This is a genomic window from Komarekiella delphini-convector SJRDD-AB1 (assembly GCF_014831675.1).
Taxonomy (GTDB): domain Bacteria; phylum Cyanobacteriota; class Cyanobacteriia; order Cyanobacteriales; family Nostocaceae; genus Komarekiella.
In genome coordinates this window covers 1-55,472 of sequence record NZ_VJXY01000016.1, presented here as the reverse complement: position 1 = coordinate 55,472, position 55,472 = coordinate 1, and the positions used below count along the sequence as shown (strand labels likewise).

The window sequence follows — 55,472 nt, the reverse complement described above, 5'->3', positions numbered from 1 at the left end:
AAGAGTTGATTGCAGAATTAGCCATTTTTACTAGAGAAGTGTGTTCGTCGCAGACGTTGGCGCAGCTATCACCTGCTTTTAGTCCAAAAACATAACACCCTCCATACAGATTTATTTAATACCTAGGCAGCAATTTTTGTACCGCTAAATTCCTGAGAGACGAACAAGTTTCAGGTTTTCAATGAATAATTCCTAATGACAAATGACTAAAAAGCAAAAATTCCCTTACCTAGTTGGTTCTAAGTGGACAGCACAGAAAAAAGTTGATGGCTGGCGACACTTCCAAGTCGTGAATCGTAAAAATCAGAGTAAATGGGTGTATGCCGAAATGGTTGCTGCTTGTGACCCTAAAGTCCGCTTCTGGATCAACGCCAAGTTATTACAAGATAACTCTCAGTGGCAAGCTGGCTGGCAAACATTACAGGAAATAGAGCAAATAGAAGGCGGCGTTTCTTAATTGCTGAAGTGACGCAGCCCAAAGATTGTAATAAATATAGACAATATTTTGTAATTTAATCATTGTTTACAAATTTGCGATCGCTAGCTCACAATCAGCAATTAAATGATCTTAGCAGCTAACTTAAACCTGCCAATTTACCTGCTATGGGAAATGGCAGCAGTATTTTCAGCATAGATATACGTATAACTCTCTTCGTCTTGACTTCCATGCCCTAATTTGCTGAAATCACCATGTATAACAATCAGTTAATTCTATGAAAACCATTCAAAAAAGCTAACTACAGAGTTTTTGTATTTTGTAACTTTTTTTATAAAAACAAATAATAAAAACTTTTAATTGTCTGTTTTTAAAGCTATGTATCTTTTTAAGGATGTTCTAAATCTAATAACACCTGATTAAGCTACAATTCACCAGATAAGACAGCTTTACATCTTAAGAGCTACTTTATTTTCCCTGTAATTTGGACAATAATGACACTCACCAGACCTGACGCATCGCCATCTAAGGCTAGGCGAAGGCAAATGTTTGAACCACGAGTTTGACAAGAAACTATAAGAGGCAAACTACAGTGAAACTAGCAGTTTACGGAAAAGGTGGTATTGGTAAATCCACAACTAGCTGTAATATATCCGTCGCCCTAGCCAAACGCGGCAAGAAAGTGTTGCAAATTGGCTGCGACCCCAAACATGACAGCACCTTCACCCTTACTGGGTTTTTGATTCCGACAATTATCGACACCCTCCAAGAAAAAGACTACCACTACGAAGATGTCTGGCCGGAAGATGTAATTTACAAAGGCTACGGTGGTGTTGATTGCGTTGAAGCAGGGGGGCCACCCGCGGGTGCTGGATGCGGTGGCTACGTGGTCGGCGAAACCGTGAAATTACTTAAAGAACTCAACGCCTTTGATGAGTACGACGTAATCCTGTTTGACGTTCTGGGTGATGTAGTTTGTGGCGGATTTGCTGCACCACTCAACTATGCAGATTACTGCTTGATTGTTACCGACAACGGCTTTGATGCTTTGTTTGCTGCTAATCGCATTGCGGCTTCAGTACGCGAGAAAGCCCGGACTCACCCACTGCGTCTAGCTGGCTTAATTGGCAACCGCACCTCCAAGCGCGACTTGATCGAAAAGTATATAGAAGCCGTGCCAATGCCAGTTCTGGAAGTTTTACCTTTGATTGAAGATATTCGCGTTTCTCGTGTGAAAGGTAAGACTTTGTTTGAGATGGCTGAGTCTGATCCTTCTCTGAACTACGTTTGCGACTACTATCTCAATATCGCCGACCAAATTTTGGCGCGTCCCGAAGGTGTTGTGCCTAACGATGCCCCAGACCGCGAATTGTTCTCTTTGTTGTCCGATTTTTATCTAAATCCGGGTAAACCCCAGGTTCCTAATTCAGAAGAGGAACTAGACTTGATGATTGTATAAATCACCAAGCTCTCAGGATGGGGGACAATAATATGGCTTTCTTTCACAGTTTTACAGATTCAATAAAGCAAAAGTGGTTACAATTTTTCCAGGCAAATCGTGACTGGATTACCCTGCACATGGAAGTTGAATCAGTGTACACCCCTGATGGAGGGAAGCGACCACCTTCTTACCTCATCCTGGGAGTTGTTAACGCGCTAGAACCCAAGTTAGCCCAGTTAATGCTGCCTTTTGCCAAACTCAATCCTGACGCTGATACCCTAATTGAGGTGCTGGATTTGCATTTTGACCCAGATATCGCTCTTGGCCATCGTATCCTTCCCAAAGCAGAACCAGAGAAATACCAAGATTATTCAGCGATTATTATGGGTGACAGCCCTGAAGACGAAACCTTGGCACATCCTCATACAAATGGCTTTGAGTCGTTAGCGGTAGCTCAAGGGTTCATGGCGGTGGATTCTGCTCATCAAAGCTTAGGGATAAGCGAGTCGAAGGAAACCCAAAATGGGCTTAGCGATATTTCTTTATCCAACGGACACAATTCAGAAGACAAGTCTGGCCAGATAGCAAGCTTAGAAGCAGATGAGTTTGGGGGTATTACCTTCGATACTGCAACTGCAACAGAAGTAAAGCTGGATGACGACCAGACACTTGAGGATCTCAATCCAATAGACGAGAATGCGTTTAGAGACGTGTTGTCAGATGTCTGGGGTGATGAGACAGCACTACTGCAAAAGAGTGAAGAGAATAACGATTTATTAGGGGAAGAACTGCCAGCTGGCGTTTTTGATGAATCAGAAATTGCCCGTCTCTTCCCCAACGCTTAATTATTGCCGTTCCTGTTGAATTTAGGGGAAAAATTTAGTTAGGAGTTAGTAAAAACTCATAACATCCCCTACTTTCACCTGCCTTGTACGCTTTAAATATCACGGGGAGAAAAACCAAAATGACTGTCACTCAACAACCAGAAGCTTTAAACTTTGAGTGTGAAACTGGGAATTACCATACCTTTTGCCCAATTAGCTGCGTGGCGTGGTTATACCAAAAGATTGAAGATAGCTTCTTTTTGGTGATTGGGACAAAAACTTGTGGCTACTTCCTGCAAAACGCGATGGGGGTGATGATTTTCGCTGAACCCCGCTATGCAATGGCAGAGTTGGAAGAGGGGGATATTTCGGCACAGTTGAATGATTATGAAGAGTTAAAGCGGTTGTGTTTGCAGATTAAACGCGATCGCAATCCTAGTGTAATTGTCTGGATTGGCACTTGCACTACCGAAATCATTAAAACTGACTTAGAAGGCTTAGCACCCAAGCTAGAAGGCGAAATTGGCATTCCCATCGTCGTGGCTCGTGCTAACGGTCTAGATTACGCCTTCACGCAAGGAGAAGACACCGTATTAGCCGCAATGGCTAACCGTTGTCCTGATAAGGCTCCTGTGGCGGAAACAGACAAGAACGAACGCAACGCCATTCAAAAGCTGCTCAACTTCGGTAAGAAGAAAGAAGATGTCGCTCAAGAAGAATCTGAGTACGTAGACCATCCGCCTCTAGTTCTCTTTGGCTCCCTTCCCGACCCCGTTGTTACTCAGTTAACCTTGGAACTCAAAAAGCAAGGCGTCAAAGTTTCCGGCTGGCTACCTGCAAAGCGCTTCACTGAACTGCCAGTATTGGAAGAAGGGTATTACGTCTCTGGTGTCAACCCCTTTCTCAGCCGCACTGCTACCACCTTAATGCGTCGCCGCAAGTGCAAACTCATCGGCTCACCTTTCCCCATTGGCCCTGATGGAACCCGCGCTTGGATTGAGAAAATCTGCTCCGTATTCGGCATTACTCCCACAGGTTTGGATGAACGGGAAGCACAAATCTGGGAAGGCTTGGAAGAGTACGTCAAACTGATTCGCGGCAAGTCTGTATTCTTCATGGGTGATAACTTGCTAGAAGTCTCCTTAGCGCGGTTCTTGGTGCGCTGTGGCATGACGGTTCAAGAAATCGGCATCCCCTACATGGATAAGCGCTATCAAGCTGCTGAGTTGGCGTTTCTGGAGAAAACCTGCCAGGAAATGGGTTCACCCATGCCAAAGATTGTTGAGAAGCCGGATAATTATAATCAACTTCAACGGATTTATGAGTTGAAGCCAGATTTGGTAATTACTGGTATGGCTCACGCTAACCCGCTGGAAGCACGCGGTATTAATACTAAGTGGTCTGTGGAGTTCACTTTTGCTCAAATTCACGGTTTTACCAATGCGCGTGATGTTCTGGAATTGGTAACACGTCCGCTACGTCGGAATAATAATTTGAAAGACTTGGGTTGGGATAAGTTGGTGAGAGAAGAAGCGAAGATTTAGATTTGGGTTTAATCGAGCAACATCATAACATCATATTAGGGGCGAACTTTGGTTCGCCTTTTTTTTACGAACCGCAGAGGCGCAGAGAACGCAGAGGAGAATTTGGAATAATTCAAAATGCTAAAATTTGTATATTAGTCTTAGTTTTTTACTTCTTACCTTAATGGACATTACAAAATTGTCTCCTCAAGGACAAGTAATTATTCCCCAATCTTTGCGAGAAGCTCATCAATGGGAAGTAGGTCAAGAATTTATTATTATTGATCTGGGTGATGGAATTTTATTAAAGCCTAAGAAACCTTTTGCAGAAACTAAATTAGATGATGTAGCAGGCTGTTTAAAATATCAAGGAAAAGCCAAAACTATTGAGGATATGGATAACGCAATTCACCAAGAGAACGCTGAGGAAGAGAGAAAATTGGGATAGAGGCGAACAAACAAGTTCGCCTTTTTTTACAAACCGCCAAGCCGCAGAGGATGCGGAGAAAATTAAGTTTCAACTGGATATTTGCAAGTTTAAAGGCTGAGAGGGAATGATGTACATCAATTCTGCATCGTCTGGTTTAATTTCTGTAGATGGGGTTAATTTAAGCCAGTCATGAAAGCTGATTCCTAGTTGGGATATTGCTTGTACTTCTGTTTGGTAAGATTCAAAGCGGCGATTGGTTTCAATCATTGATTCTACTACTTCCAAAGTTTTAGGAAGACGCGCGTAAATTTGCGGTTTAGGGTCATCCCAAAATGCTTTGCCTACCCAATCTACCTTGGAATCCCAAATTGCTGCTGGTATCGATTCTACCCATTTATTAGGATCTTGAGCCAACATAAATAGATTCATACGTTGCATATCAAAGACTGCATTTTCATCTAACATTGGGTCGAGCCATTGGTAAATTCGGGTTAATCTACGCAAATCAATGTGACTTCCGAACTGAGGCTGTAAGTATACTGCTGGGTTAGAAGTTAGCAGAAGCTCAACATATTTCTGAATCCGAGAACGGATGACTTTTGAACCTTCTTGGAAGCGGCGAAATGCTGTATCGTGTTCCTCTAATTCTAAATAACAACGTGCTTCAGCTAGGTATGCTAAAGATAAAGTGAGCAGATATTTATCAGCAATTTGGCTTTTTTGCTCAATTTCGATATCAGTATATTCAGTGTAAATATGTTCTGCTTCTAAGAAGCGGTTAATAGCTTGTAGGGCGCTGCTTCTACGATTTTCAGTTTTGTTCATCGTAAAGGCGTTAACAGCTAATTCGATTGCAGCACGAAAATTAGCATATAAACTAAGGTCAATTTTGCGGTTAATCTGATTTAATATTTCTTGTGCTTTTTGTAGCTGTTGTTCTAACTCTTTAAGGCGCTGTGCAATTACAGCAAACCCCATTACCGATACACCAAGATTAAGTACGCTAGTAGCAGTAGTTACCTGTAAAATTCCCTGAGTTAGTTGCAGACTTTGCTCAAGTTGCACTAATTGATTTTCAATTCCATTCAGTCGCCCGTTAACATTAGCTAATCCTTTTCCTGTAACCGCTGCATTAGCTCCTGAAGCAGTGAGATTTGCCCAAGAGAAAATAAGGTTGAGTAAATTGTTAGGAGAAGGAGTTGAGTTTGGCATTTCATTATTATTTGATTCCTTCTCCCGTAACCAACTGACGACTTGTTTTGTGGCTACATCTCGAATTACACCCCCAACTCGTTCAAAAGTTCCATCTGCCAAACCTTTTGCAATCCAATCGGTAAGCATAAAGGTTACTGTCACTGGTAAACTCATAATCTTCTCCTAGTTGCTAAATTGTCAGCAGCGCTATGTATGGCAATAAGCCACTTTATCTGTATGTAGCAAATATCAGCGCTTTACTTAGTATTCCCAATTGGGATTCTAGTTTTTCTAATAAACTAGCGATCGCTCTTTTTAAACGAACCGCAGAGGCGCAGAGAACGCAGAGAATAAAGAGAGCGATCGCTCAAATCTCATCTAAATCAGATAAAGTTACAATATGGGGATAGAGATGGGAGCAAAAAGTATGCTTAGTGGAATGAAACAAAAGGCTATTGTCGGAAAAAATGGCAAGATTGAACTATCTGCAACAGAACTACCAGAAGGAACTGTTGTAGAAGTTATCGTACTAGTTGAACCACTAAATGAAGAAGATGAAACTACCTATCTTCTGAAATCATAAACTAACAAAAACATCTGCTTAAAGCTTTAGAGAATGTAGAAAAAGAAAATCCAGAGGAGAAAGAGAGCGATCGCACATATTAGCTAAAATAAGAAATAAAAAGATTCTTTAGCTAATTAATTTATCAGCATAAAAATTTATGAATACAACACCTTCTGCACAGGAAAGTCAGCAAATGCTGAAGTGGCTGAACCAGAATCGCCAAATGTTATTAGATTTATATAAAAATCAATATATTGCTTACAATGCCAGTGGCTTAATCGCTCACAGTGAAAACTTGCGTGAAGTTTTAGAATTAGCAAATGCTTCAGGGCAGGTATTTGCAATTTACTTAGTTCCTCGCCGTACTGCTTCTATCGAGATTTTACCAATTCGGTTTCGTACAGTTGCCCGTCATGACTGGCAGCCAAATTATTATGTAAAACTGAAGCATAGAGATATAGAAATTTCTACAACAATGTTAGTAGACTCTGGTGCTGAACTAAGTTTAATTTCATTAAAAGTTGGGCAAGATTTAGGTTATGCTTTGGCTGATGCAGAATCAACGTTGTTAGCAGAAACTATTGGCGGAAGAGTTGAGTATGTTTTACGCAATGTTGAAATGACAATTGACGGGTATGGTTTGATTGCTCCTGTAGCATGGTTACAAACTAATACAGGTGGACAACAATTACTACTAGGAAGAGAAGTTGTATTTGATAAATTTAATATTGAGTTGAGACAGGCAGATGAGCAAATTATTTTTACATGGCGTGAAAATCTAATATGCGATCGCTTTTTTTTAATAAATTCAATTAACTAACAGCAAAATCTGTATATTTACGTATAGATGGTAATTGAAAACCTAAAACAATATCGTCTTTTGGCACACCTAAATCAACTAACTCATTAGCAATTCCTACCTCTGTCCCATCTTGCTGAATCCAGATTTTCTCGTCAATAATATCTAGATGCAGAACAGGCCCATAGATGCGGTTTTGATTACGCCAACCTACATAAACTAATTGATAATGATCATGTTCTGTATCAAAAATAGTCTGAGCTTGAATGCGATTATCCCAAACAGTATTGGCGTGTTGTTGAAGCAAGTTCTTAATATGTTGTCGATATTCGTCTAGTTTTGCCATTGTGCAATTGCCTCCTGTTCAACATTATAAATTAGTAAATATAGTTGATTACTTTTAATTACAGATTGAATAAAGGGAAGTATAAAAAACTCATTGTAAATAGTACTAGGAACTGCTAAATATAAAGTGCGATTGGATTCTTGCTCTTGTAAAACAATTCGATAAATAATAAATTGTCCTAATGCAGCATAAAGTTCTGTTATTTTGGAAGGACTCAGAAAACTTTTAATTTCAACAGCTATTTTTTGCCCTTGTTTTTCGGCGGCAATAACTTTTTCTGCTCCTAAATCAATATATAGCTCAAGGGTTCCCGCTTGCAGAGCATAAGGATCATGAGTGATTAACCACCCTTCTTTCTCAAGCGCTGTTTTGACAACTGTATGAAAAGCATCTTTAGCAGACACAGGTTAAATTCCAATTTATAGCGGTGCTTGAATAAAGTTTTTCCATTTGAGTAATATATTGACAACCTAGCGAAACTTTTTTTAACTGAGTAACGCTCTCATAAGAAACAGAAATATTTCTTTACATTCATCACGGGCGATCGCTCTTTTTAATAAACTGCAAAGTTACGAGCGATCGCCTGAACGTGATATCAGCCAGATAGAGTTACATAGGGTGTAGTACTCACTCTATGGAAATAAAATAATCCCTAAACCTTACCAAGGGCCAGATATAGCAAAGGTAATTCCAGGTGTCTGCATATTCACAAACATGATTCGTCCATCTGCTGAGAAACAAACCCCAGTCAACTCGTTTGAGTTCAACGCATTGCGGGCAAATTTGTAGAGTGCGCCAGTCGGCGTAACGCCCACAATAAAGTCAGTTCCACCACCATCTTCACAGAGGAACAAATCACCGTTGGGTGCAACGACAATGTTATCTGGGAAATCTAGAGTACCTGAATTGTTAGGTTCTATATACAGCCGAAGTCTTTCGGTCGCAGGGGTGTAGCGCCAGATTTGACCTAATCCAGCACTGCCGCCATTAGTACAGGAGAAATAGATATCTCCATTGCTATAAAATATACCTTCGCCACGAGAAAACTTGGCAGCTCCTAGATTGAAGCCCGTAATCCTTACTGTATCAGTGGAAGGATCGGGGTTAGTAATCCGAACCCAATCCACTGCAAAGGCTTGACCTACTGTAAAACCAGTTGTGGTGTTTGCTTGAGGTCTTGAGGTAATTCTCAAAGCATATAGCGTACCTCCTGCACTCAAGTTATTCCGTATGTTGGGCACGAAACGATATAACAAGCCATCGCCCCGGTCTTCGGTCATATATACGTAGCCTGTGTTGGGGTCTACTGCCGCTGCTTCGTGATTGAATCTACCCATTGCCACAAGGGGTACAGGCGTGACAAATCCGGTTGCACTACTAGGTACTTCAAATACATAGCCATGCTTCTTATTACCCGTTTCAAAACTTTCTTCGCAACTGAGCCAAGATCCCCAAGGAGTTCGTCCACCAGCGCAGTTGCGGTAAGTGCCTGCTAAAGAACCATAGTGCCTGATTAAAGTGCGAGTGGAACTGACTACTAAAGTTGTTGTACCACCTTTACCTTGAGTGTCGTATTTCTTAGAGCTAGGTGCGCCAACGCTGGTACTTGATGCTGGGTTTAGTTCGTGGTTACGGATCAGAATTGTACTGCCATTAGTTCCTGAAAACGCCGCCATCCCATCGTGTCCACCTGGGACTCTGTAGCCGTCTGTCATTGTTTGCCCCGTCTCAGACAATCTCACATAAGAAAATCCAGCGGGCAAATCTAGAACACCGCGAGGATCAGATTGAAGAGAACCATAAGGGCCGGCTGCTAAAGTTCGCTTAGCGTAGAAAGCCTGCAATGGGGATAAGATTAAAGCACCAGCAGTTCCCGTGCCTGCTAGGGTGAAAAATTGACGCCTTGATAATGTCACTTAGTTCTCCTCAATTTTGGAATAAAGTCTACCGACAGCGGATTAATCGATAGCCATTATGGAAAGGATTTTAGTGATTTGAGTTAAGAGAAAACTAAGATAGTCTTATGAAACAAGATTAAAATTTTTATTATTTAATAAACTATTTTTTGTCGTTAATAAAAAATCGAGATTTTTGTTAAAGGTTAGTTTATCGGATGATTAAAAGCCCAGTATTTTTTATATTATTTGTAAGCAAAAAAACCAAATTGCCAGGACATAGAATATTTAGCTGAGTGCAAACTATCAGCTAAAAAGCTGATTAATTTATCATGTGGAAATTAACCACAAACAATTTTCACAACTTGTAGAAACTCACGTAGGACAGGTGTCATATCCTCTTGTCGCCAAACTATAGCTGTTTCTACTAATGGTGTTTTTTCTTCTAAAGCGCGATACACCACGTCAGATCTCTGCATATTTTGTAATGAAGACGGCACGATCGCAATCCCCATTCCTGCTGACACTAATCCAATGATTGTCTGCATTTGGATCGCTTCTTGAGCTACTTTAGGGCTGAAATTTCCTTGCTGGCAAAGGCTCACTATTTGATCGTAAAGTCCAGACCCTAAATGGCGAGGGAACATAATGAAATTTTCGTTTGAGAGCGATCGCACTGATATACGTTTTTGTTTAACCAAAGGATGAGTTTCAAACATAGCCACAATTAGGGCTTCTTGTTGAATGCACTCTTGATTAAGTGTGTTGTCTTCTAAAGGTGGATGAGCAAAGCCTACATGAATGTGGCGATCGCTTAATGCTTGCTCTTGGTGAGCCGTTGTTAATTCCTGCAACACTAACTCTACTTCTGGGAACTGTTCTCGAAACCGCCGCAAAATCACAGGAAGTAAATCGTAAGTTACCAAGCTGGTAAACCCGATTCGTAATTGTCCCTTCTCACCCCTACCAGTTCGTTGAGTTAGCTCAATTGCCTTTTCCAATTGAGCCAAAAGCTGATAAGCCTCTTGTAAAAATACTTGTCCGGCTTGCGTTAACTGCACTTGTCGTTTGGTTTTGCGCTGAAACAGCTCTATACCAAGTTCAGCCTCTAGTTGCTGAATTTGCTGGCTTAAGGGAGGTTGAGCAATGTGCAGTCGCTCTGCGGCTCTACTAAAGTGCAGTTCCTCAGCAACAGCGATAAAGTAGCGCAAGTGTCGCAATTCCATTTTTTTTGATATTTTATAAGTCTCAATTTCTAATAAATATATATTGGACATCTGAAAATTGCCTATTTATGATACTTATACACAGATTTAAGAGGTAGTTAGAGCTATGCCGGAGAAGTATACTCCAGGTTACTCAAGTAATGCGACAAATTTCATGTCAAATCGAAGCGTAGATACTCACGCTGCGTTTTTCACGTCTTATCTACGTCCAGAGATGAAATTGCTGGACTGCGGCTGTGGCCCTGGTACAATCACACTAGGTTTAGCAAAAGTGATCGCCCCTGGTACGGTTACAGGTATTGATCGGGAAGTTTCTCAAATCCGTATAGCTGCTGAAAATGCTTTAACCCAAGCTGTCAGCAATGCTAATTTCCTGGAGGGAAACATTTATGCTCTACCTTTCCCAGATGACTCGTTTGATGCTGTGTTTTCTCATGCGCTGTTTGAGCATCTTCAGGAACCTGTAAAAGCATTGCGGGAACTATGGCGGGTTTTGAAACCGGAGGGGATTGTTGGTCTTCGTAGCCCTGATTTGGGTGGGTTACTGATTGCGCCTACTACACCAGAACTGGATAAGGCAATTTCCTATTGCAAGTGGCTTCAGCAGCAAAATTCTGGAAACCCTTATGTAGGTAGAGAGTTACGCGCTTTACTACGGCAAGTTGAGTTTACTACTATCAAAGCTTCAGCTTCTTGTGAGTGCTATGAACCGCTGAGTTTGGCTACAGAATATCTGGCGCTAATAATCGAGGCTTCGGAAAAGGTCGATCAAGTTGTGGAGAAGGGGTGGACTGATGAGCGATGCCTGCGGCGGGCTATGCCTACGCTTAAAGCGATGAGTGGTGCTTTACGAGAATTGAGTCAGCACCCAGATGGATTTTTTGCTCAAACTTGGTGTGAAGTTGTGGGACAAAAAACTGGGAAGTGAAACGCAGAGTGGCGCAGATTTTTAGAGAATTTGCGACAAGAACTTGCGTGTTCTTTCTTCTTTGGGGTTGTTGAAAAAGGCGTTAGGAGTAGCTGACTCGACGAGAGTACCGCTATCCATGAGAATAACTCGGTCGGCAACTTCACGAGCAAATCCAACTTCGTGGGTGACGACTACCATTGTCATCCCATCACGGGCTAAATTTCGCATCACATCTAAGACTTCTCGTACCATTTCTGGGTCTAAAGCTGAGGTGGGTTCGTCGAATAGCATAATTTTAGGTTGCATAGCTAAAGCACGAGCGATCGCAACTCGTTGTTGCTGTCCACCAGATAACTGTCCTGGATATTTTTGCGCCTGTTCTAAAATTCCCACTCTTTCTAATAATTGCATTGCCAATTCTTCTGCTTTTACCTTCGGCGATCGTCTAACCCAAATTGGTGCTAACGAGATATTTTGCAGCACTGTAAGATGAGGAAATAAATTGAATTGCTGAAATACCATTCCCACTTCTCGCCGAATTGCTTCAATATTTCGCAAGTCATGACTGAGGGTAATGCCGTCAATAATAATTTTTCCCTTTTGGTATTCTTCTAAAGCATTAAATGTGCGAATAAATGTCGATTTACCTGAACCAGAAGGCCCCATCAATACTACTACTTCGCCACGAGTTACTGTCAAACTCACACCCTGGAGAACGTGGAATTTACCATACCATTTGTGAACATCCTCAGCCACAATTATTGGTTTTTGTTCTGACATGGGATTTCACCTCGAAATAATATAATATAGTGCAAAAAACTTTAATTTTTAATTATTTAATCGTCTCTCTAATCGTCGAGAAGCCAACGACATCGAGTAACAAAATACCCAATAAATTAATCCAACAAACAAATAAACTTCTGCGTAGCGACCAAGAAACTGTGGCTGAGCCAAGATTGAACGAGAAATACCCGTGAGTTCCACCAATCCCACTAGAGATAATAGTGAAGTGTCTTTAAATAAGCCGATAAACTGACCAACGATCGCGGGAATAACCGCACGTAAAGCTTGAGGTAACACAATCAATATAACCACCAAAGGTGTACTTAATCCCAGTGCTTTGGCAGCTTCAATCTGTCCGCGCGAGATTGCTTGGAGTCCACCGCGTACGTTTTCTGCCATGTAAGCAGCACTAAACAAAACTAGTCCAGCGATCGCTCGCAATACCCGATCTAAACGCACATCTGCTGATAAAACTAATGGCAACATTACTTGAGCAAGGAATAAAATTCCAATCAGTGGTACTCCCCTGACGATTTCTATATACAGGATACTAAACCAACGTACTACTGGCAGATTGCTCGTGCGCCCTAAAGCTAGTAAAACTCCAATGGGAAACGAAAGTACAATACTAACTGCTGCCATTAACAGGGTAAGTAGCAAGCCGTTCCACAAATTTGTAGATACAGGTTGCAAGCCAAATCCACCGCCAATTAACCACAAAATTATTGGGAAAGATAACAACCAGACTAAGGAAAGCCAAGGGGTTATTACCTTAACAAACTTTCTCCCAACCCAAAATCCTACAAATACCAAAACTGCAATTAATAGCAACCAGAGGCGGGATATGGAATCCAATGGCAAAACAACCAATATCACGCCTAAAATTAAAGCGAATAGAGTAACCCTACGCCTTGTTAATTGTTGCTTTCCAGAAAACACACCCCAAGTTAATGCACCTAAAGTTGAAGCGATCGCTAGTACAATCCAAACTCGCCAATATAGTGCTTGGGGAAATCTCCCAACTAAAAATAAGCGTAAATTAACTTGAATTACCGCCCATTGTGCTTGAGTAATTACCCAAATTAGCATTCCCCAGACTACCCAAAACAGCAACACTAAGCAGACAACAGTTAATAAGCTGTTGTACCAAGTGCTGAACAGATTTTTACGCAACCACAATAATTTAGAATTTGTCATTGATCTAGAGTCAATAGTCAAGAGTCAACCTCAAAGGCTCATCGTTGAAGCTCAAAGGCTCATTGGTGAAGCTTAAAGGTTCATCGTTGAAGCTCAAAGGCTCATCATTGATGCTTAAAGGTTCAACTGTCAACCTTAAAAGCTCATCGTTGAAGCTCAAAGGCTCATTGGTGAAGCTCAAAGGCTCATCATTGATGCTTAAAGGTTCAACTGTCAACCTTAAAAGCTCATCGTTGAAGCTCAAAGGCTCATCATTGATGCTTAAAGGTTCAACTGTCAACCTTAAAAGCTCATCGTTGAAGCTCAAAGGCTCAACTTTATGATTAAAGAGCCTGCTTTCCATCTCCCTAGTTATCTCTCTTGAATTTGTACGGTGCGGTTTAACAAATTCATCGCTACGGATATAGTCAAACTGAGGGTAAGATAGGTGAGAATAATCATTAACATGACTTCTACTGCTCTCCCCGTTTGGTTAAAGGTGGTAGAGGCGACAAAATAAACATCAGGGTAGCCGATCGCAATCGCTAAACTAGAATTTTTTGTCAAGTTGAGATACTGACTCGTTAGTGGTGGAATGATCACCCGCAAGGCTTGGGGAAAAATCACTAACCGCATCACTAACCCTGGTTTTAACCCTAGCGATCGCGCTGCTTCCCATTGTCCTTTAGGTACTGATTGAATCCCACCTCGGACAATTTCAGCAATAAATGCACCTGTGTAAAAAGTTAACCCTAATAACAGAGCTGAAAACTCTGGGGACAAGGTAAACCAAGGAAGTTCTAAACCATTTTGACTCAGGCCAATAAACCCCCATAGGGAAATTTTATTTTCTGTCTTAGGAAAACCTAAGAAAACAGCAAAGTACCAAAATAGCAATTGCAGTAGTAACGGCGTATTGCGGAAGATTTCCACGTAAACCATCGCGATATTCCGCACTAGCCAGTTATCAGAAAGCCGAGCGATACCAGCACTTATCCCCACAATTGTCGTAAGTATAATTCCCGCCACCGCTATCCGCAAAGAATTAATTAGTCCCACCCACAAAGCGCGACTGTAGCTGTCAGTTGGTTTGTAGCTAATCAGCGTTTCACCAATATCAAAAGACGCTTGCTGCTTGAGAAAATCAAATCCGAACTGAATCCCCAATTGCCGCAAATTACGGTTAAGGTTGCTCCACAATATTGTTACTACAACTGTTGCTAGAAATACAGCAATGAATTGTAAAGCAATGTTCCAGAAGCGTTGATCACGCCATATAGGTGGTTTGTCATTTGTCATTTGTCATTTATTATTAATTATTCTCTCCCCTGCCCCCCCTGCCCCTCCGCTCCTCTGCCCCTCCGCTCCTCTGCCCCTCCGCCCCTCCGCTCCCCTGCTCTCTTCTACCGAAACGGCGGAGAATAGAGCAGTCCGCCTTTAGTCCAGAGTTGATTTTGACCGCGAGCTAGATTAAGTTTTGTCTTGGGGCCGAGGCTGCGATCATAAATCTCGGCGTAGTTGCCGACGTGCTTAACTATTCTTGCCGCAAAGTCGTTTGTTAAGCCGAGTCCTTCACCAAGGTTGCCTTCTGTTCCTAAAAAACGCTTAATATCTGGGTCATTACTATTGGCAAACTGTCCGATATTCTGAGAATTAATGCCTAACTCTTCGGCTTTTACAAGGGAATAAACCGCCCACTTTACAATATCAGCCCACCTAGTGTCACCTTTAGCAACTGCTGGTGCAAGAGGTTCTGAAGAAATGACTTCATCAAGAATCACGTTTTCTTCTGGCTTGGGTAGAATCGAACCTCGTGAAACTAAAGCTGAACGGTCTGCTGTAACCGCGTCGCAACGACCTTCTGCATAAGTTGCAAAGGTAATATTAACGTCTTCAAAGACTACGGGTTTGTAGGTAATGCCCCGTTTTCGCATTTGATCTGCTAAATTCTGTTCGGTAGTAGTACCCGTTTGAACGCAGATAGCTTTGTCTTTTAGATCTGTTAAAGACTTAATGCCGCTACTTTTGCGAACCATTATGGCTTGACCGTCGTAAAAAACTACAGGTGCAAATTCCATACCTACTGAGGTATCACGACTCAGTGTCCAAGAAGTATTACGGCTGAGAACGTCTACTTCCCCAGTTTGCAAAGCTGTAAACCGCTCTTTGGAATTGAGATTGCGAAATTCTACAGCATCGGGATTATCAAACAAAGCCGCTGCGATCGCGCGACACACATCTACATCGATGCCGCTGTATTTACCGTCATTTCCTACAAAGCTAAACCCTGGTACTTCACCACTGACACCACAGATGACCTGACCACGACTTTTGACCGTATTCCATCGATTTCGAGTTGCTTGCGTTCCGGGAGTGCTGGCTGTATTTGCTGTTTGTTCTGACTCTCCACCACAAGCAGTAATGGCAAAAATTAGGGGTGCGATCGCTAAAATTAAAGCTGATTTACGCATAAACTTCATAGATACTCAACAACAGAAAATGTATTACTCATTACAATCATTACGTGAAAACAATTTGATGCTTGTAATATAAAACTTTATCAGTTCTGTGCTTTATTGTTTTTGCGAAAGCAAAGGTTGAGGTTTGACTTATTTTCTCAAAAACCTGATGTGACGAGAGAAAATTATTTCAATATTATGTATATTCAACTTTGAAGATAATATTAAAATTTAGGTGATTTATAGTGGTTTTATTTTACTCAAAATAAAAACTTGGCAACTCTAAATATAATTTAAGTATTTTTTACTCGTTACATTACAAAACTTGCTAATAGTTAAGATAGACAAAGCAAAATCTTGTTTAATTTTTCAAAAAAATAATCAAATAAACGTGACACATAGCAGTCCTTTGCATTTGTGAGAACTCACTTATGACAAGGATAGAAGTCTCAGCGTAGCGGAAAGTCCAAGCTAGGATTCCTACAGAAGTCCAATTGAGTTAAGAGAATACTTAAAAAATTTGCTCATAGTCTACGTTCTTCGCCTGAGTAAAAACTGAATAATCGCATCTCAACAAATGGGCATAAGCTCTATTGCATACTTCTAGGTGAGGAGAAGTAGCCGCACCAACCTAAGCAACTGCCACTAGCAGGTTAAACTAGGTCTGGTAACAGCTGCTCCACCGTTCCTTATGAGGCCTTTATGGGAGCTAATCTTAAACAGATTGCCAAGTACTTAGATAACCTTGGTTGGGACTACCGTTTTGATGACGAAGAAGACCGAATTATAACAGGGGTGGAAGCTGATAACCTAGAAGACTTCCTGATAGTTGTCCAGTTGGATGAAGAGGGAAAATTTTTCCGGGTATTTGCCCCTCAAGTTTTAGCAGGAATTCAAGACCATCCTCACAAGGGAGCTATCCTACAGACAATGCTAGCTATTTCTTGGGAAACTAAAATGTTGCAATGGGAGTATGACCCATCCGATGGGGAAATCCGTGCCATTATTGAGTTTCCGCTAGAAGACTCGATTCTCACAGAAAGACAGTTTCACCGTTGTCTGAGTGGATTAATTCAGATTGTTGATAGCATAGCGATACCTCGCCTGAAAGAAGTGATGGAAACAGGTGAAGACCCGGGAAATCTAGAACTTGGGGAAAGACTATTACTCAGTATTCAGGAAGAGGCTCCAGGATTACTAGAACTACTGGAAAGAGCAATGGAAGCGCGAAAAAAGCGAGGAAGTTTTCCCACCGAGTGAGGCAGATCATCACTGAAATAGCTATACTCCAAAGTGATACCCTCACTATATACTGAATTTTTCTAGGGCTGGATTTTATGACATCCTATGCAACCTCCTCTGCCAAAGCGGAAATGAGTGAACTCCGGCGGTTGAAAGGCTTACTACCGCCAGAATTGCAGAGCTGGGTCACGGTTGAAGGCACAACTGAGGTCAATCCATCCCTGATCCGTAGCGAAGAAATTGGTAAAGACCAGGTAGAAATTCAAATTGATCTGGTGAAATGGGATGCCCTCGCAATGGATCAGCGTAATTTGCTGTTCTGGCATGAAGTCGCCCGCGTGCAAAATGACACAATTCCCAAAGATGGTTGGGAAATGGCAGCGCTAGCGATTGGTTTAGGTGGTGCTGTCGGTGAGTTGTGGGTACAAGATGGATTGCTGCTAGTGTTAGCTTTGGCATTGTGTGGTGTCTCAGGCTGGCGACTTTATCAAAAGAATAATGGAGGCAAGCAACTCACGGAATTGGTCGATGCTGACGAAAAAGCGATCGCCTTAGCAACTCGTTTTGGTTACAGCCTTCCCAATGCTTACAAGAGTTTAGGTAGCGCCTTGAAAACCCTGATTGATAACACTCCTAGCAAGCGCCAACGGTCTAAATATGAAGCAAGACTCTCTGCCCTCAAACGCAGTGCCAATAAGGTAAAAGCTAAATCTAGGGCTGCAAATGAAGGTGGTCTTTAGAAAGCAGAAAGTCAGTTGGGTGGGCAATGCCCGCCCATAAAATATTTGATTAAAAACATAGAAATTGCCATGAACTGCGATGGGCTACGCCCCGTCGGAGGCGATCGCAAATTTATCAGGGTCAAAGCCTAGACCAAAAATTGTTGCATCGCCGTTGAGTTTCCTCGGATTTAACTCATTAAAGTTTTCATCAAGAATGGTGAAAAAGATAGTATCCAGACTTTTTTCATCAAAACTCAACAGGAAACTCTATCCTGCAAGTGGCGTTGAGAAGAATAGCCGCCCTCCGAACTTTGGGCATTGGGCATTACTGACTCTTCCCAATGCTCAAATCCGTCTCAAGAGTGGGTCAAGTTTTTCATAAAAGCTTCTATAGTTGGTTGAGCATTTTATGCGTCTGTGGAATTACACGCACTTGCTTGACAAACCGCTTCATTAAGGCTTGCCACATTAAAACTTGCTCTGGAGATGGGGCAAGTACAGGTATTTGAGTGGATTGTTCAGAGGCTACCAAAGGCGTAACAGGTTGTAAAAATACTGGAATGTCTTGACTCACGCCTGCTACCAACAAAGCTGAGCGTTCCAACTCGCCTGGGTCTGTCTTTTGAGAAACAATTATCTTGACAAAAACATTTAAATGCGTATCTTGACATAATTGAAGAAATTTTGCATGTTCTTGCCAATGACTTTCACCGCTGACACTAGGCAGTTTGAAATCCATACCTACAGAGTCTAAGTAGGGGAGAATCATAGCGAGTTGTTCTGGGCGATGTCCGCCAGTTTCTAGGTATACAGGTAGACCAGTTATGGCTCGGATTTGGGGTAGAAATTCCGTCAAGAAGGAAGCGTGAAGAAGTGGTTCGCCCCCAGTTAAGCTAATGCTATCGTGTAGACAAGGTAGATTTTGCCTTTCAACTAATTCTATTAATATGGGTAGTGAGACAGGATTAGAGTGAATTTCAAAGTCGCGTAGTCCTGGCGATCGCTCTATCCTACAGGTAGCGGGTGCATTCCAAGTGTTGGCGCTGTCACAAAAGTGACAGCGCAAGTCACAAAGAGCAAAGCGAATAAAAATCTGACGCGTCCCTACATTCAGTCCTTCCCCTTGAATGGCAGAAAATACCTCGACCAGGCGTGCAGTGGGTGTAATTGTAGTTTTAGAAATCATTTGAGGAGAGCAACGCGATCGCGTTGCGTCGGCACAACAGCAAGTATATTTTTTGGCTTCTGTTCTTTTTTTGGCTTTTTATTCTATTGTGAATCGTCGCTAGCGATTTCTAATCCCACCCCAAGCAACTAGCGTTTAGTCCTTATTCCTACTGATTTAACATCCGGTTAGGCAATCTTTTAGGACAAAATAATGTTTGGCAGATTACATTATACATGGCAACGAAAGTGCAGAGCTTCATGACTAGCCAACCCATTGAGGTAGATTTTCCAGTTACTTCCCTAAACGACACGGCTATAGTGCAGGTGCCCGCACGGTTGAGCGTGCTGGAGGCTGTAGGCTTCAAGCAAACCTGCCAAGGCTTAACCCAGTCCAATTCCCATCCTAAGCAAATCATCATTGACTTTCACCAAACTACTTTTATGGATAGTAGTGGTTTAGGTGCGCTGGTAAGTAATTTTAAATACGCCCAGGAAAAAGGTATGACATTAATACTGAGGAATGTTACTCCTCAAGTTATGTCAGTCCTAAAACTTACAGGATTGGATCAGGTTTTTTCCATTGAATCTATTAGTGAACTATCGCTAATAGAACAACCAAGTGGCGTAGAATTGCTTAGAAAAGCTTCGCGTCAAGTAGAGCAGTTACCCACCACTCATCCTTCTGTGGGATCTTGGATGAAACGGTTCATAGACATTATTGGGTCACTGGTAGGTTTAGTAATCACAGGAATTTTGTTGATTCCGATTGCGATCGCTATTCAAATCGATGATCCCGGCCCCCTTTTCTTTAGTCAAATCCGCTGTGGTTGGATGGGGAAGCGTTTTGAGATTTGGAAATTTCGCTCTATGTGTGTGGATGCAGAAGCGAAGAAATCCCAAGTCAAAAACCAAGTACAAGGTGCCTTCTTCAAGAACGAAAACGATCCCAGAATTACGCGGGTAGGACGCTTTTTACGGCGGACTAGTCTGGATGAACTGCCCCAATTTTGGAACGTTCTAAAAGGAGAAATGAGTTTAGTAGGTACTAGACCACCCACGCCTGATGAAGTGGAACGCTATGAAGTACCGGAGTGGCAGCGTTTAGATGTTAAACCCGGTATGACTGGCGAATGGCAAGTGAATGGTCGCTCTACAGTACGTAGTTTTGAGGATGTAATTCGCCTGGATTTGCAGTATCAACAAAATTGGAGTTTACTGTACGATTTAAAGCTGATTTTCAAAACCGTAGCTGTCTTATTTCACAAAAATAGTGGTGCTGTTTAACCTATTAACCTTATTTGCAATTTGTTGGTAACTCATAACACCACAATATTTGGGTACGCCCAAGCCCCTTTTGGGCTTGGGTAAATACAAAAAGTGACTACAGCAATATTCTAAAGATATTTTTTTAATTTCTGCTTCTTTAAAAATTTACCTAGAAAAAACTTACTCAAGTTATAGATTTTTTGATTAGTCTTTAATATTTTGCCCAAAGTCATTATATTGATTTTTCACATTTTCCAATTTCTTCCTGATTCTAATCAAGCTCTGCGAGAGTAAGCATGAGACATAATACGTCCTTGTTTGAAGTCCTTACAATAATTCAGTGAGTTCTGGAATTTGAAATTTTGAGAAAAGTCAGAGCGCCAGTTTCCGGCGCTTTGAATTAGCGTCCTACTTATAACGTCTAATTTTGAGAGCCTCATTTTGTAGGAAATAAAAGAGTAATCTGTATCTAGCTTTTCGCTAAATAGTATATAACTTCAGTGATTTTGAATTCCACTGAAGTGTTTGACCCTAATTTCTCAACTTTTAATTAAGCTCTTTAATTAACATTGAGAGTCTATTTAACTAACAAGCACAGGGTTTATACTTAAGCATAAATCATAAATTAATACTTAAATTAATATTTTAATTGTAAAAAAAATATCATAGCTACTTTAGTACGCAATATCAAATTTTACTCAATCTTTAATTAAAATCCCTGACATTAAAAGAGTCTGAAGACACAATTAAACATAGGCGCTTCTAAGCACCAAACGATATTTAAGACAAATGTTGTCATTAAATAAAAAAACCGGGGTACTTCTGACTTATTATTTATGCGGATTTTGATTTACTCCTACAACTACTATCCAGAACCTATTGGTATTGCTCCGCTGATGACTGAATTAGCAGAGGGATTAGTTAGGCGTGGACACCATGTGCGCGTAGTCACTGCTATGCCCAATTACCCTGAGCGTCAAATTTACCAGGGCTATCGAGGCAAATGGTATCTCACAGAATACAAAAATGGTGTTCAAATCCAACGCAGTTATGTTTGGATTCGCCCGCAGCCTAACTTGCTAGATAGGGTATTGCTAGATGCTAGTTTCGTTGTTAGCAGTTTTGTGCCCGCTCTCATTGGCTGGCGTCCAGATGTTATCCTCTCGACTTCGCCATCCCTGCCAGTTTGTGTACCAGCTGCTCTTTTAGGATTGTTACGTGCTTGCCCTGTAATCTTAAATTTACAAGATATATTACCGGAAGCCGCTGTACATGTCGGTCTACTGAAAAATAAATTTTTGATCAAATTGTTTACGGTATTAGAAAAATTTGCTTATCATACCGCTAGTAAAATTAGCGTCATCGCTGATGGGTTTGTGGATAATTTGCAGTCTAAGGGCGTCGAAGCTAACAAAATTGTGCAAATTCCCAATTGGGTTGATGTAAATTTCATCCGCCCCTTGCCCAAAGAAGATAATCCTTTCCGTGCAGCACACAATCTGAATGGCAAATTTGTAGTTCTATATTCTGGTAACATTGCTCTGACTCAAGGCTTAGAAAGTGTTATCAAAGCGGCTTCTTTGTTGCGCCACATCCCAGATATTGCATTTGTAATCGTTGGAGAGGCAAAAGGTTTACAGCGATTGCAACAGGAATGTCTAGACTGCGGGGCAGATAACGTTTTACTACTGCCGTTTCAACCCCGTAAATATTTACCACAGATGTTAGCAGCTGCGGATGTCGGTTTGGTGGTGCAAAAGAAAAATGTTGTATCTTTCAACATGCCATCAAAAATTCAAGTGCTATTAGCCAGTGGTCGAGCATTGGTTGCGTCTGTGCCAGATAATGGTACAGCAGCCAGAGCTATCAGGCAAAGTGGCGGCGGAGTTATCGTTCCTCCAGAAGATCCTCAAACTTTAGCAATGGCAGTTTTAGACTTGTACCAAAACCCAGAAAAAGTTAAAACTCTAGGTTATAAAAGTCGTCAATATGCCGTTGAGCATTATGCTTTTGAGCAAGCATTAAATCAATACGAGACATTGTGTTACTCACTAATAGCAGATAGCAGAGTAATTAAGTCCACAACAGTGACGAAACAGGAAGTTTAATCTACCTGATTGAGTTAGATTGCTGATCAGTGTCCTCATTGGATTCACAGTCTTAAAAATCGCAAACTCTACCAAAAATCCCACGGCTTCACTTCCTTGAGGCTGTGGGAAAACTATTTGTTTTGCCTATATACTAGGGGCGCTCTAGTGTCCTAGCCTTAATCTAAACAGACAATTGCTAAACCTCTCAAATGGACTTACTAAGGATGCCCCGTAGCGGTATTAGTTAGGTAATGTGGGATACAAAAATGTTTATTTGGCTTAGAAGTTGAAGTAAAGAAATATAACAAGCTAAACGCCGACTCAGAACTTCCATAGCAATTACACTTTAAGCAGACTACGCATGAGTCTGCTGTGTTCTATCGTAATTTTTAGTAAATGACCTAAAACCTGGCTGCGGCGATACCCGCGAATTACAAGCTTTAGATGTCAGACTGTTTGATTAGTCTGCACTATCCCAAAACTTCTTACTGGAAAGCCCTTGTGTGTTTGATCTTAGCATAATATTGACTTGTAATTGGTGCTTCTTGTGTCGAAACCTCAACAACTAATTCAATTAGATAACTAGCCGCATAAACACCTGTTTTTTTGTTAGTATTCAAAAAAACCTATTTACACAGTTGCAGTTCAATTGTTTGTTGTTTGTAAGTAGTTGTCAAGAATTGTTACAAAAGGAAGAAAGCACCTGAGGTTTAATGTCTGATTATTTCCAAGGAGATTTCCAATTACAATCTGTCTCAGTGATGAATAATGCGGTGAGAAGTCCCTCTGAAACCGAAGATTCGAGTGGAAAATTAGCTGCAACCATCGCTGAAGCCGCATCAGATCGCAAAGCGGGTGATATCTTGTTGCTCAGAATGGCAGATGTATCTTACCTGGCAGATTACTTTGTGATGATGACTGGCTATTCTCGGGTACAGGTAAGGGCGATCGCCGAAGCAATTGAAGAAAAAGTCGAAAATGAGTGGCAAAGGCGTCCCTTGAGGACAGAAGGAAAAGCCGATGGGAGTTGGGTTTTACAAGACTACGGCGATGTGATTGTTCACATCATGATGCCTAAGGAGCGGGAGTTTTACAATTTAGAAGCGTTTTGGATTCATGCAGAACGAATTTCGCTGCCAAAATCCGATGACGGAGGAGGTAAGCCAACGTGATTAAGTCCTCGGTTTCCAATTGCCCTGTTCCTACAGAACAACAACCTCTAAACGAGTACGAAGAGTTAAAAACTTCTTGGCTGTTTCGTGATAGCACCTTAAATTGGCGTAAGTATATTACGAAAATAGTTTGGATTTGGAGTTTATCATGGCTGGTAGCAGGGCCGGTAGCAGCGGCAAGTTTTCCACCACATAAGTATATTGCTCATTTTATGCTTTGTGGTGCAGCCGGAGCGAGTGTAGGAGTGGTACTAGCACTGGTACGTTTGTACTTAGGCTGGTTCTACGTGCGCGATCGCCTCTATAGTCCCACAGTATTTTATGAAGAGTCAGGTTGGTACGATGGTCAAACTTGGACAAAGCCCCTGGAAATCCTTGACCGCGATCGCTTGATTGTTACGTATGGAATCAAACCCATTCTGCGACGGTTACAATTTACCTCTGCTGGCTTGGCTGGATTGTTTCTTATTGGTACTATAGTTTGGCGTTTGTTGTAAATAGTCATTAGTCAGTGGTCAGTAGTCATTCATGAAAAACAAATGACATAAACGCCTTAGCGGCTCACCGCAAGGTAGGATAAATGACTAATGACAAATAATAAAATAGTGATAAATTTTAACCCATGACAATGGGAAAACGAACTCAAGCCACAGCACTGGAAGTCCGGTTACTGCGGGAAGGTATTATTGAATCGAGGCATATAGTCCAGGCTGTTGTATGCGACGAACGAGGACGGGTTCTAACTGTTGCCGGCAACTCAGAAACAGCTGCGTTTGTCCGTTCAGCGCTCAAGCCATTTCAAGCACTCGCCGTCACAGCTACAGGTACATTGGAACGCTACGATCTTAGCGATCGCGACTTGGCAATTATCACAAGTTCCCACAAAGGAACAATAGAGCAAGTACGACAAGTATTTAACATCCTTTGGCGAACCGATCTTGACCCTTCGGTACTCCAATGTCCGGTTCCTGAAGGCAAACGAAGTCCTCTAGAATACAATTGCTCTGGGAAACATGCGGGAATGTTAGCCGTTTGTCAACAACGCCATTGGCCTTTAAATAACTACTTGGAACGCAAGCACCCGATACAGCAGTTGATTTTGGGCAAAGTGTCAGAGTTACTGCGAATGCCAGCAGAAGAATTTATCAGCGCTCATGACGATTGTGGCGCACCAACCTATTTGATGCAACTCGGTCACATGGCGTCTTTATATGCTCTGCTAGCTTCTAGTACCAATTTAGATATGGAGCGTATTGTCCGTGCTATGACTCATCACCCAGCTATGGTGGCAGGAGATGGAGAATTTGATACGGAATTGATGCGCTTAACTCCAGGAGAACTAGTAAGTAAAGCCGGTGCTGAAGGCGTGCAGTGCATTGGTAGACTTGGGGAGGGTATGGGATTGGCGATTAAAGTCATGGATGGGGCAAAAAGAGCAAAATATGCCGTTGCTATCCACTTGCTCCAGCAAATGGGCTGGATTAGTCCTAGTGCGGCAGAAAGTTTGTCAGAAAAGTTTATGACTTTAGGAAAATACAAGCGTTTAGAAGTTATTGGTGAATTATCGTTTTTGTAGTTGCCAAACTTTTGACTTTGGGTTAAACTAGAAAAGTCAAGAAACGACGCGGGATAGAGCAGCCTGGTAGCTCGTCGGGCTCATAACCCGAAGGTCAGTGGTTCAAATCCACTTCCCGCCACCAAATAAAAGATCAAACAAATTCCTCCAATCTGTAAAGGTTGGGGGATTTTGTTTTATTTTGATCTATTCTGAAGTAGGAACCTTCCAAAAAGGGCGGAGAAACATGGTTGTGAAGTTGCAGCGACCAATTTTAGTAGGAGGACTGGGACTGTCCTTTTTTCTGTGGATGCTAGAAAGTTGGCATCATTCAATAGTACAGCTGGGTGAGTTTAGTTTATTGAGCACCTTAGCTGTTGGCGGTGGTTTATGGTTATTACAGCAAAATCGCCCGAAAGGCAGTTTAGAACAGCTAGATGGTATGCTTGTGGATCGGTCAACCGTGGAAAGTGCGATTGCCAAAGCTGAAGCTGTAATTAACCAACTGGCACAAGAAGCAGAAAACCACACAGCCTTAGAGACACTGCAAAAACAAATTGCCGAATTGCCGTTGGAATTAGACAGGCAAGAAATTAAACTAGCTGTTACTGGCGGTAAATCCGTAGGGAAAAGCGCTTTAATTCAAGTGCTCAAGTCTAGCAGTTGCCAAGAAATTCACGCAAAAGTTAACTTTCAAGAGACAGCACCTTTGTTTAGAGAAGCAGGTGATATGTCAGATGCAGCTGTTTTAGCAGAAGTAGCAAAATCTGATTTTGTCTTGTTCGTGACAAACGGTGATTTGACAGACTCAGAATTTCAAAGTCTACAGCAGCTAAAGGCAGCCAATCAGCCCACAATCTTAGTTTTTAACAAACAAGACCAGTATTTAGTAGATGAACGCGCCAGCATCTTGCTGTCATTAAAACAGCGGCTTCAAGGAAATGTCGTCGCAACTGCGGTTTCTCCCATTCCCATCAAAGTACGGAAGCATGAGGCTGATGGCTCTATGCAAGAATGGCTGGAACAACCAACGCCAGATATCCAGCAATTGACACAGCAATTAGGCGAAGTTTTAGCACACCAAGGACAACGCCTGGTGTGGGTAACTACCATGAGAAAAGCCAGATTGCTAAAAGCTGAGGCGAAAAGCTGGCTGAATGAAACCAGACGCGATCGCGCCACCCCAGTTATAGAACAATATCAGTGGATAGCTGCTGCTGCTGCCTTTGCTAACCCAGTCCCAGCACTTGACATCTTGGCAACGGCGGCTATTAATGCCCAGATGATAATGGATTTAGGCAATATATACCAGCAGAAATTTTCCCTAGAACAGGCGCAAGCTGTTGCTGGAACAATGGGAAGTTTAATGCTGAAACTCGGTTTAGTGGAACTTTCTACAAAGGCTGTTGGTACTGTCCTTAAAAGTAACGCCGTCACCTTTGTTGCTGGTGGCGTGGTGCAGGGAGTAAGTGCCGCTTATCTAACCAGAGTAGCAGGGTTAAGTCTAATTGAGTATTTCCAACAACAGGAAGTAGCTATAGATTCGGGAAACGCTTTGAATTTGGATAAGTTGCGACAAACTTTGCAAAAGGTATTTCAGCAAAATCAGCAGATGGCTTTTCTGCAAGGGTTTGTTAAGCAAGGCGTAAAGCGTTTATTACCAGAAGCACAGCAGGTTGAAGTAGTTTGTGCTGAGAAGGCGGTTGGATAATCTCGCGCAAAGGCGCAAAGTTTTTCCTAGCGCCTTTTTTGTGTGAAGCTAGAAATCAGCTGAGAATAATGACTAGTGTTCGCCCTTGCATCTTCTCCTTTTTTGCTGGCTCAGGTTTTTTAGATTTAGGTTTTGAAAACTGCGGTTTTAATATTGTTTATGTCAATGAAATTTTCTCCCCATTCATGGGAGCGTACCGATATTCACGGAAGGTTCTCAACCTAACATTGCCAGAATACGGATACCATGACGGAGAAGCGGGAGACGTAACCAAACTTACTCAAGGAATACAAGGGCAAGGTTTTGAGGAGTTAGTAAAACACTGTCGCAAGTCTAATTTTATTGTAGGTTTTATTGGTGGGCCTCCCTGTCCTGATTTTTCTATTGGTGGGAAAAATAGAGGACATTTAGGAGATAATGGCAAACTTTCGGCTTCGTATATTGAATTAATTTGTCGTAATCTTCCAGATTTCTTTTTATTTGAGAATGTCAAGGGTTTATGGAAAACAAAAAAGCATCGTTTATTCTTTGAATCACTGAAGCAACAGTTACAGCAAGCAGGCTATATATTAACAGAACGCTTAATTAATGCTATTGAATTTGGTGTACCCCAAGATAGAGATAGAATTATTCTTGTTGGCTTCCACAATGATTTTATCCAGGATATAAATATAGAAATTGGTAGTGAACAGTTACTACCTGAAGGGGTTTTTCCTTGGGAAAATCACATTTTGTATCCTAAAGAAAAAGTTTTTTCCTACCCTTGGCATAAGTGCGAACCTTTTAAAGCAGATTCTATAGTGGATTGTCCTGATGGCATCCCTCAAGAACTAACTGTTGAATATTGGTTTAGAAAAAATGATGTGATGAAGCATCCGAATGCTGAACATTATTTTAAACCAAGAGCAGGCATCACAAAATTTGCTGCTGTTGATGAAGGAGATGATTCTAAGAAGTCTTTCAAACGTTTGCACAGATGGCGCTACTCTCCAACAGCTTGCTATGGAAATAATGAAGTACATTTGCATCCCTATAAAATTCGTCGAATTTCTGTGGCGGAAGCTTTAGCAATACAATCTTTACCTGCAAATTTTGTGCTTCCAGGGCAGATGTCGCTCACGAATATGTTTAAAACTATTGGTAATGGCGTGCCATATTTGGCATCAAAGGCGTTAGCTCAAACTATTCTTGACTTCTTAGCATCTAGCGAGAAAAAAACTGCTTAGCTTCCTAGGCTGGCGATCGCCTAATTATGAACTCAAATACTCACAGTCATTCTAGAATATCTGGAAAACCCTCATACAACACTAAGTCACCAGAATCTTTTCAGGATAAACTAGTAACAAATATGGTTTAATATATATATAAGAAATGTTTTAATTTTTTATAAAGTTTAATAATCAATCACTGGCAGAAGAAACGATGGCAGCAGACTATCCAGAAATTGATATTGCGCCATTTATTGATCACGCCCTGTTAACGCCAACAGCTACCCCAGAGCAGGTTGAGCAATGGTGTGAAGAAGCATACAGATTTAATTTTGCGGCGGTTTGTCTTTACCCCGCTTATGTAAAACAAGCAGTCGAACTTCTGCATGGTAAAGAACCAAAAGTATGTACGGTTATTGGTTTTCCCGCTGGTGCGACGACTTCAACAGTCAAACTGTATGAAGCTCAAGAAGCGACAGACAGTGGAGCCACTGAGCTAGATGTGGTAATCAATCTGGGCTGGTTGAAAGCTGGCAAAACAGAAGAAATCCACCGAGAGATTGCCGAAATTTGTGAAGCGACAGGGCAAACTATTAAAGTAATTTTAGAAACCAACCTGTTGACGGATGCAGAGAAAAAACTTGCAGCTGAAATATCTATGGAAGCGGGAGCGGCATTCTTAAAAACCAGTACAGGTTGGAATGGTGGAGCTACCGTTGCAGATGTACAACTTTTGAAGGAAGTAGCAAAAGAAAGGGTAGGCATTAAAGCATCAGGTGGGATTCGCACCGTTAATCAAGCCCTAGACTTAATCTTAGCGGGCGCTACTAGATTAGGTACATCTCGTGGTATCGATTTGATCCGCCAGCGCGATAATCTGGAAAAGAGTGAATAGTTACTTGTCTTTTGTTCTCTTTCCTACCTTAGCTATCTCTTGCGAAGACGCTATTTTACACGGGAAACGGTAAGCCGTTTGAATATCAATGTCATTTGTTCTTCGTCCTCAACCTAATGATCCTTCGGGTGACTCTCCTCTGTTACAAAGTTCAGATGTCTCCGACAAGCCGCCTTCTGGGCGTCTACGGCGGTTTCCGCCTGCGCTACGTCGCTCTAAGCGTTGGTGCAGCCTCTTGTAGAGAAGCTATGCCGCAGGCTTGACGCTGACACTAAGGCCAGTTGTTCATGGTGAAAATCCCTTCTCTACGAGACGCTCCGCGTTCGCATAGCGTTCCGTAGAAAAGGTGCAGTTTCTCGTAGAGAAGATTACACTAGCTCACCAATGACTAATGCCCCATACAGATGACGCTCGTGATGCTTGATGATTGGCTACTGCTGTGCGCTAAGAGTGCCCCGCTTCTTTATGAGAGGCTTGCGCCAGTGCTAGCGCTAGTCACCTGGGTTACAAAAACGCCACTTGCTTTGAGTCGGGAAACTCCGTTCGCCCTATAGCCCTACAGGCATCTCCCTGCGAGAAATTCTGTTCGTTGGAGGAAAGCGCAGCTAGACGCTCTCTGCGAGACGCTACAGCTTGCTTCTCCGCAGGGGTATGATAACTTGCTACCGCTACGCTATTAACCCGACGCTGGCAATTCAACTCTTTGCAGTTTAGACTCACCGCGCTGGCTCACTAATGACTAATGACTCATGAGTAGAACCTACAAAGCAACTGGAATTAATCTCAAAACCCAGGCGCTAGGAGAATCGGATAAAATAGTGACTATTTTGACACGAGAATTTGGTCTGATTCGAGCAGTTGCTCCTGGGGCACGTAAGCATAACTCCAGCCTTGGTGGTAGGAGTGGGATGTTTGTAGTAAATGAACTATTGATTGCCAAAGGGCGATCGCTTGATAAAATTACTCAAGCACAGACGTTAAAAACTTATCCAGGTTTAGCTAAAGACTTAGGAAAACTGGCTGCTAGTCAGTATTTAGCAGAAATAGTTTTGTGCCAAGCTTTGAGCGAACAACCCCAAGAAGAACTTTATGAAATACTCAATGAACATCTCAGCCGCTTGGAGACATTGCCCAAGACGGAAATATCTAGCATCTTAGCTTACCTAGCTCATGCGGTATTTCACCTTTTAGCTTTGGCAGGACTAACGCCTCAAGTACAAGTCTGTTGCCTAACTCAGCGCCCCCTAACGCCAGATTTTACAGACCCCAACTGGCAGGTAGGATTTAGCATCCCTGCTGGTGGAACGGTTTGCTTAGAGAACTGGGAACGATCAAGAAGACAGGGAGAAGAGGAGAGAGGGACACACGGAAATTCATCTTTTCCTCAACCACTTAATCACTCCATTACCTCATCGCTTCCAAAACCTGCTTATCAAACAGTTGTTGTCCATCGGCAAGAAATACCTGTGATTTCTTGTCGTTTGAGTGCCATAGAACTGGCAATGCTCCAGCAGCTGTCGCAACCAGAGATAATGCAAATGGATGCAGCCAAAGATTATGGCTGGTTATCTGTTGAGCATATTTTGCGCCAGTATACTCAGTATCATTTAGGTCGCCCTATTCGCTCTGCTACCTTAATCGACTCTTATTTTGCTGCCAACCATGATGCAACCATCTGATTTGGATAAAAGAATCCTGCCTTTGTCACCCAGCTACGCCAAAAAACAGAATAGAGCATCAGATCCTACCGTAACCAATCACTTGAGTGCTGTTCCCAAGTCAATACCCAGTCAAATCCATAGCCAGGAAATGTCTCCAAAAGACGTTTCTAAGAACGATAAAAACTGGACGGCAGAAATACCGAAAACTGATGTTCCAAGTCAATCAGAAAAACAATCTAACGATCAATTAAATACTGCTGAGGTAGATAGCAATGAGCAAATACCAGTAACAACTACCTCAGAAAAAGAACCACCGAAATTAGATGGGTCTGGTTCTGATGGAAAAGCTTCATCAGGAAATGTAAAACATTTAGGGTTTTTACCCGTATTAAAAAATCCCAATTTCCTGGCTCTTTGGGGTGGTCAAGTTTTTTGCCAACTTGCTGATAAAGTATATTTGGTACTGATGATTGGCTTGATTCATAGTCAGTTTCAAACAGGCAATCAGAGTATTAGTGGTTGGGTGTCAGCATTAATGATGGCTTTTACCATTCCTGCTGTGCTGTTTGGTTCTGTCGCTGGTGTGTTTGTAGATCGCTGGTCGAAAAAAGCTGTGTTGGTGGCAACAAATGCTTGGCGTGGCATCCTGGTTTTAGCAATTCCTTTCCTACTATGGTTGACTCATGATTGGAAACCCATAGGAATGTTACCACTCAGTTTTGGCATCATCTTGGGTGTAACTTTTTTAGTTTCCACACTGACACAGTTTTTTGCACCAGCAGAACAGGCAGCAATTCCCTTAGTAGTAGAAGAACAGCATTTACTCTCTGCTAACTCCCTTTACACAACGACAATGATGGCATCGGTGATTGTTGGCTTTGCTGTGGGAGAACCGCTATTGGCGATCGCTGATCAAATTTGGCTGCAACTCGGTGGTAATGGTGGACTAGGTAAAGAACTTTTAGTAGGTGGCAGTTATGCGATCGCTGGATTAATTTTGTTTCTTTTGGCAACTAAGGAAAAATCTCACGCTCCCGAAACAGAATTCCCTCACGTATTCTCTGACCTGCGGGACGGTTTTGGCTACCTCAAAGCAAATTATCGTGTCCGCAATGCCTTGCTTCAACTGATCATCTTATTTTCTGTGTTTGCAGCATTAACTGTTCTAGCAGTTCGGATGGCAGAAGTAATTCCTCATTTAAAAGCCTCCCAGTTCGGCTTTTTACTAGCAGCTGGCGGCGTTGGCATTGCTGCTGGAGCAACAATTCTTGGTCAATTTGGGCAACGCTTCTCTTATAGCCAATTAAGTCTGTGTGGTTGTTTAGGTATGGCAGGATCTCTGATTGGTCTATCAATATTTACAACGCATCTTTGGGTAGTCCTGCTATTAGTGGCCCTGGTGGGTATCTTTGGGGCACTAATAGGTATTCCCATGCAAACCGCTATCCAAACAGAAACCCCGCCAGAAATGCGTGGAAAAGTCTTTGGTCTGCAAAATAATGTGATTAATATTGCTCTATCCTTACCTTTGGCATTAGCAGGCATAGCAGAAACTTTTGTGGGATTACAGGCTGTTTTTCTAGGATTAGCTGCGATCGTCTTTTTAGGAGGTATATTAACCTGGTATAACTCACAAGAATAGTTATCAGCTAACAAGAATTATTATTCATTACCTTTTTACTTAAAGATTTTGTGTTCATGGTAGACTTAGGTGAATAATAATTTATCGCATACTTGCTGGAAATTAATCTGACGTTAGTCAGAATAAGTTGTTTATATGTATAAAATGAACAACTTATAAGTAAAGTAAATAAAACTGTAAGTCCATTAGTTTAAACATCTGAAAAATCAGATTTTTGAGCTAGCGTGTGGCAGTAATTTATCATAACTAAAAAACTAGCAAGTACAGCATGATAAAAAAGACAACAAAAAACACAAAACTGAATAGATAAAACTCGCTTTTCTTATAGCTAATAAAGAATGCGTATAGCCTGGATTGGAAAAAAATCACCCTTTTGCGGTAATGTCACTTACAGTCGAGAAATTACAAATGCCTTGTTAGACCGGGGACACCAAGTTAGCTTTCTTCACTTCGCTCAAGAAGAATCGGAACCAGACAACTGGCCAAACTTCCAGGAGGTTTCCTTACCCTTCATTTATAAGTCCCAGGTTTATACAATTCCTACTTTTAAAGCGACCAAACTTTTAACCCAGTCGCTACGAAAAATCAAGCCGGATGTAGTCCATGCTTCTTTGACTCTATCTCCCCTTGATTTTGTTTTACCAGAAATATGTGAACAGCTGAATTTGCCTCTAATTGCCACTTTTCACACACCGTTTGCTGGCAAAGGGGCAAAACTGATTTCGGGCACACAACTTTTGGCTTATCAGCTATACGCGCCTTTTTTGGTTAACTACGATCGCGTAATTGTATTTTCCCAAATTCAGCGCGAATTATTAGCACGTATGGGTGTACGAGAAGAAAACATTGCCGTAATTCCCAACGGTGTTGATGCTAACAAGTATTCTCCTGGAACTTCTAAAGTCAAAGCAGAATTTAAAGCCGAACGCTTGTTTGTCTATCAAGGTCGCATAGCCCCAGAGAAAAATATCGAAGCCCTCTTGCGGGCTTGGAAGCAGTCAGAAATGGCGACTGATAGTAAGTTGCTAATTGTTGGCGATGGCCCTTTGAAATCTTCTTTAGAACCATTTTATAATTGGGAATACGGTATTATTTGGTTAGGATTTGTTGCTAACGAAGACCGACGCATCGAAATTTTGCGGGGCGCAGATGTATTTATTTTGCCTTCATTGGTAGAGGGTCTCTCGCTATCTTTATTAGAAGCAATGGCGTGTGGGCTAGCTTGTTTAGCCACAGATGTAGGTGCTGATGGAGAAGTATTGGAAAAAGGAGCAGGTATAGTTCTTAATACTAAGACAGTGCGATCGCAATTAAGAACTCTCTTACCAGTCTGCCAAGACCATCCTGAATTAACAACACTACTAGGGCAAAAAGCTAGACAGCGTGTATTAGACCGTTATACCCTCAGTAAGAATGTTACTCAGTTGGAAGAACTTTATAGAGAAGTTTTAACACAGCGACCTCTACCTTTAAGTCGCAGAGCTTAGAAAAAGTAAGAACTATTTTTGATATCAAAGCGGTAGATGTTTATTATAAGCACAGATCAAGACTCAGGACTTTGTAAAGACCATCCCAAATTTGTTGGCTGTTCATAAACCCGTTTCAGGGTGTTCACATCTCTGGGAGAAATAGGCGGTGGGTTACGAACTTGGGAAAAATATAGGGCATCGGTTTCTAGCGGACTATGGCCCCAAATTCCCAGTGCATGACCGAATTCGTGGCGGACAGCAGCGGTGAGATAGTTACCAGTTTGGGTAGGACTCAGCAATATGGTGAAGCGATGAGATAAAACTTTGTTATTGCTGAGGTATAACTCGTAGCTGGTTAATGCAGAACGCGCACGGGGAACATTGTCGCCACGGGAAATCTCAAGAGGTGGCGTTTTTCGTAAGATCTTAATATCAGCAAGTTCTGGCTGTTCAACTACTTTCAAAGGCAAATAAGTACTCCACTCTTGAACAGCTTGCAAAACACAGTTAGCCCATGCTTGAGCCTGTTTTTCGCTAACGATTTTTGGTGGTTCTACGTAAACTCTAATAGGAAATTGCGACCAAATTAAATAACCTATTTGGGTTTTTGTGATTTGAGAAAAGTAGTCACCGCTGTTTGTATTATCTTGCCACTGCGTTAGTGTGGGTGGGAGAGGATGAGGGAGAAGGGGGGAGAGAGAAAGAGAATTTCTGAATTCTCCATCATATAAATATGCTTTTGTCAAAGCATTGGTCAATTGGAGATTAGCCAAAATGAGTAGCAGCCCTGTGCCAATAGCCAAGGCAAGAGCTGCTAATGACCGCCATTTAATTAAATTTCTGAGGGTGTTGGGTTTTGGGTATTGAGTTCTATTTCCCATTTCCCTATTTCCCTTTCTTATTTAGGTAGCCAACCGGCGCTCAAAACGACTGTTAAACCAAGAAAAATAACTGTAAGCGCCCAAGTAACTCGGTTCAATGTATTTTCTGCGCTCTTGGTGCTGCTAAATAACTGGGCTTGTCCGCCAATAGCTCCAATGCCATCACCTTTGGGGCTATGTAGTAATACTAAGACAATTAAACCTATGGCGGAAAATGCCCAAATGCCTTGCACGATATTAGTAAGTGTCATGGTAGCAATCTCATTTATAAGAAGTTTCAAAACGGAGGAGACAGGAGACAGGAGACAGGAAACAGGAGTTAGGAGTTAGAAAAGTTTTGATTTGTGATTCTTAACTTTTAACTCCTAACTATTTTTACAGCCCAACTTGTGCGGGAGTACGAGTGCGTTGCAAGTCATATTCTGCTGCTACAAGCAGCGATCGCCCTGTCATTTCTGGTGGCTGAGGTAGTTGTAAAATCTCCAGAATCGTGGGAGCAATGTCGGATAGCTTGCCATCGCTTCGCAGTTCGACATTAGTAGCATGTCCGGGGATTTTGACTTTCTCGCCCTCCACCAAGATTAAGGGGACTGGGTTGGTGGTGTGAGCTGTCCAAGGATTACCCTTATCATCTAGCATATACTCTGCATTGCCGTGGTCAGCAGTAATAATTGTTGTACCACCGACTTTGACAATGCTCTCAACGAGGCGGCCCAAACAGCGATCCACTGTTTCAATTGCCATAATCGTAGCTTCAATTTGACCAGTATGCCCTACCATGTCTGGGTTGGCATAGTTAATCACAACTAAGGAGTAGATACCTTTTTGAATTGCGGCGATCGCTACATCTGTAACTGCTTGTGCTGACATTGCCGGGGCTTTGTCGTAAGTTGCTACCATCGGACTGCTTACCAGTTCTCGGTCTTCTCCGACAAAAGGTTCCTCTAGACCACCATTGAAGAAATAGGTGACATGGGCGTATTTTTCAGTTTCGGCGGTGCGGAACTGCTTGAGATCGTGGTTGGCTATTACTTCTCCCAGAATATTACTCAGATTTTGAGGCTCAAAAGCTACAGCCACAGGTAAGTCTGAATCGTACTGAGTAAACGTGACAAACGACAGCGGCGTGATTGGCTGTCTTTCAAAGGCGTTAAAGTTGGGACTGACTAAAGCTTGAGTTAGTTGTCTGGCGCGATCGGGGCGGAAGTTGAAAAATATTACCCCATCTCCTGGTTCTATTGCACCAGGAGCAATTCTGGCTGGGAGAACAAACTCGTCGTTTACCCCTTCGGCGTAAGATGCTTGCAAAACTTCTAAAGCCTTTCGACCATCACCTGCACCATCTTGTGTCATCACGTCATAAGCGCGTTTGACCCGATCCCAGCGGTGATCGCGATCCATCGCGTAATAGCGACCGCTGAGGGTAACTATGCGCCCAATTCCTGTACGGTCTATATAGTCTTGCAGGAGCGTTATTGCTTTTACACCATCTTTTGGGGCGGTGTCACGACCATCAGTGATGGCGTGGATACAAACTTCGGAAATTTGATGGTTCTTGGCTAAATCTAGTAGTCCGAATAGATGGGTGATGTGCGAATGTACTCCACCTTCAGAACAAAGTCCTACTAAATGCAGCTTGCTATTCCGAGAGCGAACTTCCTGACAGATTTTGACAAGTGCTGGGTTTAAGGCAATAGAACCGTCTTCTACCGCATCTGAGATGCGTACTAATTCTTGCGGTACTACTCGCCCAGCGCCAATGTTCAAATGACCAACTTCCGAGTTGCCCATTTGTCCTTCTGGCAACCCTACGGCTTTTCCTGATGTGCAGATGAGGGTGTGTGGGTAAGCTGCCCATAAGCTTTCCACAATCGGAGTTTGAGCCGCGACAATAGCATTTCCTCGCGTCTGTTCGCAGTAGCCCCATCCGTCTAAAATGACTAGCACCACAGGAGCAACAGGTGCTTTGGTCATAGTAAAATTGCCCTTTACTTTTTGTAATACCCGAATGATACCATTGCTAATCCCTGCCGCAAGTGAATTTCTGCTTATTAACTTCTTTTCTGAAGGGCTTGCTGTTTTTTTAGATAGTTTTTAAAATTTAGTAATTTTTTTATATTATTTGCGATCGCAAATAAGTCAGGGATTACTTAGTAGTAGCGCTTCAGCACTACTACTTACCCATTTCCTAATTACTTATTTCCGTTTCGTGCTAGATTTCGTAGCTTTTGCAGCTTTTTTAGCTGCTTTTTCGGCTGCTACTGCGGCTAACTTTGCTTGTTCTTTTTCTTCGGCAATTTTCTGGAGATAGTAATGATAATCTCCCAAGTAGACGCGGAATTCGCCATCGCGAATTTCTACGATTTTGTTAGCTACCTGAGAGATAAAATAACGGTCATGGGAAACCACAATTGCCGTACCATCATAGTTTTGTAGAGCTTCTTCCAACATTTCTTTAGCTGGAATATCCAAATGGTTTGTCGGCTCATCTAAAATTAGTAAGTTCGCAGGACGTAAGAGCATTTTTGCCAATGCTAGACGAGCTTTTTCTCCCCCACTCAATGCCCCAACTGCCTTAAATACGGTGTCGCCAGTGAATAAAAACCGTCCTAAAAGCGTGCGGACTTCTTCATTTTTCCAGTCAGGAACTTCATCATGGATAGTTTCCATAACAGTTCTCTTCAAATCTAAAGCTTCAGCTTGATTTTGCTCAAAATAACCAGGAATAACGTTGTGATCGCCTAATTGGACAATACCTTCTGTAGCTTTTTCCATACCCATGATGACGCGCAGAAGTGTGGATTTTCCAGCACCATTGGGGCCAAGAAAAGCAATGCGATCGCCTCTTTCAATTAAGAGATTCGCTCCCAGAAACAAAATTTTATCACCATAGACATGAGTCAAGTCTTTAATTTGTACTACCTCGCGTCCACTGCGGGGTGCAGGGGGAAAGCGGAAGTGCAAAGTTCTGACACCAGCTATGGGTGCTTCGATGCGCTCGACTTTTTCCAGTTGCTTTTCCCGGCTTTTTGCCTGGGTACTGCGGGTAGCACTAGCGCGAAATCTATCAACAAAAGTTTGCTGTTTTTCTAGTTCTTTTTGCTGGCGTTCGTAAGCACTAAGTTGTGCTGATTGATTTTCGGCTTTTTGTTGTAAATATGCCGAGTAATTGCCAAGGTAACTAGCGGAAATACCACGTTCAGTTTCCACAATTTGAGTACAGAGGCGGTCAAGAAATTCCCGGTCATGGGAGACTATTACCATTGGAGTAATCAGCCCTCTAAGGTAATTTTCTAACCACTCAATAGTTTCTAAATCCAGGTGGTTGGTAGGCTCGTCCAGCAGCAATAAATCTGGTTTTTGCAGGAGAATTTTACCCAAACTCATCCGCATTTGCCAACCACCACTAAAAGCACTGACGAGGCGATCGCCATCTTCTAGCCCAAACCCCATCTCTGGTAAAATTTTACCGATGCGTGCGTCTAAGCCATAGCCGTCCAAGGCTTCAAATTGGCGCTGAAAACGATCTAATTTGTCAATTAGTTTATCTAGTTGCTCTGGGGTAGCCGTTTCCATCTCGCGCTGTATCTGCGCTAAAGATAGCTGTACTTGATTGGCTTCTTTAAAGACTGTCCAAAATTCTTCTCTAACAGTGCGGCTAGGATCTACTTCAAACTCTTGATTAAGGTAGGCTATGTGTAAGCTGGCAGGACGAATAATTTCGCCAGCCGTGGGTTCAATTTCCCCTGTGATGATTTTGAGTTGGGTAGATTTTCCAGCACCGTTGACACCGACTAAGCCAATGCGATCGCCTGGTTTAACTTCCCAGTTGATATCTTTGAGAACTTCGCCGGTGGGGTATATTTTATTGATATGTTCTAGTCGCAGCATCAAGTTTCTCTCAGGTAGGGAGTGGGGAATGGTTGTTGGGAGGAAGTTGCTAACGCCGTGTCTAATCTTAACAAAATTTAACTACAAATTTGGTACAGGAAATTCCGGGGAGATAGAGACGGAGTTTTTAGTTCATAAATCTAAGTTTTATCACATCAACCTTAAGACTGATTTTGGGACATTTGCCTGACTTTTTATATTCAAAATTTATAACCTGTACTATCTATGCAACAGTCAACCCCAATACTAACAACTATGGTATTTTGGCTTTGCGATCGCTTTCTTATGTGCCTTGGTGAACACACTCTCGTCTTATTTGACTCAACTTAATCCAAATATTACCTGTATTCCTTGTCCAAAATGTTTTGCGATAGTCATTTTGAGCGAGATCTGACAGGATCACGAAGATTGCTGTTGTGATGCCTGCTGCACTTCTTCAACACTCAAATCTAAAGCTTGTGCTATCTGTTCTACAGTTAACCCTGCCGCTAACATTGGCATTACTGCTTTTAACTTGCCTATACCTCACCTTCTTCTAAGAGGTTGTTTGAAAAGTAGTTACCTGTGATTTTAGGCACTTGTTGATCCCCCCTAGCCCACGCCAGTCGCTCATGGGGAGCCACCCCCTTGCGGAGGTTCCCGACGCTCGTTCGCGCAGCGTGTCGCAGACAAGACTCGCTCTCAGCGTTGGCGCAGCCTCAAAGTAGAGAAGCCATGCCGTAAAGCCTGCGGCATGGCTTCGCTTAAGGCGAAGCCTCTCGAACAGAAGGCTTTACGCTGCGCTATCCGTTGTGGGGAGTGGCGTGGAAACCCCCTTGGCGCTAGCCTCTCCCTTTGGGAGAAGACCGCGCTGGCTCCCCTTAAAAAGGGGGGAAACCGGAATTAAAGTCCCCCTTTTTAAGGGGGATTTAGGGGGATCTAGAACGTTTTGCTATCAACAAGAAAACTTTTCAAACATCCTCTAAGGCTTCTTGATAAACTCGCGTTTGTTTCAACTCGCTTAATCCAAACATTATCTCTATTTCCTTCCTACTCATCGTTGGAAACTTATAAACCAAAATTGTCTCAATTAATCGTAATAATTGCTGCTGTTGCAGTTGCGAGTTAATCTCTTCTCTAGTTCTATTAAATCCCTTACTTGTGTAATTGCCGTATCTTCAGATGCAATTACTAATTTGAGAGTTGCAATACCAATTGGTAGCGATGTAGCTTCACCTAATTCATCCAGATAAATACATCTGACTCGCTGGCTAGCAAAGAACTCACGATAGTGTTTGATTTTTCCTATGTCTATACTTCGGCTTGGGTATAAAATTACAGCAGCCCAGTTATTCTGTGGTTAATTCTGACGGAGGTATAAACAGATTTCTGCAAATAGTCGTGAGTAAATTTCTCTATCTGCTTGAAACTGTACTTCAACAAAGTAAATTGGGTTGTCGTCTGTTTGTGTAGGAAGAAAAGTACCATCAATTCTTAACGCTGTTTGTTTGATTTCAACTGATGAAAACTGATAAACGTTAGCTGCTTCTGAAGATTTGCCAATGAGTTCAAAAAAGATGCTAGGAAATTCTTGAAACAGCCGATAAAAAACGCTATTTGTTTTCACTAATTTTTATCAATTTTCTAATTCAACTTGCTTTGGCTTCATCCCCAGATGCTTCAGCAACAGCGGCTAACCTATCTGCCGCAGCTTGAACGATTTGAGCTACTTGGCTCAGAGGCATGTGCTGAATTTGTCTGAGAATCAAACTTAAGTCTGAGGTTTCTGGAATTGGTTTGCCATCCAAGCAACTAAGTAACTCTTCCATTGTGTAGCCTGCTCTTGATGCGATTTGAGCCAAATTTTCCGTATCTGGTATTTTCACACCTTTTTCCCACATCTGAACAGCAGTAGCAGAAACTCCCAAAAGCTTACCAAACGATCGCTGACTCATTGAACCACGAGCCAGTTTAATGATTTCAATCAGTTTTTTTCTGCTTTCGATATTCACTACTTGTTTAGCTAGCCAACGTATTTACAAGTTTACTTTCAATACTACAAGTTTACTTTTATATTGACAGCCTTATGTTTTAGTACTAAACTAATCATCTTAAGTTTTAAGATGACAACTACAGTAATAATTTTATAAGTAGGCGATCGCAGCCATTTTTAGCCTATTAGTTTGCTACGGCGGCTCAGCTAGTAGCTAGTTATTGCTGCGAACAAATAATATCGAAGGTGCATCATGTTTCGCAAGCTACACAAAACTAATCAATATCGCCGCAAAGGTAGAAATCTCATAGCCGCTAATAAAATTAAACCAGAACAGTGGGATATTTCTAAATCAGAAGCCAAAGAAGCCCTGAAAGCGAAAGGTTACGATGTTAAGCAAATCAAAAAAATCCATCACCTGAAGCATCAGGTATGTATTTCTTTCTGGGATGCAAAATGTAACGTGTGCAGCAGCTTTTTCAGCTACCGGATTTTTGCGCGTTGGCGAAGGGAAGTAGAAAATTTAATTTATTGTTGCCAAAATTTAAAAGAATGGGCGAAGTTAAATCACCTCATGCAGTACGAATTTGCCTACTATAACTATCCTAGTGAAATAGAAAATACACTCGATACTAAATTAGAAAACCACTTGCGTATGTTGAATGCAACAGAACGACAAGCGGTTTTTCAAGTAGTTTAATAGTGACAATTAATTAGCAGCACCGGAAGTCGCTAACTCTGCTAAACGCTCCTGCTGATCTTGAGATATACAAGATTGGATAACTGTTTCTAAGTCGCCTTCTAAGACAGGGTTAAGAGAATAGTTTTGACCTAAGCGGTGGTCAGTAACGCGGTTATCTTTATAGTTGTATGTGCGAATTTTTTCTGATCGCGACCCTGTACCAACCTGCGATCGCCGCATGGAAGTAACAGCTTCTTGTTGTTCGCTTAACTTGATGTCATACAACTTTGCTCGCAGAATTTGCATCGCTCGTTCTTTGTTCTGCAACTGGCTGCGTTCTTCCGTACAGAAAATACGTATTCCTGTAGGTTTGTGCATCAAGTCAACGGCTGTTTCTACCTTGTTGACGTTTTGTCCACCAGCACCACCAGAACGAGCTGTGGTCATTTCAATATCCTTGGGATCAATGTGGATTTCCACATCATCCACCTCTGGCATAATTGCCACTGTAGCTGTAGAGGTGTGAACCCGTCCCCCAGCTTCAGTTGTCGGCACACGCTGCACACGATGCACTCCAGCCTCAAACTTTAGTTGGCTATAAACGTTATCACCTTTAATTTCCAGTATGACCTCTTTCCAACCGCCCATTTCACCTAGAGATTCGCTCACCAAGGAAACTTTCCAACCTTGAGTTTGAGCATAACGAGTGTACATCCGCATCAAATCGCCAGCCCAAATACTGGCTTCATCTCCACCCGTACCAGCGCGAATTTCCAACATGATATTCTTCTCATCATTGGGATCGCGGGGTAATAGCAAGACTTTCAAATGAGTCTCTAGATGTTCCAGCTTTTGCTCAAGTTCATCTACTTCCATTGCTGCCATTTCTTGCAACTCTGGGTCGCTGGCAGCTTCTTTATAAACCTGACGTGCTCCTATCAAGTCTTCCTGGGTAGTTTTCCAAGTTTCATAGGCATTTACTACCTCTTCCAATGAAGAACGAGACTTGGCGATTTGTTGATACTCATCAGGGTTTTTAGCAGTATCAGGGTCGCCAAGCCGACGAGTCAATTCATTAAAGGTTTGTTCAACGGATTTGAGTTTCTCCAGCAGGTATGTTTCAGCCATGACAAATGCGATCGCTCCTTAAAATAACAAGTTGGCTCGAGCATTAAATGACAATCGACCCAGCTGATGCAGGGCCGTCGTTAACAGCAGAGCCAACCCGCTACTTTTTCTTTTGGTCGTCGCCAGATGTTTGAGTGCTGCTCATACCATATTTGCGGAGGAAGCGCTCTACTCGACCCTCAGTGTCAATAATCTTCTGAGTACCAGTATAAAAGGGATGATTTCCAGACCAAACATCTACATGCAATTCTGGCTTGGTAGAGCCAACAGTCATCACAACTTGACCGTTGCAGTAAACTTTAGCTTCTGGATACCACTTGGGATGAATATCAGATTTAGCCATTTTTCCTTGTGTGGTGAATCTATATAAATTATAACTTTCAGCTTTCAATCAAGACTAGGGATTAGGTATTGGTGAGACAGCGCTGCGAAGGCGTGGCGGAGGCATCACCCAAAGGGTGAATGGGCGCTCGGAATGCAGATTGAAATTCTTCAAACTTCTTCCCAATCCCCAGTACCCAATTCCTAATCCCCAATCGTTTAACGCTTGGAGTACTGAGGTGCTTTCCGGGCTTTGTGCAAACCATATTTTTTCCGCTCTTTTGCCCTGGGATCACGAGTCAAATAGCCTTCCGTCTTCAAAGGTGAGCGGTTTTCTGGATCTAGTTGACACAACGCACGAGCAACTCCCAAGCGAATGGAATCAGCCTGACCGGTCAAGCCACCACCTTCAGCTTTAACTAAAATGTCATATTCGTTTTCCAGTCCCAGAGTTTCTAGAGGTGCTTTGATGACACCAAGGTAATTGGCGTTGAATTGGAAATATAAGGTTCCATCCTTCCCATTCACAGTCAGTTGACCGTTACCGGGAATCAAGCGTACCCTTGCGACTGCGGACTTGCGACGACCAGTTCCCCAGTAAACGGCGCGACCGCTATTAGCGTCTGCTACTACCATTAATTTTCTGCTCCAGGAATTGTACTAACTTTGAGTTCTTTAGGTTTTTGAGCTTCGTGGGGATGAGTGGGCCCAGCGTAGACTTTTAGTTTGGTGAACAACTGTCTACCCAGGCTATTTTTGGGTAGCATACCTTTAACAGCGACTTCTACTATCCTTTCTGGTAGGCGCTGTTGCAGCTTGGCAAAGGTTTCTGTTTTCATTCCGCCAGGACGACCAGAGTGGCGACGATAAATCTTTTGGGTGCGCTTTTTACCTGTAATTGCTATTTTTTCAGCATTGACGACGATAACAAAGTCACCTGTGTCTAGGTGAGGAGTATATTCGGCTTTCTTTTTGCCTCTGAGGATCTGGGCGATTTCGCTGGCGAGACGACCAAGGCGTTGGTCAGTAGCATCTACTACGTACCACTCACGCTCAAGGGATTCTTGAGGAGGAAGGTATGTTTTATTCATTGTTGTTTGTCCTTTGTCACTTTGTCTTTGAAGTTCCGAATACCGAAGCCGATGCTCAGACTTCTCTGTTTTTCGTTAATCATTGGTCATTTGTCGTTACTAATGACCAATGACTAACGACTCTTGACTAATAACCAACTTTGGCAGGGTTTCGTACCAAATCTCTTTTGGAAAGGGAAAATCTGGATAGCCGACGCGTAATAAGCACAAGCCTTGGGGAGGCGCAGCGTGTTTCACTTCTTCCCGGCGTTGTTCTTTCCAGAGTTCTGTGAAGCTGGTAAGCGATCGCTTACCAGAGCCTACTTGTGCCAGCATCCCTACCAATAACCTCACCATGCCATACAAAAATCCATCTGCCTGTATTTCTATATGGATAAATGACCCACTACGACAACATTCTGCTGCTTGTACCTCTACCCAGGAATGCGATCGCTTTGATCCTGCACGATGAAAAGCAGCCAAATGATGTTTTCCCATTAACGGTTTGAGGGCAGCTTGGATTAAGGCTTCATCCAAGGGATCATAATAATAATGCCAACTGAAGGGTTGTACGAACAAGTTCGGTAGATCTTCAGTGTATATGGTGTAGCGATACCGTCGATAGGCTGCATTAAAGCGAGCATGCCAACGATTATCTACACTTGCTGAAGCCCTTATTAATATATCTTGAGGCAGATAGCTGTTAAGAATTGTTGCCCATTTATGAGGTGGGATTAAACCTGTCGCATCAAAATGGGCTATTTGAGCAGCGGCGTGAACTCCAGCATCGGTACGTCCTGCACCGTGCAATGGGACATGGTATCCAAGAATTTTCGCGATCGCTGCTTCAATTTCTTCCTGAACAGTGCGCTGCTGCTTTTGCCTTTGCCAGCCATGAAAGTGAGTGCCCAGGTATTGGATTACCAGGGCTACTCGGTGAGTCGGTGGAGGCTGGTGACTTTCTAACATACAAATTTCGTCTTTTGTCATCTTTTACAAAGTTGAGCCAGTCGCTTGGGCGGGTTTTCCGACTTGTGCGATCTGGCGTCTGTTCGCCGATTTCCGGCACACCCTGCGGGATCTTGCTACAGACTTTGCGCTTTGTCATTTGTCGAAGATCCTAGACCGCTGACTAATGAATAATGACTAAAATCCAAAACTATGATTAGACCAGTTCAATAATTGCCATCTGAGCATTATCGCCGCGACGCGGTACGGTATGCAGGATGCGGGTATAACCTCCTTGACGATTACCATATCGAGTGGGAGCTTGCTCAAACAAAGCGTGAACTAGTTGTTTGTCAAATATATAGCCAAGGGCTTCCCGGCGTGCTGCCAAAGAACCGTCTTTGGCTAAGGTAATCATTTTGTCTACTTCACTTCGTAGAACTTTAGCTCTAACCAAAGTAGTAGTGATCCGACCATGACGGATCAGCTCGGTAGCGAGCGATCGCAGCAAAGCACGGCGCTGATCGGTTGGTTTACTAAGTTTCTTGACGCGACAACGGTGACGCATAATTATGCACTATTGAATGTACGAACGGTTTTTAATTAAGGGTGTTTAGAACCTCTTTCCTGCGGTAGGGTAATGCCTAAGCGTCGCTGCAAAGCTTCAACCACTTCTTCCGCTGATTTCTGACCAAAGTTCTTAATTTCTAAGAGGTCTTCTTGGGTGTAATCCAACAAATCTGCTACAGAGTTAACTTGTGCTCGTTTAAGACAGTTATAAGCCCGCACAGAAAGTTGTAACTCTTCGATAGGAATCTGAGCAGTTGGATCATCTGGAATGTCTGAACCTGTATCTGTTGGTTCTAGGGAGATATCTTTCAATGGATTGAATAAATCTACCAAAATGCCAGCAGCAGAGGATAGTGCTTCTTGGGGAGAGAGACTACCATTAGTCCAAACTTCTAACAGCAGTCGGTCTTTTGTGATTGAGCCATCCAATCGGGCTTCTTCGACACTATAGTTGACTTTCCGCACAGGCATAAACACTGAGTCAATTTGGAGAAAGTCCAACGATGTGGCTTCTTCACGTCCTCGCTCTACAGTGCGATACCCTTTACCTTTCTCAATCCGAAACTCCATTTCCAGCTTGCCTCCCTCAGCTAGGGTGGCTACATACTGGGTCGGATCAATGACTTCTACTTCACTGGGCAAATCAAAATGTGCCGCAGTAACAGTTGCTGGGCCGTTAACGAGCAACCGACCAATCTGAGGTTGAGAAGAATAGCTTTTAAGAATGACTTCCTTCATTTTCATGAGGATTTCCAGCACATCTTCCCGCACGCCCGGAACTGTGGCAAACTCATGGGAAACGCCTGCAATCCGCACTGCTGTGACTGCTGTACCCTCTAAATTAGATAGTAAAACCCGCCGCAGTGCGTTACCAACAGTTGTTCCTTGACCACGCTCCAGAGGTTCCAGAATAAACTTACTGTAATGGCTCCGACTTTCTTCAGTACTAGACTCTACACATTCAATTTGAAACTGCGCCACGGATTAGCCTCCCTTCTTTTAAGGTGCTGCTAGCAGGCAAATCAATTGCCTCCCGAATTGACTTTATATCCTGTAGGCTTAGGTCTATCAAACTCACAACATAGAGTTTGAAACTCCTATTGAGCTTACAGGTGTTGATAAAATTTTGGGTTTTCCAAAGTTTAGTGGTTCTTCCTACTGGAAGAACTGATACGCTTTGAGTAGGCCCGGCCGTCTGAAGTTTACAAGCTCTACTAATGGCAGTTTGCACTTTTACTAGTCTAAGCATCCATGACGGGTGACTTATTTTTGATGAAACTTCTTGCCCTTAGTGTCTAATTTTTGATGATTAAACTCGACGACGCTTAGGCGGACGGCAACCATTGTGAGGAATCGGGGTAATATCCCGAATTAGGGTAATTTCCAGTCCTGCTCCTTGGAGTGCCCGGATAGCTGTTTCTCTACCTGCTCCTGGGCCACTGACCATTACTTCAATTTGGCGCATCCCTTGATCGATCGCTCGACGTGCTGCGCTTTCAGCGGCAGTTTGTGCTGCAAAAGGAGTTCCCTTTTTGGCTCCCTTGAAACCGCTAGAACCAGCGCTAGCCCAAGAGATGACATCTCCATTTTGATCGGTAATGGTGACAATGCTATTGTTGAAAGTAGACTGGATATAGGCCATTCCGTTGGGGACGTTCCGTTTTTGCTTTTTGCTCCCGGATTTTTTAGTTGGTTGTCTCGCCATATTTGTTTAGTTAATTTCAGGTAAAACTTGCTCTGATTAACAAGCATTGCAAAATTATTTGCCTGGTGCCTTCTTCTTACCGGCCACTGTCTGCCTTCTCCCACGACGGGTTCTAGCGTTAGTGCGAGTTCTTTGTCCTCTGACTGGTAGCCCCATGCGATGACGACGCCCTCTGTAGGTGCCAATGTCAACCAAGCGCTTGATGTTCATAGACTCCAAGCGCCGCAAATCCCCTTCAACTTGATAGTTGCTTTCTACTTCTGCTCGCAGGGCTGCGACATCGGCATCACTTAACTCTTTAACACGGATGTCTGGATTTACACCTGTAGCCGCTAGAATTTCTTGCGACCGTGATAATCCAATTCCGTAAATGTAAGTCAGACCAATTTCAATGCGCTTATCGCGTGGAAGGTCTACTCCGGCAATACGTGCCACAATTAATCTCTCCCTATTGTTGTCGCAATTATTGTTGGAAAAACGTGATTAATCGCGTCTTTTCGTTTTAATGATGATATGTGTGTCTTACCCCAATCTGATGGTGGTAAGAGCACTATCCTTGACGTTGCTTGTGCTTGGGGTTGACACAAATCACCATTACGCGACCACGACGTTTGATCACGTTACACTTTTCACAAATTTTCTTGACTGAGGCTCTAACTTTCATGCCTTTTCTGATTGACTCCAAATATTGAATTATAGCATTTTTAGGGAAATTAATTTCAGTTTACTAACTGAGGAACACCAAAAAGTTGGTTTTATGGTAAGATTCTCTACATACGATTTACTTCTTTCGTAATCGATAGGTAATTCTGCCTTTTGTCAAGTCATAGGGAGTTAACTCTACCTTGACGCGATCGCCAGGTAAAATCTTGATATAATTGCGGCGGATCTTGCCGGAAATGTGTGCCAGCACGTTAAAGCCATTGTCCAAGTCAACGCGAAACATTGCATTGGGCAAGGATTCAGTAACCGTGCCTTCCATTTCAATCAAATCTTGCTTAGACAATTTGTTTTTTCCTCAACTCAACAATCTCCTGTTCTGTTGCAGCAGCTTCATCTGCAAGAGAACATACTTTGAGAAATATATCAACAGTTTATTAATATATCTTAGCTAAAATTGATCTAGTCCTTGCTGAGAGTGGAAGAAAGCAGGAGGTAACTACATACTTATTCTTGTCTTTCTTCCTCTCCCTCTGTCTGCCTGCTGTTTTAAGAGGCTATTATCTTTTGAAGATCGGCAGTGACCTCTTCTTGGGACTGATTACCATTGATCGTGAGGAGTTTTTGGCGATCATGATAATAGTCAATCAAAGGCGCAGTTTCAGCACGGTAAACTTCTAGCCGACGACGAATCACTTCTTCAGTGTCATCTTTTCGTCCTCTGCCAAGTAAACGTGCTACCACTACTTCATCTGGTGCATCTAAGTTAACTACCCTTTCGCCATGCTGATGCATTTTTTCCAGTAACTCCTGCAAAAAGACTGCTTGAGTAACTTTGCGGGGAAAACCATCCAGAATCCAACCGGACTTGATATCTGGTTGTTCTAACCGCTCCTGCACCATTTCCTGCACTAGCTGATCAGGGACTAACTCACCGCCATCAACATAACTTTGAGCCTTAATCCCTAAAGGAGTTTGCTCTTTCATGGCTTGCCTTAATATATCGCCCGTAGAAATATGGGGAATATTCAACTTTTTAGCCAAGGTTTGAGCTTGAGTTCCTTTACCAGCCCCAGGCGGTCCCAAGAAGATTAATCGCGTCACTATTGTTTCACCATTCCTTCATAGCGCTGAGAGATGACGTAAGTTTGGACTTGTTTAGCTGTCTCAATTGCCACACCAACCAGAATTAACAAAGAGGTTGCACCCAGACCCTTGAAGGTTGGCACTCCTAAAGCACTTTCCACGCCGGTTGGAATAATCGCAACTAAACCCAAAAATATAGCACCTAAAAAGGTGAGTCTGTTTGTCACACGCTCGATATACTCACTAGTCGCTTTACCTGGACGAATGCCAGGAATACTGGAACCCATTTTCTTCAAGTTTTGCGCTACGTCTACTGGATTGAGTATCAACGAAGAATAGAAATAGCTAAAGAAAATGATAGAAATCATGTAGACCAGGGCATATATCCAAGAACCAGAACCGCTTGGACTCAGATAAGTGTTAACAATATTCGCCAATTCTGGGTTTTTGGTAAAATTAGCGATCAAAAGTGGCAAACTCAGGATGGCAGCTGCAAAGATAATTGGCATGACGCCCCCGGCAATTAAACGCAGGGGTAAATAACTACGTTGCTCTGCCAAAACGCGACGACCTACTTGGCGACGAGCCGAAATAATCGGGATGCGGCGCATTCCTTCTTGCACAAATACAATACCAACAATTGTTGCCAGGAAAACCAAGATCAGCACTATCACACGACCTACTATTTCCCGACCACCAACTTGTACCAAGTCGATGGTATCGCCTAATGATTTTGGTAAGGACGCTACAATATTGACAAAAATCAACAATGATGCTCCATTGCCAATACCACGTTCTGTGATGAGTTCTGAGGCCCACATTACGAACATTGAACCAGCAATCAGAGCGATCGCAGTTTCAGCTACGAAGACTGGCCCTGGATTTAAAGCAAATTGCTGGAGAAATAATGCCGAAAAAGCCACACTTTGAATAATTGCCCAGCCTAAAGATACATAGCGGGTAATTTGTGCAATTTTCCGCCGACCAGCCTCTCCTTCATTTTTCTGTAAATTTTCTAAAGAAGGAATTGCCGCAGTGAGCAATTGAATAATAATGGATGCATTAATGAAGGGCAGAATTCCTAAGGCAAACACTCCCAAAGTAGAAAGTCCCCGCCCGGAAAATATATCCAACAAACCGAATATGGAATTATTGCCCTGAATGGCTTCGCCAAATCTAACTCTATCAATCCCTGGTACTGGTAGAAAGATACCTAGGCGAACCAAAATTAAAATCCCGACAGTGACAAGCAGCCTGCCTCTGAGCCCAGCCGCTTGCGCCATCTGCATAAAAGTTTCTTGAGCCGTTGGGGCTTTGTCTCGACTGATCATAGAGTGCTACCTTTATTGTGAACCAGGCGTTGGTAGCGAGTTGACTTGCATTTAAGTGCGCTGTTCTGGCTCACTCATAAGACTTCACAACTCCCACCAGCTGCCTCAATTTTGCTACGAGCTGTACCTGTGAAAGCTGCCGCTTGCACCTTGAGCGGAATGCTCAATTCCCCATTACCCAAAATTTTCAATGGCCCCTTGACAGTAGTTATGATACCTGCTGCTTTTAAGGAGATCAAAGTTACTTCTGTATTAGCAGGAAGGGAAGCTAGCTTCTCTACATTAATCGTAGTGTAATTTTTCCGATTAACAATTGGAAAGCCCTTCAACTTAGGCAGACGACGATACAATGGCTGTTGACCACCTTCAAAACCTGGTCGGGTACCGCTACCAGAGCGAGATTTTTGACCTCGCATACCTAAACCAGCACTGGCACCTTGACCAGCAGAAATACCCCTACCTACACGCTTACGGCGTTTTTTCGAGCCTTTTTGAGGCTTAACATCGTTGAGTCTCATAAGCTAAAAGTTGTCATTTGTTATTTGTCATTTGTCATTTGTTACTTGTCATTTGTCATTTGTCATTGCTAAGAACAAAGGACTAAGGACTATGGACAAATGACCACTCAGATATAGAGATGTTCAATAGCAATGCCCCGATCTTCAGCAACTTCGGCAAAGGTACGCAGTGTAGATAGGGCGTTGACTGCGGCTCTAGCATTGTTGAGCGGGTTATTAGAACCGAGTTGCTTGGCTAAGACGTTGCGAACTCCTGCCAATTCCAACACAGTACGCACAGCACCACCAGCAATTACTCCAGTACCAGGTGCAGCTGGTCGCATCATCACCTTAGCACCACCACCGACACCATCAATAGGATGGGGGATGGAGTTAGATTTGGTGATTGGAATGTCAATCAAATGTTTTTTACCGTCGGCTACGCCTTTTTTGACAGCACCAATTACATCTGAGGCTTTGCCCACTCCAACGCCGACTTGACCGCGTTCGTTACCAACGACTACAATCGCTCGGAAGCTAAGCTTTTTACCGCCTTTGACAACCTTACTCACCCGTCGGATTTGGATAACTCGCTCTTGCCAGTTGGTTTCTTCTTTTTTTGTTCGGTTAGTTTTACGACGACCTGTTGCCATAATCAATGCCTCTGTTAGTCAATGGTCATTAGTCATTAGTCATTAGTCATTTGCTCTTATACAAGGGACAAAGGACAGATGACAAAGGACAATTTAGAAATCTAAACCAGCCTCACGTGCTGCATCGGCTAATGCTTTGACACGACCATGATATAGGTTGCCACCACGATCAAAGACTACTTTAGTGATACCTTTTTCTAGCAATCGTGTTGCGATCAATTTGCCCACTTGCGTTGATGCGTCACGATTAGCGCCTGAACTTAAACTAGATTTCAACTCTGGTTCTACAGTCGAGGCTGCCACTAATGTATGATGCTGAGTATCATCAATTACTTGCGCGTAAATATGTTCATTAGAGCGAAACACGGCTAACCGCGGACGCTCTGAGGAGCCGATAACTTTACCACGGACGCGTCGATGGCGACGCTGCTTTGATTCTCTACGAGTAAGTTTCATTTTTACTTCTTACCACTCTTACCAGTCTTACCAGCTTTGCGTCTTACCTCTTCACCGGCATAGCGAATGCCTTTACCTTTATAAGGTTCTGGTGGACGAACGGCACGAATTTTCGCTGCTGTGTTGCCTACTATTTCTTTGTCATAACCACTGACTATGACATTAGTAGTACCTTCTACTGCAAACTGAATTCCTTCAGGTGGAACAATTTGTACCTGATGGCTGTAACCCATATTTAAAACTAGGTTACGACCTTGAACTTGTGCTCGGTAGCCAACTCCTTGAATTTCCAAACGGCGCTGAAAACCACTAGAAACTCCCTCGACCATGTTGGCAACCAAGGTGCGGCACAAACCGTGCATTTGACGAGATGATTTTGTATCATCTCGTCGAGTTACCTGCAATGTTTCTCCCTCTTGAGAAACTGTAACAGCGGTAGGTAGATCGCGTGAAAGTTCGCCTTTAGGCCCTTTCACAACAACTTTTGTGCCATCGATCGCTACTTGTACTTTGGTGGGAACAGTAATTGGACGTTTACCAATACGAGACATGACTTTTTGTCCTTTGTGATTTGTCCGTTGTCCTTTGTCCTCTCTCACAAAGTTCTGAGCTAAGGCTTCCTTAGATCAGACTTTGCGCTTTGTCCTTTGTCTTTTTCCTAATGACAAATGACCAATGACAAATGACTAATGACTACCAGACGTAGCAAAGCACTTCACCACCCAAGTTCTGACGCCGCGCTTCGCGGTCAGTCATGATGCCACTGGATGTAGAAATAATGGCAATACCAATGCCGCCTAGTACTCTTGGTAATTCTTTTCTGTTGGAGTAAACGCGCAAACCTGGTTTACTCACTCGCTTTAAGGCGGTGATTAAAGGCTGACGATTTTTGCCCTTGTATTTCAAGGAAATCACCAGATTACGCTTTACCCCTTCTTCGGCTTCTTCAAATTCAGAAATAAAGCCTTCTTCTCGCAGCACTTTAGCAATACTACGGGTCATTTTTGTAGCTGGCACTTGTGTAGTTTGATGCCTCGCCAAATTAGCATTGCGGATGCGCGTCAGCATATCTGCAATTGTGTCGTTAGCCGCCATCGTTCCCTCTTTAGATGAACTTATTGATCGCGAAAAGGCATTCCCATTTCTTTAAGTAAGGCGCGGCCCTCTTCGTCGTTTTTCGCTGTGGTGATGATGGAAATATCCATACCACGGATTTGATCGATGCTGTCGTATTCTACTTCTGGAAAGATTAGCTGTTCTCTTACACCCAGAGTATAGTTGCCGCGACCGTCAAAGCTTTTGGGACTAACGCCGCGAAAGTCTCGAATTCTCGGCAGTGCCAAGCTAATGAGTCGATCGACAAATGCGTACATCCGTTCGCCTCTGAGAGTAACCATGATGCCGACAGGCATACCTTGACGAATTTTGAAGCCCGCGATCGCCTTTTTTGCTCGCGTTACTACTGGCTTTTGACCAGCGATCAACGCGATTTCGTTTATGGACGCTTCCAGCGCCTTAGCATTTTGAGCCGCTTCTCCCAAACCTCGGTTAACAGTAACTTTCACCAACTTCGGTACTTGATGAACATTGGTGTACTGAAACTGATTGATCAGTTTAGGGACGATTGTCTCTTGGTATAAGCTTTTGAGTCTTGTTGGGGCCATAGTTTCTTGTCCTAATTATCCCTGGGCTTGGTCAGGGAAGCTTATTTGTCTTTTATCCTCTCTTACAAAGTTCTGATCTAATGAAGCCTTAGTTCAGACTTTGCGCTTTGTCATTATGTCTTTTGCTAATGACTCATGACTATTTATCTAAAATCTCACCAGTTTTTTTGAGTTTTCTCACCTTTTTACCTTCTGGCGTAAAGGTGTAACAAACACGACTAGCAACGTTTTGCTTATTAGAATAAAGCATCACATTAGAGCTATGAATCGGGGCTTCTTGGGTGACTATCCGCCCTGATTCTCCTTCTTGCTGGGGTTTAACATGCTTAGTTTTAATGTTGACCCCTTTGACGACAACTTTACTTAGTTGAGGAAGTGCTTGGATAACTTCACCAACTTTGCCTTTATCTTTACCAGCAATTACCTGCACTGTATCGCCAGTTTTGACGTGCATCTTGTGGAATACTTTTGGCTGATCTTTTCGGTATGCCATTACAGCACCTCCGGAGCCAGAGAGACGATTTTGGTAAAGTTTTTCTCGCGCAGTTCTCTTGCTACAGGGCCAAAGACCCGTGTACCTCTAGGATTACCATCTTTGTTGATGATCACTGCGGCGTTATCGTCAAAGCGAATACTCATGCCGCTGTCTCGATTTACGCCTTTGCGAGTACGAACAATTACCGCTTCCACAACATCAGATTTCTTTACAGCCATGTTGGGTGTAGCATCTTTAACAACAGCAATAATTTTATCGCCGATACCGCCATAACGGCGATTGCCTCCGCCTAGGATGCGGATGCACATTAATTTACGAGCGCCGCTATTATCTGCGACATTAAGATAGGTCTGGGGTTGAATCACGAATAGTCTCCCGTGTGGCGTTGTTAGAAAACTAACAACTATGAGGTTTAGATAGATTTGACGTTGAGGACTTCTGTGACTTGCCAGCGCTTGGTTTTACTCAGGGGTCTGGTTTCTTGAATGCGGACGCGATCGCCCACTTTACAGTTGTTTTCCTCATCGTGAGCTTTATAGCGCCGGGTTTGAACTACAATCTTGCCGTACTTGGGATGAGGAGCGCGGTTTTCCACAGCAACTACTACCGTTTTTTGCATTTTGTCGCTCACTACCAAGCCAACTCGTTCTTTGACTGCCATAATCTCCTACTTTTCTTTTTTAGCCGATTGACTTGCTGCTCGTTGGCGCTCCGTCTCTATTGTTAGCAATTGGGCTAAGCGGTGTCGGGCGTGTCTGAACTGGTGAGGTTTTTCTAGTTGTCTGGTTGCTTTTTGTAAGCGCAGCTGAAACAGTTGCCTTTTAATAGCAACAATTTCCTCAGCCAGTTTTTCATCACTTAATTCTCTAGCTTCTGAAATCTTGGGAAGAGGCATAACCTACTCCTGCTCCTCTGGTTTAGAGCGCACAATAAACTTGGTTTTTATGGGCAACTTAAATGAAGCTAAACGCATAGCTTCTCTGGCGATTTCTTCAGAAACGCCAGCGATTTCAAATAAAATTCGCCCTGGTTTAACGACAGCTACCCAAAACTCCGGCGAACCTTTACCGGAACCCATCCGAGTTTCTGCAGGACGCATGGTTACAGGTTTATCAGGGAAAATCCGAATCCAGATTTGTCCACCCCGGCGAATATAACGGGTCATTGCCCGACGAGAAGCCTCAATTTGACGGGAGGTAATCCAAGCAGGCTCTTGAGCTTGGAGCGCAAAATCACCAAAGTTTAGGGTGCTGCCACGGCTGGCTAGTCCCTCCATCCGGCCGCGTTGTTGTTTACGGAATTTAGTTCTTCTAGGACTTAACATGACTATTTACTAGGGATTAGGGATTAAGGATTGGGGATTAGGAATTAGGAAATGGGTGCGGTTCTTTGCCCAGTCCCCGATCCCCAGTCCCCAGTCCCTTTTTTATCCTTCATTTGAGCGGTCTTCAAATTGCTGGCGACGGCGTTGTTGTTGTCGGCGGCGAGGTTCACGATCGCGATCGCGATCGCGTGTTGCGGGTGGAGGCGGAGTTTCTTCCTGTCCGGGGATAATTTCTCCCTTAAACACCCAAACTTTGATGCCTAGAATGCCGTAAACTGTTTTTGCCGTGCAATAAGAGTAGTCAATATCAGCCCGTAAAGTATGTAGAGG

The 55,472-nt window shown here is 42.8% G+C and carries 65 protein-coding genes, 1 tRNA gene and 3 pseudogenes; 25 read left to right on the top strand and 44 right to left on the bottom strand.

What is annotated here, in order from left to right; all coding sequences use genetic code 11:
* The first annotated feature begins 202 nt into the window (after positions 1–202).
* The 5 genes from FNW02_RS16100 to FNW02_RS16080 all read left to right on the top strand — a co-directional run bounded on the left by FNW02_RS16100 (position 203) and on the right by FNW02_RS16080 (position 4,672).
* On the top strand, positions 203–457 hold the full coding sequence (locus tag FNW02_RS16100) for a TIGR02450 family Trp-rich protein (protein WP_191758526.1): 255 nt from the start codon (positions 203–205) through the stop codon (positions 455–457).
* Between the two features lie 571 nt (positions 458–1,028).
* Positions 1,029–1,895: a ferredoxin:protochlorophyllide reductase (ATP-dependent) iron-sulfur ATP-binding protein gene (gene bchL / locus FNW02_RS16095; RefSeq protein ID WP_320073221.1), complete on the top strand. Its 867-nt coding sequence runs from the start codon at positions 1,029–1,031 to the stop codon at positions 1,893–1,895.
* A 32-nt stretch (positions 1,896–1,927) separates the two neighbouring features.
* Positions 1,928–2,722: a DUF5331 domain-containing protein gene (locus tag FNW02_RS16090; RefSeq protein ID WP_191758524.1), complete on the top strand. Its 795-nt coding sequence runs from the start codon at positions 1,928–1,930 to the stop codon at positions 2,720–2,722.
* 119 nt (positions 2,723–2,841) lie between these two features.
* Positions 2,842–4,245 (top strand): ferredoxin:protochlorophyllide reductase (ATP-dependent) subunit N, encoded by a 1,404-nt coding sequence (locus FNW02_RS16085; RefSeq protein ID WP_191758523.1) that lies wholly within the window; start codon positions 2,842–2,844, stop codon positions 4,243–4,245.
* A gap of 163 nt (positions 4,246–4,408) precedes the next feature.
* On the top strand, positions 4,409–4,672 hold the full coding sequence (locus FNW02_RS16080) for an AbrB/MazE/SpoVT family DNA-binding domain-containing protein (RefSeq protein WP_191758522.1): 264 nt from the start codon (positions 4,409–4,411) through the stop codon (positions 4,670–4,672).
* Between the two features lie 69 nt (positions 4,673–4,741).
* Here FNW02_RS16080 and FNW02_RS16075 read toward each other — a convergent pair whose 3' ends face one another.
* Entirely contained in the window at positions 4,742–6,022 is a 1,281-nt protein-coding gene (locus tag FNW02_RS16075; protein WP_191758521.1) for a hypothetical protein, read from the bottom strand.
* 35 nt (positions 6,023–6,057) lie between these two features.
* Here FNW02_RS16075 and FNW02_RS16070 point away from each other — a divergent pair, with 35 nt between their 5' ends.
* The 3 genes from FNW02_RS16070 (at position 6,058) to FNW02_RS16060 (ending at position 7,233) form a co-directional block, all read left to right on the top strand.
* Complete coding sequence (locus FNW02_RS16070; RefSeq protein WP_191758520.1) at positions 6,058–6,258, top strand: hypothetical protein; 201 nt, start codon at positions 6,058–6,060, stop codon at positions 6,256–6,258.
* Between the two features lie 17 nt (positions 6,259–6,275).
* Positions 6,276–6,431: a hypothetical protein gene (locus tag FNW02_RS16065; protein ID WP_191758613.1), complete on the top strand. Its 156-nt coding sequence runs from the start codon at positions 6,276–6,278 to the stop codon at positions 6,429–6,431.
* Positions 6,432–6,570: 139 nt separating this feature from the next.
* The gene (locus tag FNW02_RS16060) at positions 6,571–7,233 is read left to right on the top strand and encodes a retropepsin-like domain-containing protein (RefSeq protein ID WP_191758519.1); all 663 of its coding nucleotides are present in this window, start codon (positions 6,571–6,573) and stop codon (positions 7,231–7,233) included.
* On the opposite strand, the gene FNW02_RS16055 is transcribed toward FNW02_RS16060, so the two are convergent.
* The 4 genes from FNW02_RS16055 to FNW02_RS16040 form a co-directional block, all read right to left on the bottom strand.
* Positions 7,226–7,558 carry a XisI protein gene (locus FNW02_RS16055; RefSeq protein WP_191758518.1) on the bottom strand — a complete coding sequence of 111 codons (333 nt, stop codon included), beginning with the start codon at positions 7,556–7,558 and terminating at the stop codon, positions 7,226–7,228. The genes FNW02_RS16060 and FNW02_RS16055 overlap by 8 nt on opposite strands.
* Positions 7,546–7,962 (bottom strand): element excision factor XisH family protein, encoded by a 417-nt coding sequence (locus tag FNW02_RS16050; RefSeq protein WP_191758517.1) that lies wholly within the window; start codon positions 7,960–7,962, stop codon positions 7,546–7,548. Before FNW02_RS16050 ends, FNW02_RS16055 begins: the two co-directional genes overlap by 13 nt.
* A 255-nt stretch (positions 7,963–8,217) precedes the next feature.
* Positions 8,218–9,474, bottom strand: coding sequence for an alkaline phosphatase PhoX (locus tag FNW02_RS16045; RefSeq protein ID WP_191758516.1), 1,257 nt, complete (start codon positions 9,472–9,474; stop codon positions 8,218–8,220).
* A gap of 320 nt (positions 9,475–9,794) precedes the next feature.
* The gene (locus tag FNW02_RS16040) at positions 9,795–10,679 is read right to left on the bottom strand and encodes a LysR family transcriptional regulator (RefSeq protein ID WP_191758604.1); all 885 of its coding nucleotides are present in this window, start codon (positions 10,677–10,679) and stop codon (positions 9,795–9,797) included.
* A gap of 154 nt (positions 10,680–10,833) precedes the next feature.
* Here FNW02_RS16040 and FNW02_RS16035 point away from each other — a divergent pair, with 154 nt between their 5' ends.
* Positions 10,834–11,607 (top strand): class I SAM-dependent methyltransferase, encoded by a 774-nt coding sequence (locus FNW02_RS16035; RefSeq protein ID WP_191758515.1) that lies wholly within the window; start codon positions 10,834–10,836, stop codon positions 11,605–11,607.
* 21 nt (positions 11,608–11,628) lie between these two features.
* Here the strand turns inward: FNW02_RS16035 and FNW02_RS16030 are convergent, their stop codons facing one another.
* The 5 genes from FNW02_RS16030 to FNW02_RS16010 form a co-directional block, all read right to left on the bottom strand.
* Positions 11,629–12,369, bottom strand: a complete 741-nt coding sequence (locus tag FNW02_RS16030; RefSeq protein ID WP_191758514.1) for an amino acid ABC transporter ATP-binding protein — start codon at positions 12,367–12,369, stop codon at positions 11,629–11,631.
* A gap of 48 nt (positions 12,370–12,417) precedes the next feature.
* Positions 12,418–13,569, bottom strand: coding sequence for an amino acid ABC transporter permease (locus FNW02_RS16025; RefSeq protein WP_191758513.1), 1,152 nt, complete (start codon positions 13,567–13,569; stop codon positions 12,418–12,420).
* 10 nt (positions 13,570–13,579) lie between these two features.
* Positions 13,580–13,912: a hypothetical protein gene (locus tag FNW02_RS16020; RefSeq protein WP_191758512.1), complete on the bottom strand. Its 333-nt coding sequence runs from the start codon at positions 13,910–13,912 to the stop codon at positions 13,580–13,582.
* A gap of 8 nt (positions 13,913–13,920) precedes the next feature.
* On the bottom strand, positions 13,921–14,847 hold the full coding sequence (locus FNW02_RS16015) for an amino acid ABC transporter permease (protein WP_191758511.1): 927 nt from the start codon (positions 14,845–14,847) through the stop codon (positions 13,921–13,923).
* A gap of 104 nt (positions 14,848–14,951) precedes the next feature.
* Positions 14,952–16,019, bottom strand: coding sequence for an amino acid ABC transporter substrate-binding protein (locus FNW02_RS16010; protein ID WP_191758603.1), 1,068 nt, complete (start codon positions 16,017–16,019; stop codon positions 14,952–14,954).
* A gap of 690 nt (positions 16,020–16,709) precedes the next feature.
* Between FNW02_RS16010 and FNW02_RS16005 the strand changes: the two genes are divergently transcribed.
* Positions 16,710–17,267 carry a hypothetical protein gene (locus FNW02_RS16005; RefSeq protein WP_191758510.1) on the top strand — a complete coding sequence of 186 codons (558 nt, stop codon included), beginning with the start codon at positions 16,710–16,712 and terminating at the stop codon, positions 17,265–17,267.
* A 77-nt stretch (positions 17,268–17,344) separates the two neighbouring features.
* Positions 17,345–17,989: a DUF3318 domain-containing protein gene (locus FNW02_RS16000; RefSeq protein ID WP_191758509.1), complete on the top strand. Its 645-nt coding sequence runs from the start codon at positions 17,345–17,347 to the stop codon at positions 17,987–17,989.
* A gap of 84 nt (positions 17,990–18,073) precedes the next feature.
* Here the strand turns inward: FNW02_RS16000 and FNW02_RS15995 are convergent, their stop codons facing one another.
* Both FNW02_RS15995 and FNW02_RS15990 read right to left on the bottom strand, forming a co-directional pair.
* Complete coding sequence (locus tag FNW02_RS15995) at positions 18,074–18,229, bottom strand: hypothetical protein (RefSeq protein WP_191758508.1); 156 nt, start codon at positions 18,227–18,229, stop codon at positions 18,074–18,076.
* Positions 18,230–18,359: 130 nt separating this feature from the next.
* Entirely contained in the window at positions 18,360–19,157 is a 798-nt protein-coding gene (locus FNW02_RS15990) for a 7-carboxy-7-deazaguanine synthase QueE (RefSeq protein ID WP_191758507.1), read from the bottom strand.
* 215 nt (positions 19,158–19,372) lie between these two features.
* Here FNW02_RS15990 and FNW02_RS15985 point away from each other — a divergent pair, with 215 nt between their 5' ends.
* The 13 genes from FNW02_RS15985 to FNW02_RS15920 all read left to right on the top strand — a co-directional run bounded on the left by FNW02_RS15985 (position 19,373) and on the right by FNW02_RS15920 (position 33,825).
* Complete coding sequence (locus tag FNW02_RS15985; RefSeq protein ID WP_191758506.1) at positions 19,373–20,422, top strand: anti-sigma factor antagonist; 1,050 nt, start codon at positions 19,373–19,375, stop codon at positions 20,420–20,422.
* Positions 20,423–21,240: 818 nt separating this feature from the next.
* Entirely contained in the window at positions 21,241–22,512 is a 1,272-nt protein-coding gene (locus tag FNW02_RS15980) for a WcaI family glycosyltransferase (RefSeq protein WP_191758505.1), read from the top strand.
* Between the two features lie 695 nt (positions 22,513–23,207).
* Complete coding sequence (gene rsfS, locus FNW02_RS15975) at positions 23,208–23,666, top strand: ribosome silencing factor (protein WP_191758504.1); 459 nt, start codon at positions 23,208–23,210, stop codon at positions 23,664–23,666.
* Positions 23,663–24,163: a CGLD27 family protein gene (locus FNW02_RS15970; RefSeq protein ID WP_191758503.1), complete on the top strand. Its 501-nt coding sequence runs from the start codon at positions 23,663–23,665 to the stop codon at positions 24,161–24,163. The genes rsfS and FNW02_RS15970 overlap by 4 nt, the downstream gene beginning before the upstream one ends.
* 125 nt (positions 24,164–24,288) lie before the next feature.
* A complete protein-coding gene (locus tag FNW02_RS15965) occupies positions 24,289–25,242 on the top strand; it encodes an asparaginase (protein WP_191758502.1) in 954 nt (317 codons plus the stop codon).
* Positions 25,243–25,289: 47 nt separating this feature from the next.
* Positions 25,290–25,366, top strand: a tRNA-Met gene (locus tag FNW02_RS15960).
* A gap of 102 nt (positions 25,367–25,468) precedes the next feature.
* Complete coding sequence (locus tag FNW02_RS15955; protein ID WP_191758501.1) at positions 25,469–26,932, top strand: YcjF family protein; 1,464 nt, start codon at positions 25,469–25,471, stop codon at positions 26,930–26,932.
* Positions 26,933–27,000: 68 nt separating this feature from the next.
* Positions 27,001–28,158: a DNA cytosine methyltransferase gene (locus tag FNW02_RS15950; protein ID WP_191758500.1), complete on the top strand. Its 1,158-nt coding sequence runs from the start codon at positions 27,001–27,003 to the stop codon at positions 28,156–28,158.
* Between the two features lie 196 nt (positions 28,159–28,354).
* Positions 28,355–29,035 carry a deoxyribose-phosphate aldolase gene (gene deoC, locus FNW02_RS15945; RefSeq protein ID WP_191758499.1) on the top strand — a complete coding sequence of 227 codons (681 nt, stop codon included), beginning with the start codon at positions 28,355–28,357 and terminating at the stop codon, positions 29,033–29,035.
* A gap of 88 nt (positions 29,036–29,123) precedes the next feature.
* The gene (locus FNW02_RS15940; protein ID WP_191758498.1) at positions 29,124–29,276 is read left to right on the top strand and encodes a hypothetical protein; all 153 of its coding nucleotides are present in this window, start codon (positions 29,124–29,126) and stop codon (positions 29,274–29,276) included.
* 508 nt (positions 29,277–29,784) lie between these two features.
* A complete protein-coding gene (gene recO, locus FNW02_RS15930) occupies positions 29,785–30,714 on the top strand; it encodes a DNA repair protein RecO (RefSeq protein ID WP_191758496.1) in 930 nt (309 codons plus the stop codon).
* Positions 30,701–32,338 (top strand): MFS transporter, encoded by a 1,638-nt coding sequence (locus tag FNW02_RS15925; RefSeq protein ID WP_191758602.1) that lies wholly within the window; start codon positions 30,701–30,703, stop codon positions 32,336–32,338. The genes recO and FNW02_RS15925 overlap by 14 nt, the downstream gene beginning before the upstream one ends.
* 338 nt (positions 32,339–32,676) lie before the next feature.
* Positions 32,677–33,825, top strand: coding sequence for a glycosyltransferase family 4 protein (locus tag FNW02_RS15920; protein ID WP_191758495.1), 1,149 nt, complete (start codon positions 32,677–32,679; stop codon positions 33,823–33,825).
* A gap of 56 nt (positions 33,826–33,881) precedes the next feature.
* On the opposite strand, the gene FNW02_RS15915 is transcribed toward FNW02_RS15920, so the two are convergent.
* The 7 genes and pseudogenes from FNW02_RS15915 to FNW02_RS15885 form a co-directional block, all read right to left on the bottom strand.
* Positions 33,882–34,688, bottom strand: a complete 807-nt coding sequence (locus FNW02_RS15915; protein WP_191758494.1) for a peptidase — start codon at positions 34,686–34,688, stop codon at positions 33,882–33,884.
* A gap of 17 nt (positions 34,689–34,705) precedes the next feature.
* A complete protein-coding gene (gene secG / locus FNW02_RS15910) occupies positions 34,706–34,939 on the bottom strand; it encodes a preprotein translocase subunit SecG (RefSeq protein ID WP_191758493.1) in 234 nt (77 codons plus the stop codon).
* A gap of 124 nt (positions 34,940–35,063) precedes the next feature.
* Complete coding sequence (gene gpmI / locus FNW02_RS15905; RefSeq protein WP_191758492.1) at positions 35,064–36,662, bottom strand: 2,3-bisphosphoglycerate-independent phosphoglycerate mutase; 1,599 nt, start codon at positions 36,660–36,662, stop codon at positions 35,064–35,066.
* 222 nt (positions 36,663–36,884) lie between these two features.
* Positions 36,885–38,579, bottom strand: coding sequence for an ABC-F family ATP-binding cassette domain-containing protein (locus tag FNW02_RS15900; RefSeq protein WP_191758491.1), 1,695 nt, complete (start codon positions 38,577–38,579; stop codon positions 36,885–36,887).
* Positions 38,580–38,978: 399 nt separating this feature from the next.
* A pseudogene (locus FNW02_RS40145) lies at positions 38,979–39,098 on the bottom strand (Rpn family recombination-promoting nuclease/putative transposase); the annotation flags it as partial.
* Between the two features lie 437 nt (positions 39,099–39,535).
* Positions 39,536–40,185 (bottom strand): annotated as a pseudogene (locus tag FNW02_RS15890) (Rpn family recombination-promoting nuclease/putative transposase); the annotation flags it as partial.
* A 22-nt stretch (positions 40,186–40,207) separates the two neighbouring features.
* Positions 40,208–40,570, bottom strand: coding sequence for a helix-turn-helix domain-containing protein (locus FNW02_RS15885; RefSeq protein WP_191758490.1), 363 nt, complete (start codon positions 40,568–40,570; stop codon positions 40,208–40,210).
* A 234-nt stretch (positions 40,571–40,804) separates the two neighbouring features.
* On the opposite strand from FNW02_RS15885, the gene FNW02_RS15880 reads away from it, so the two are divergent.
* Positions 40,805–41,251, top strand: a complete 447-nt coding sequence (locus tag FNW02_RS15880; RefSeq protein WP_191758489.1) for a hypothetical protein — start codon at positions 40,805–40,807, stop codon at positions 41,249–41,251.
* A gap of 9 nt (positions 41,252–41,260) precedes the next feature.
* Here FNW02_RS15880 and prfA read toward each other — a convergent pair whose 3' ends face one another.
* From prfA to FNW02_RS15755, 25 genes and pseudogenes are all read right to left on the bottom strand, one after another.
* Positions 41,261–42,361 carry a peptide chain release factor 1 gene (gene prfA, locus FNW02_RS15875; RefSeq protein ID WP_191758488.1) on the bottom strand — a complete coding sequence of 367 codons (1,101 nt, stop codon included), beginning with the start codon at positions 42,359–42,361 and terminating at the stop codon, positions 41,261–41,263.
* A gap of 100 nt (positions 42,362–42,461) precedes the next feature.
* The gene (gene rpmE, locus FNW02_RS15870; RefSeq protein WP_191758487.1) at positions 42,462–42,704 is read right to left on the bottom strand and encodes a 50S ribosomal protein L31; all 243 of its coding nucleotides are present in this window, start codon (positions 42,702–42,704) and stop codon (positions 42,462–42,464) included.
* Between the two features lie 197 nt (positions 42,705–42,901).
* Positions 42,902–43,318: a 30S ribosomal protein S9 gene (gene rpsI / locus FNW02_RS15865; RefSeq protein ID WP_162396577.1), complete on the bottom strand. Its 417-nt coding sequence runs from the start codon at positions 43,316–43,318 to the stop codon at positions 42,902–42,904.
* Complete coding sequence (rplM, locus tag FNW02_RS15860; protein ID WP_191758486.1) at positions 43,318–43,773, bottom strand: 50S ribosomal protein L13; 456 nt, start codon at positions 43,771–43,773, stop codon at positions 43,318–43,320. Before rplM ends, rpsI begins: the two co-directional genes overlap by 1 nt.
* A 99-nt stretch (positions 43,774–43,872) precedes the next feature.
* Positions 43,873–44,721, bottom strand: a complete 849-nt coding sequence (truA, locus tag FNW02_RS15855) for a tRNA pseudouridine(38-40) synthase TruA (RefSeq protein ID WP_191758601.1) — start codon at positions 44,719–44,721, stop codon at positions 43,873–43,875.
* 196 nt (positions 44,722–44,917) lie between these two features.
* The gene (gene rplQ / locus FNW02_RS15850; RefSeq protein WP_191758485.1) at positions 44,918–45,268 is read right to left on the bottom strand and encodes a 50S ribosomal protein L17; all 351 of its coding nucleotides are present in this window, start codon (positions 45,266–45,268) and stop codon (positions 44,918–44,920) included.
* Between the two features lie 35 nt (positions 45,269–45,303).
* A complete protein-coding gene (locus FNW02_RS15845; RefSeq protein WP_162396579.1) occupies positions 45,304–46,251 on the bottom strand; it encodes a DNA-directed RNA polymerase subunit alpha in 948 nt (315 codons plus the stop codon).
* Between the two features lie 328 nt (positions 46,252–46,579).
* Positions 46,580–46,975 carry a 30S ribosomal protein S11 gene (gene rpsK / locus FNW02_RS15840; protein ID WP_010998331.1) on the bottom strand — a complete coding sequence of 132 codons (396 nt, stop codon included), beginning with the start codon at positions 46,973–46,975 and terminating at the stop codon, positions 46,580–46,582.
* 54 nt (positions 46,976–47,029) lie between these two features.
* Complete coding sequence (gene rpsM / locus FNW02_RS15835; RefSeq protein ID WP_162396580.1) at positions 47,030–47,410, bottom strand: 30S ribosomal protein S13; 381 nt, start codon at positions 47,408–47,410, stop codon at positions 47,030–47,032.
* 115 nt (positions 47,411–47,525) lie between these two features.
* Positions 47,526–47,639 (bottom strand): 50S ribosomal protein L36, encoded by a 114-nt coding sequence (rpmJ, locus tag FNW02_RS15830; protein WP_015129703.1) that lies wholly within the window; start codon positions 47,637–47,639, stop codon positions 47,526–47,528.
* Positions 47,640–47,756: 117 nt separating this feature from the next.
* A complete protein-coding gene (infA, locus tag FNW02_RS15825) occupies positions 47,757–47,981 on the bottom strand; it encodes a translation initiation factor IF-1 (RefSeq protein ID WP_006276978.1) in 225 nt (74 codons plus the stop codon).
* A gap of 203 nt (positions 47,982–48,184) precedes the next feature.
* Positions 48,185–48,739 carry an adenylate kinase gene (locus FNW02_RS15820; protein ID WP_191758484.1) on the bottom strand — a complete coding sequence of 185 codons (555 nt, stop codon included), beginning with the start codon at positions 48,737–48,739 and terminating at the stop codon, positions 48,185–48,187.
* Complete coding sequence (secY, locus tag FNW02_RS15815) at positions 48,739–50,052, bottom strand: preprotein translocase subunit SecY (protein ID WP_191758483.1); 1,314 nt, start codon at positions 50,050–50,052, stop codon at positions 48,739–48,741. Before secY ends, FNW02_RS15820 begins: the two co-directional genes overlap by 1 nt.
* Positions 50,053–50,126: 74 nt before the next feature.
* On the bottom strand, positions 50,127–50,570 hold the full coding sequence (gene rplO / locus FNW02_RS15810) for a 50S ribosomal protein L15 (RefSeq protein ID WP_191758482.1): 444 nt from the start codon (positions 50,568–50,570) through the stop codon (positions 50,127–50,129).
* Positions 50,571–50,677: 107 nt separating this feature from the next.
* Positions 50,678–51,202 carry a 30S ribosomal protein S5 gene (gene rpsE, locus FNW02_RS15805; protein ID WP_162396584.1) on the bottom strand — a complete coding sequence of 175 codons (525 nt, stop codon included), beginning with the start codon at positions 51,200–51,202 and terminating at the stop codon, positions 50,678–50,680.
* A gap of 93 nt (positions 51,203–51,295) precedes the next feature.
* Positions 51,296–51,658 carry a 50S ribosomal protein L18 gene (gene rplR / locus FNW02_RS15800; protein WP_191758481.1) on the bottom strand — a complete coding sequence of 121 codons (363 nt, stop codon included), beginning with the start codon at positions 51,656–51,658 and terminating at the stop codon, positions 51,296–51,298.
* 2 nt (positions 51,659–51,660) lie between these two features.
* On the bottom strand, positions 51,661–52,209 hold the full coding sequence (gene rplF / locus FNW02_RS15795; protein WP_191758480.1) for a 50S ribosomal protein L6: 549 nt from the start codon (positions 52,207–52,209) through the stop codon (positions 51,661–51,663).
* Positions 52,210–52,351: 142 nt separating this feature from the next.
* The gene (gene rpsH, locus FNW02_RS15790) at positions 52,352–52,753 is read right to left on the bottom strand and encodes a 30S ribosomal protein S8 (protein WP_191758479.1); all 402 of its coding nucleotides are present in this window, start codon (positions 52,751–52,753) and stop codon (positions 52,352–52,354) included.
* 20 nt (positions 52,754–52,773) lie between these two features.
* Entirely contained in the window at positions 52,774–53,322 is a 549-nt protein-coding gene (gene rplE, locus FNW02_RS15785; RefSeq protein ID WP_191758478.1) for a 50S ribosomal protein L5, read from the bottom strand.
* A 139-nt stretch (positions 53,323–53,461) separates the two neighbouring features.
* Positions 53,462–53,815 (bottom strand): 50S ribosomal protein L24, encoded by a 354-nt coding sequence (gene rplX / locus FNW02_RS15780; protein WP_191758477.1) that lies wholly within the window; start codon positions 53,813–53,815, stop codon positions 53,462–53,464.
* A complete protein-coding gene (gene rplN / locus FNW02_RS15775; RefSeq protein ID WP_162396590.1) occupies positions 53,815–54,183 on the bottom strand; it encodes a 50S ribosomal protein L14 in 369 nt (122 codons plus the stop codon). The genes rplX and rplN overlap by 1 nt, the downstream gene beginning before the upstream one ends.
* Positions 54,184–54,230: 47 nt before the next feature.
* Positions 54,231–54,479 (bottom strand): 30S ribosomal protein S17, encoded by a 249-nt coding sequence (rpsQ, locus tag FNW02_RS15770; protein ID WP_191758476.1) that lies wholly within the window; start codon positions 54,477–54,479, stop codon positions 54,231–54,233.
* Between the two features lie 6 nt (positions 54,480–54,485).
* Positions 54,486–54,713 carry a 50S ribosomal protein L29 gene (gene rpmC, locus FNW02_RS15765; protein ID WP_191758475.1) on the bottom strand — a complete coding sequence of 76 codons (228 nt, stop codon included), beginning with the start codon at positions 54,711–54,713 and terminating at the stop codon, positions 54,486–54,488.
* 3 nt (positions 54,714–54,716) lie between these two features.
* Positions 54,717–55,142: a 50S ribosomal protein L16 gene (gene rplP, locus FNW02_RS15760; protein WP_162396593.1), complete on the bottom strand. Its 426-nt coding sequence runs from the start codon at positions 55,140–55,142 to the stop codon at positions 54,717–54,719.
* A gap of 102 nt (positions 55,143–55,244) precedes the next feature.
* Positions 55,245–55,472: pseudogene (locus tag FNW02_RS15755) on the bottom strand (30S ribosomal protein S3); the annotation flags it as partial.

Excerpts from the sequence above, each read along its gene's own strand:
- FNW02_RS16100 (WP_191758526.1), top strand. The coding sequence starts at position 203 with ATGACTAAAAAGCAAAAATTCCCTTACCTAGTTGGTTCTAAGTGGACA.
- FNW02_RS16090 (WP_191758524.1), top strand. The coding sequence starts at position 1,928 with ATGGCTTTCTTTCACAGTTTTACAGATTCAATAAAGCAAAAGTGGTTA.
- FNW02_RS16085 (WP_191758523.1), top strand. The coding sequence starts at position 2,842 with ATGACTGTCACTCAACAACCAGAAGCTTTAAACTTTGAGTGTGAAACT.
- FNW02_RS16080 (WP_191758522.1), top strand. The coding sequence starts at position 4,409 with ATGGACATTACAAAATTGTCTCCTCAAGGACAAGTAATTATTCCCCAA.
- FNW02_RS16075 (WP_191758521.1), bottom strand. The coding sequence starts at position 6,022 with ATGAGTTTACCAGTGACAGTAACCTTTATGCTTACCGATTGGATTGCA.
- FNW02_RS16070 (WP_191758520.1), top strand. The coding sequence starts at position 6,058 with ATGTATGGCAATAAGCCACTTTATCTGTATGTAGCAAATATCAGCGCT.
- FNW02_RS16065 (WP_191758613.1), top strand. The coding sequence starts at position 6,276 with ATGCTTAGTGGAATGAAACAAAAGGCTATTGTCGGAAAAAATGGCAAG.
- FNW02_RS16060 (WP_191758519.1), top strand. The coding sequence starts at position 6,571 with ATGAATACAACACCTTCTGCACAGGAAAGTCAGCAAATGCTGAAGTGG.
- FNW02_RS16055 (WP_191758518.1), bottom strand. The coding sequence starts at position 7,558 with ATGGCAAAACTAGACGAATATCGACAACATATTAAGAACTTGCTTCAA.
- FNW02_RS16040 (WP_191758604.1), bottom strand. The coding sequence starts at position 10,679 with ATGGAATTGCGACACTTGCGCTACTTTATCGCTGTTGCTGAGGAACTG.
- FNW02_RS16035 (WP_191758515.1), top strand. The coding sequence starts at position 10,834 with ATGTCAAATCGAAGCGTAGATACTCACGCTGCGTTTTTCACGTCTTAT.
- FNW02_RS16030 (WP_191758514.1), bottom strand. The coding sequence starts at position 12,369 with ATGTCAGAACAAAAACCAATAATTGTGGCTGAGGATGTTCACAAATGG.
- FNW02_RS16025 (WP_191758513.1), bottom strand. The coding sequence starts at position 13,569 with ATGACAAATTCTAAATTATTGTGGTTGCGTAAAAATCTGTTCAGCACT.
- FNW02_RS16020 (WP_191758512.1), bottom strand. The coding sequence starts at position 13,912 with ATGGAAAGCAGGCTCTTTAATCATAAAGTTGAGCCTTTGAGCTTCAAC.
- FNW02_RS16015 (WP_191758511.1), bottom strand. The coding sequence starts at position 14,847 with ATGACAAATGACAAACCACCTATATGGCGTGATCAACGCTTCTGGAAC.
- FNW02_RS16010 (WP_191758603.1), bottom strand. The coding sequence starts at position 16,019 with ATGCGTAAATCAGCTTTAATTTTAGCGATCGCACCCCTAATTTTTGCC.
- FNW02_RS16005 (WP_191758510.1), top strand. The coding sequence starts at position 16,710 with ATGGGAGCTAATCTTAAACAGATTGCCAAGTACTTAGATAACCTTGGT.
- FNW02_RS16000 (WP_191758509.1), top strand. The coding sequence starts at position 17,345 with ATGACATCCTATGCAACCTCCTCTGCCAAAGCGGAAATGAGTGAACTC.
- FNW02_RS15990 (WP_191758507.1), bottom strand. The coding sequence starts at position 19,157 with ATGATTTCTAAAACTACAATTACACCCACTGCACGCCTGGTCGAGGTA.
- FNW02_RS15985 (WP_191758506.1), top strand. The coding sequence starts at position 19,373 with ATGGCAACGAAAGTGCAGAGCTTCATGACTAGCCAACCCATTGAGGTA.
- FNW02_RS15980 (WP_191758505.1), top strand. The coding sequence starts at position 21,241 with ATGCGGATTTTGATTTACTCCTACAACTACTATCCAGAACCTATTGGT.
- rsfS (WP_191758504.1), top strand. The coding sequence starts at position 23,208 with ATGTCTGATTATTTCCAAGGAGATTTCCAATTACAATCTGTCTCAGTG.
- FNW02_RS15965 (WP_191758502.1), top strand. The coding sequence starts at position 24,289 with ATGACAATGGGAAAACGAACTCAAGCCACAGCACTGGAAGTCCGGTTA.
- FNW02_RS15955 (WP_191758501.1), top strand. The coding sequence starts at position 25,469 with ATGGTTGTGAAGTTGCAGCGACCAATTTTAGTAGGAGGACTGGGACTG.
- FNW02_RS15950 (WP_191758500.1), top strand. The coding sequence starts at position 27,001 with ATGACTAGTGTTCGCCCTTGCATCTTCTCCTTTTTTGCTGGCTCAGGT.
- deoC (WP_191758499.1), top strand. The coding sequence starts at position 28,355 with ATGGCAGCAGACTATCCAGAAATTGATATTGCGCCATTTATTGATCAC.
- FNW02_RS15940 (WP_191758498.1), top strand. The coding sequence starts at position 29,124 with ATGTCATTTGTTCTTCGTCCTCAACCTAATGATCCTTCGGGTGACTCT.
- recO (WP_191758496.1), top strand. The coding sequence starts at position 29,785 with ATGAGTAGAACCTACAAAGCAACTGGAATTAATCTCAAAACCCAGGCG.
- FNW02_RS15925 (WP_191758602.1), top strand. The coding sequence starts at position 30,701 with ATGCAACCATCTGATTTGGATAAAAGAATCCTGCCTTTGTCACCCAGC.
- FNW02_RS15920 (WP_191758495.1), top strand. The coding sequence starts at position 32,677 with ATGCGTATAGCCTGGATTGGAAAAAAATCACCCTTTTGCGGTAATGTC.
- FNW02_RS15915 (WP_191758494.1), bottom strand. The coding sequence starts at position 34,688 with ATGGGAAATAGAACTCAATACCCAAAACCCAACACCCTCAGAAATTTA.
- secG (WP_191758493.1), bottom strand. The coding sequence starts at position 34,939 with ATGACACTTACTAATATCGTGCAAGGCATTTGGGCATTTTCCGCCATA.
- gpmI (WP_191758492.1), bottom strand. The coding sequence starts at position 36,662 with ATGACCAAAGCACCTGTTGCTCCTGTGGTGCTAGTCATTTTAGACGGA.
- FNW02_RS15900 (WP_191758491.1), bottom strand. The coding sequence starts at position 38,579 with ATGCTGCGACTAGAACATATCAATAAAATATACCCCACCGGCGAAGTT.
- FNW02_RS15880 (WP_191758489.1), top strand. The coding sequence starts at position 40,805 with ATGTTTCGCAAGCTACACAAAACTAATCAATATCGCCGCAAAGGTAGA.
- prfA (WP_191758488.1), bottom strand. The coding sequence starts at position 42,361 with ATGGCTGAAACATACCTGCTGGAGAAACTCAAATCCGTTGAACAAACC.
- rpmE (WP_191758487.1), bottom strand. The coding sequence starts at position 42,704 with ATGGCTAAATCTGATATTCATCCCAAGTGGTATCCAGAAGCTAAAGTT.
- rpsI (WP_162396577.1), bottom strand. The coding sequence starts at position 43,318 with ATGGTAGTAGCAGACGCTAATAGCGGTCGCGCCGTTTACTGGGGAACT.
- rplM (WP_191758486.1), bottom strand. The coding sequence starts at position 43,773 with ATGAATAAAACATACCTTCCTCCTCAAGAATCCCTTGAGCGTGAGTGG.
- truA (WP_191758601.1), bottom strand. The coding sequence starts at position 44,721 with ATGTTAGAAAGTCACCAGCCTCCACCGACTCACCGAGTAGCCCTGGTA.
- rplQ (WP_191758485.1), bottom strand. The coding sequence starts at position 45,268 with ATGCGTCACCGTTGTCGCGTCAAGAAACTTAGTAAACCAACCGATCAG.
- rpsK (WP_010998331.1), bottom strand. The coding sequence starts at position 46,975 with ATGGCGAGACAACCAACTAAAAAATCCGGGAGCAAAAAGCAAAAACGG.
- rpmJ (WP_015129703.1), bottom strand. The coding sequence starts at position 47,639 with ATGAAAGTTAGAGCCTCAGTCAAGAAAATTTGTGAAAAGTGTAACGTG.
- secY (WP_191758483.1), bottom strand. The coding sequence starts at position 50,052 with ATGATCAGTCGAGACAAAGCCCCAACGGCTCAAGAAACTTTTATGCAG.
- rplO (WP_191758482.1), bottom strand. The coding sequence starts at position 50,570 with ATGAGACTCAACGATGTTAAGCCTCAAAAAGGCTCGAAAAAACGCCGT.
- rpsE (WP_162396584.1), bottom strand. The coding sequence starts at position 51,202 with ATGGCAACAGGTCGTCGTAAAACTAACCGAACAAAAAAAGAAGAAACC.
- rplR (WP_191758481.1), bottom strand. The coding sequence starts at position 51,658 with ATGAAACTTACTCGTAGAGAATCAAAGCAGCGTCGCCATCGACGCGTC.
- rplF (WP_191758480.1), bottom strand. The coding sequence starts at position 52,209 with ATGTCTCGTATTGGTAAACGTCCAATTACTGTTCCCACCAAAGTACAA.
- rpsH (WP_191758479.1), bottom strand. The coding sequence starts at position 52,753 with ATGGCGGCTAACGACACAATTGCAGATATGCTGACGCGCATCCGCAAT.
- rplE (WP_191758478.1), bottom strand. The coding sequence starts at position 53,322 with ATGGCCCCAACAAGACTCAAAAGCTTATACCAAGAGACAATCGTCCCT.
- rplX (WP_191758477.1), bottom strand. The coding sequence starts at position 53,815 with ATGGCATACCGAAAAGATCAGCCAAAAGTATTCCACAAGATGCACGTC.
- rpsQ (WP_191758476.1), bottom strand. The coding sequence starts at position 54,479 with ATGGCAGTCAAAGAACGAGTTGGCTTGGTAGTGAGCGACAAAATGCAA.
- rpmC (WP_191758475.1), bottom strand. The coding sequence starts at position 54,713 with ATGCCTCTTCCCAAGATTTCAGAAGCTAGAGAATTAAGTGATGAAAAA.
- rplP (WP_162396593.1), bottom strand. The coding sequence starts at position 55,142 with ATGTTAAGTCCTAGAAGAACTAAATTCCGTAAACAACAACGCGGCCGG.